Below are 57,671 nucleotides of genomic sequence, written 5' to 3' on the forward strand. Positions count from 1 at the left end.
CACGGATAAGCCCTTGCCATTCGCTAGTAGTTAACGTTTAATAACAGCATGTTATTGAACGGTGACCTTCCTACAGAGGACTTTCACCTCATTAGTTCATGCCCATGCTGGGCGTACACAAATGCATCAACACGATTTGCTACATTCGGCGTTGTCAGTTTGCCTTTAGTTTCAGTGATTAAGGTTGTAAAATTCAGCTAAGTCTGCATCGTAGCAAACGTGTTATGCAGGCGTTATATTTCAAACAAGGTTCATCGCTAACTCATGAATATTGATCTACTACCGAAGGCAATAGAAAATTTCAGAAATCATTTGCTAAGTGGTTTCAATTCTATGAAGTCAGCTTATAAAACATACGTTGATGCAGCAAACTCACGCGAAAATGATTTTGCGGTTTCATTTGATGACTTTTTCCATGATTGGGCTCAGTCAAATTGGGAATTACTTGTCGAACGCACTGTATGCTCGCCCCAAGAAAGCCTCGTGGTTTATGGCCGTGGAAGCGACTACGAAGCAGATACCCATAGCCGTGTCTTCTTTCAAAAGTTAAAGCCAACGCATGAAGTAATATGCCGCGCTAAAGAGACGGCGATAGATTTCTTTACTGGGACTCGAGTAGATTTATCAAAATTTGATTTCGATGGTTTTGTTTCGATTGAGGGTGGTCTATATAGTATTGACTGTCCGCTTGACCATATTCTCTTCACCGAAAAAGATGGTACGGTTGATTATCAAATGGTAATTATACCGATTAATCAAATAGAATGGAGTGTGGAAGCAATTGAAATATAACAAGCAACTGAACTCAGATTCGGCTTACTGGTTAGTTGAGCGCTATATCCACCATGGAATTCTAGTAAATGCTTCTTTTTCTAAGTAAATGGATGGTTGCTTCTCTGGTCGTGCCTGTTCTCGTATTAGCGTTTCCAAAATTTGTAAGCTCCATGCAGATGGCTGTTTTGGCTTTTTGGCCTGGTTCAATAATGTTAATGTCTTTAGGCTCGGAACCGAGAACCTTGTCCGATGTGGTTTATGTTTGGGCTATGGCTGTTTGTAGCAATATCTTGCTTTATATTATTCTTGGGAGCACCGTGTATTATCTCAAGTCTAAGTTTTAAATGAGTCCGAGATATAATCGGGTAGCCGGAGGTATCTAACCTCCAGCCCCACACCACACTGAATGCGGCTCCGCAAACGACTAAATGGATTTAGGAGGTAGGGCAAAGCAGGACGCCAGAGCCGAGGGCGGTTCATTTAGAACGCCTAACTAAGCTTTCTGGTTAGCTTCTTGTTTCCAGAATGAACTGCAATCCATCTCTCAGTGAACATAAAACCGCTTTCTTAAGATAATCATTAGTAATGATTATCTTAATCGTAAATTTTAGAGCCTAAGCACTAACGAGTTTCTGTCCAAAAATAAGCTACAACAAAGACCTCAATCGAAGAGATAAACAATCAAGAGTGAATGCAGCTGTGACCTTCCGTGACATGGATGTCACGGCAGAGCCCACAGGGATTGTGCTTGCGGCGTGTCGCAGAAGTGTTTACACATTAAGCGAGCCGCAGGCTATAAATGAGATATGAAGTCGTGATTGATCATAAGCAACCAAACAGCAAACCCGTTCAATGAACCCAACCTAAAAGATGTTTGAAACTTGATATCAGGCAAGTCAGCAAGTTTCGTTTCGATATTATCCAGTGTGCCAAAACGATATAGCACGTCATCTTGGCTACCTTGAGAGATAGGGAACGGCGGTAAACTGGACAGCACAAACTCTCTATCAGAACCACCTTGATAGACTTCTATTGGCCCCCAAGGAGAGCCATCGGGTGCCCTTAATATGGTGTAGTGTGTTTCTCCAACTATCTTGACACAGAGGGCAGTCAAGAAGCCCCGATAAAGAAGCAACATTATCGGGGCTATCAATGTTCACAATACGCGCCTGAAAGTCATCTTCATCAGCAATGCCAACACACGACAAGCGCTCACAGTTAAAGCCATCAAGCTCTGTATCAAACAACATTCACAGACAATTGAACTCACAGTGGCTGAAGGTAAAGCGCTACTGGAAAGGAGTTGGCCTATTGCAGACTTCTAGTTTATTGGTCTTGACCTCTTGCTGCGTAAGAACACAACCGCAGCATCGAGAACACAGATCTACTGATAGGTGCAGATATAACATCTGCTGTTGCTGCTGTTGCTGTTGCTGTTGCTGTTGCTGTTGCTGTTGCTGTTGCTGTTGCTGTTGCTGTTGCTGTTGCTGTTGCTGTTGCTGTTCAGATAAGCTTGTAAGATTTTTATCGACAATAGAATCACTATTTTTGATGCGTTCAGAGCTAGATACTTCAGACACGCCATCACTAACTTGTAAATGAGCACTCTCATCTTTAGTCTCCTGATAAGCCCCCCAAAACAGAGAAAACATAGCAACTACACTGATAAATGCTTTCTTACTTAACTTACCGTCTTTGTTTTTAGCCAATACGCAACACCTCTCAGATAACTTGAAAGCCCCACACTCTAATCAATCTCTGCTTTTATGAGCAAAACGTTCCAGCGCAGATTTTGCAATCAGCCCCATATGAGGAGCTGCAAAATAGAAACCCAATACCAACATCATTGCCGCATTCATCTGCTCTGCATTTTCACCTATCACTTTCGCAGATCTTTCAAATCCCTCAGGATCGCCAACCCAAATAGAGATAATAGACAGCAGCGTCACAGTGAGATATTGGAATACCCATATACCCGCAATGACTAATGCAATAAAACGACGGGCCAAATTCTGCCCTTGTGTGGCGGCCATCCAACTAACCAACATACCTCGGGCTTCACTGCGTTCCTTCGCTGCATCAAGGCTTTTCTCTTCATCCGTGTAAACAAGAGCATCTAGTCCATTAGTAACACCATCCACCATGGCATTCACCGCATGACTCGATCCGAATAATCTTCCCCAAAAACCCATATATACTCCCTTTCAATGTATTTAAATCAGCACATCACTTTTACAATTAATCTGATCAGTGCAACCTATGGCTCAATAAAGAATAAGGTTGCCGATAAACAGCTCTTGTTGCGACAGATGCCTCCTCCCAAACTAAAGAAGATTGCTCATAAGATTGCAGACTAATAGCATCTGCAACCTCGTCACAATACTCGTTGCTCCAATCGCGGTTAATTAACTCAAGCACCTGACTGTCAACTTTGCCGCTACACGGCAAGGCAAACATCTCCTGTATTGCCAATATAACTTGAGCTACACCACCAGACACTTCTGTAATAAATAACTGTTCTGCCAACTTTTGATTATTTACTTCATCTCCTCTAACCAGTCTCCATATTTCCACCAAATATAATTCTTTAAAAATATAATCTAATGTTAACTCATCAAATCCACAGTTTTTCATTGCCTGCCAACATTTAAACTCCTTTAAAGAAATAGCGTTATTACACTCTACATTTGAATTAACAAGAATATTTTTCAATGCAACTGAATAACTTGCCATTATTCACCCCTGAAATATGCATAGCCACAACAGATAATAATAAAATATTTAACAATTAAGGCAGCAAATTAAAATCATCAAGCACTTGAGAAAAAACGAATTCAAGTTCATCAATATTACCTACAGCTGAAATCCTCTCCTTAGATGAAACAGAGAAACCAGCAAGCACTCCATAATATTGATACAAGGCAGTGACTTTCTCTTTAATATCCAAATATAGTTCATTAATTGTAATGCCTTTGGCATTAGCCTCATGAATAAGCAATAGATATTCAAGACTTCCCTCATCTATATTGCCATCTTCATTGTTATTAACCAGCTCTCGCTTAGCTGCATACTCTCTCTCCTTTCCTGGTAGAGATTCTTTATGCTCCATTTTCTTCTCATCAATCAGCCCCGAAATTAGATCTATATAATCATTCTTCCGACAACTAAATTGATAATTAGCTTGCTCATCACCGGAGGCTAATGATACAACACCGTCAGTCAATAAACAGAGGTCACCATCCAAATATCCCTCAGGTGTATCAAACCAAAGATATTCTTCCTCGTTATATTTATCAGCAGTTGTCTCAACACTAAAACCGTCTTCAAACCTTAAAAACATATCGCCTCCATATTCCTGTTATGATTATTCACCGTACATAATACTAACGAGTCTAATTTTTAAATTTGAACGACTGTTAACGTTCCAATTTATTTTAAACTTTCCATGACTATCAACAGGAATACACATCAACCCATAGCCATGCCAAGAGCCATATCTATTTCTCGACGCGGAAAAGCTCACATCATATTCATTGTTAATTTTACGGCCTAAGTTAATCGCCGCACCTTCGTTATACCATGAGGTCGAACTCACATTACATAATAGACATCTCACATTGGTGTCATTCAGGTTAAAGTCCACATCGAAGTTTCGGTTATAATAATTAAAATTAAACGTTTTCGTCTCAGGATTGCTCAGTAACTTCATTCCCGGATCAAACCACTCTGGTAAATTATGAGCACTGATATTGCCATTGATATCCAAATCACCGGTTATCACACTATTACCGTTTGCCTTAATTCCACCTCCAACCGTGAGTTTTCTATCGAGTTTAAGATCTCCTTGAGCATGAACGTCACCTGCAATCCATTGCGTACCATATACGGTTTGATTTCCAGATATTCGCTGATTATTTCCTACTTGATGATCGTACTTGCTAACCAAACGTCCTGTGACTATTGCCTCACCTGCCACATTTAAATTTTTATTAACTGCCAGTCCGCTTTGAAAGAAACCATCACCGACAACAGATTGATCTCCAGCAACACTCTGATTGCCTTGCACAGTTTGATTGCTGCCAATATGGCTATTACCAAATACCGACAGATCACCACGAATGCTAGCTTCACCAGCAAGGTTCAAGTCTTTTGAAAGTGTGAGTTGCCCTTTTACAAGACTATTACCATTCACTGTCTGGCTACCATAAACAGCCTGGTTTTTCTCAATAACTTGCCAACCCTTAATCCTTTGATTCACATCAATAGACTGACTACCGTGAACATTCACCGATCCACTCACACGTAAATGCCGATCAACACCAAGATCAGTGCTGATATCACAGCGTCCTTTAATACGCTGGTTTCTATTCACTGTTTGATGTCCAGCAACAACTTGATCAGAGCCAATGCTCTGACTTCCCTTAATACGACTGCTCCCATTAATGACGGCGTTGCCCTGAACCGATAAATCAGACTTAAGCGCTGCATTCATGTCCACAGTAAAAGAGCCAGCTACCACTAACGACTGCGAAAAGTGTCCAGGGCTTTCAATCATCAAACAGCCGCTGGAGTGTTGAGTACTAATCACACCAGCCACCTTGATTTGATCGCTGTCTTCATCGCCGAGTTCTACATCCCCGAGAAGGTGTTCAACATCCTTAGCGAACGTTTCACCTTCTACAATGAGATCACCGCCCACCCTGAGGTTTCCACCAATAATTTGATTTCCAGAAACGGTTTGACCACCACTGGCGGTAATATCTCCAGCCACACTGAGAGACTCGCCAACGACTAAATTAGCATCAGCGTTAATATCGCCAGTGACATGCTGTTGTCCCCCGATAGATTGCTGTCCCAAAACACTCTGATTACCACCAATATGGCTGTTACCAGTAATATTAGCGTTACACTGTACGACGAGATTATGGTCAACCAGCATCTCAGCTTTGGCATGAACATTCCCCTCGACAATTTGCTCCGAGGCAATGGTCTGATTGCCAGTAACGACTGAATCGCCTGCAATACTCTGGTTTCCCAACACACTACAATCACCTTCAACATCAAGGTGTTCACGGATCCCAACACTTTTATCAACCTGCACGTTGGATTTCGCCTGCAGATCCCCCTCTAGCGTCTGCATGCCCTTAGTCAGCTGATCGCCATTGATAATTTGGTCGCTCAAAATGTTTTGATTACCGACAACAATGCTATTGCCAACAACGTTAGCGTTACCACCAACATTCAAGTGACCATCCACGATCATGTTGGCTTCAGCCCTGTTATCACCAGAAATGGTTTGAGTGCCTACAATCTGTTGATTACCTGTAACTAATTGACTACCACCAATATTGGATTGACCCGCTACGGTGAGATCCTGCTCAAGAGTGAGGTTCCCAAGGCCCGTCATATCGCCACTCACAGCTTGAGTACCTGCAACCTCTTGGTTGCCACCAACAGTATGATTTCCAGCGACCGAACTCTCGCCATCAATAGCTTGGTTTGCAGCAACACTGTGATCACCACCGACATTCAAAGCACCTGCAATGGCCATATTTGCATTGGCTACGCAGTCTCCTGTTACCGTTTGACTGCCGCTGATGACAGCATTACCACCTACAACTTGATCACCCGTGACCGTTGAATTGCCGCCAACAGCACTATTTGCATCGACGGTCATATTTGCGTGGATAACACTGTCGCCCATCACTGTGTTTGACCCATCAATTTGCTGGCTACCACCGATAGTTATGTCACCAGTAACACTTGCCCCCTCTCCAACAAACAGTGCTTTATCAACCGTCAGTGACTGCTCAATTTTCCCTGGGCTAGTGATAACTAAGTCACCACTTGAATGCAGGCTACTAATCGTTCCACTCACCTTGATAAGATCGGTATCTTCATCGCCAAGTTCCACATCGCCCAGCAGATGTTCAACATCTTTTGCGAGAGTTTCCCCCTCAACAACCAAGTTGCCGCCAACACGTAAATTACCTCCAACATCTTGGCTACCATCAACAAGCAGGCTTCCTTGGACTCGGCCATTTCCCTTCAGTAAACTGTTGCCATCAACGGTCAAATGACGACCGACGTTAAGGTGGGCTCTGGCTTCACTATTGCCTTTAACAATCTGACTGCCTTCAGTCTCCTGATTACCAGCCACATATTGGTGACCGCCAACAGATTCGTTACCAGAAACCGTTAGGTTCCTGTCAACCCTCATATTGGCTTTGGTATGAATGTCACCATCAACCGTTTGGCGACCTGAGATCTGTTGTTCACCACCAACAGATTGATTACCCGTAATACTGTTGTTACCGCCAATATGTGAGCTGCCGTCTACGCTGGTATCGCCCTGAACACTGAAATCTTCGGCTACGTTCATATTGGCGTTAGCAAAACTGTCCCCCGCTACACTTTGGGTACCTGTAAGAGTGTGATTGCCTCCGACGTTAAGATGACCCGCTATTGTTTCACTGCCACCGACTGTCACATTCTGCTCTACCAATAAGTCAGCCTCCATTCTGCTATTACCGGAAACAGTTTGAGTACCTATCAGTGTTTGATTTCCAACTATAAATTGATGACCTGCAACCCTTTGATTGCCATCAATACGAGTATCACCAGAAATAATGGCTTGGCCGCCAACGGACAGATCCGAGGTAACAGCCATATTGGCTAAAGCCTTGCTATCACCTGTCACAGTCTGATTGCCACTAACTAAGTGATTGCCGTCAACCAGATGGTTACCTTCAACATGTTGATCGCCAGCAATCTGCGTGTCACCATCGACATTTATATTGCCCTGAACCAGTAGATTATTGCCAACTTGCATATCGGCATTAGCATAACTATTTCCCTCTACAGTTTGAGTGCCTGCAGTTTCCAAATTAACATCTATGGATTGGCTACCTTTGATGATTTGACTGCCATCAATGCGAGTATCGCCCTCAAATACGGCATTTTGTTTAACGGTGAGGTCTTTGGTAACCTCTAGATTGGATTGGGAAAACATGTCTCCTGAGACCGTTTGTTGCCCTCCAAGAATTTGATTACCCTCTATGCTGCTGTCACCAATGACACTCTGAGTCCCGCCAACATTAATATTGCCTGCTAAAACTAAATTGGCAGCGCCGGTAATGTCACCATCTACGGTTTGAGTACCTGAGGTCTGCTGATGACCAGACAGTGTTAGATTACCGCTAATATCAGCGTTTTCACCCACTAGAAAGGACTTATCAACTTTAAGCTGTTCTTTAAATTGGCCTGTGCTAGTGAAAACAAGGTTACCCGAAGTGTGGTTACTGCTTATCTGACCGGCAATCTTAATCTGATCGGAATCCTCATCTCCCAGCTCAACATCGCCTAACAGATGTTCAACATCCTTAGCTATGGTCTCACCTTCCACCACAAAGTTACCGCGAACGGTCAAGTTGCCACCCACTTCATGATCAGCTTCGCTAGTCACCTTGCCGCTGACTCGGGTTTCACCGCCAACAGTGACGTCACTATCAACATTCAGCTTCGCCTTTAGATGTGAATCCCCGGTGATCTCTTGAGTTCCTGCGACCGACTGATTACCGCTAACAGAGAGTGTGCCACCGATACTTTGCCCTCCGCCAACCTGAACATCTCCACCGACATTAAGGCCTTCATCTAAACGAACATCTGCTTTACCGTAGATTTCACCATCGACCTGTTGGCTACCTGTTACAGTCTGACTTCCTGAGACATCTTGGTTACCATCGATAGACTGATTGCCAGAGAACGTACTATCACCGCCAACTGAGAATGTACCACCAGCACTGAGATCGCCAACGATTGAGGAGTCGCCTTGAATCGCTTGATCACCAAAAATGATTTGGTTAGCACCAATATTTTGGTCTGCCGTAACAGACTGACTACCGCTGACTCCTGCATCCCCTGAAACATTCAAGTTAGCGCCAACAGTTAGATTGGCGTTGGCAGCTAAATCCCCATTAACCGTTTGTGAACCGCTAATATTCTGGCTGCCAGCAATGTTGTGATCACCGCTAACATCAACATCGCCTCCGACAGACAAATTATTATCAAGGGTAGTATTTGATTTTACATGGCTGTCGCCATTGATTATTTGATTCCCGGCTATCGATTGGTCACCTAATAGGGTTTGATTCCCTGTCACAGTTTGAGCACCGCCTATTGTGGCATCGGAGGTAACGGTTAATTTCTGCCCCACATTCACATCACCACTAACCTCAGCGTTACCCGCACTATATTGCGTACCAGCGACGTGCTGATCACCGCTGACCCTCTGCTCTCCTGCAACAAGTTGATCGCCAGCAATACTCTGATTTCCGGTAATACTCGCCGCACCGTCTACCATCAGCTGCCCACTCAAGCTCATATTGGCTGCACTGGCATCACCAGTTACAACTGTATTGCCATCAATCTGTTGATCACCAGCAATACTCTGATCACCAGCGACAGTGATATCACCAGACAGCGCGCTATTACCAGTGACACTAACATCGCCACCAACGTCAAGGTTTTCGGCAATACCAACAGATTTATCTATCGTGACAGCTTGCTGAAAATGCCCAGGGCTAACAAACGCTAGCTGGCCGGATGAATGAGTGCTGCGTATTTCACCCGCAATCTCAACTTTATCGGTATCCTCGTCACCCAGCACCACGTCGCCCAGCATATGATCGACGTCTCGGGCAATGGTTTCGCCGTCAACTATCAGATCACCATGAATACGAATATCACCGCCCACATTGGTGTCACCACTGATAGAGAGCTTGTCATTAATCACGACGCCTTCTCGGCTGACAGGACCAATGACAGGCGAATTGAGACGCACCCAATCGCTGTTGTCTTCACCCAATTCAAGAGAGCCAGTAAAAATGGCATCGGTTCCTTGAAGATCCCCTTCAACAGCCAGCGTATCCGTTACTTTAAGCGCTGCGGTATTAAAATCCTCCTCTTCACTGCCGTTCAGTTCGGCTTTCAACGCCAAACCAGCGACTAAATCGGCGTAAAGGTTATCAGCCAATTGTTGGATATCATCGGTTTGATACCGATAAGTTTGCAGGCGGTAGGTGATATTTTCCGGCATAGTTTCACCGGACAGAGCATTGCGTTTTTTAGTCATAATAGTTCCAATATTCAGTTGCCTGTAGCAATTCCAACAATCAAGGTAATATCTGTATCCTGGTTCACTTCACTCTCTGCAGCCGGGAATTGTTCTAGTACTACGCCACTCTCTCCCAGCTCGTCTGTTGCACGATGAACAATGCGATAGCCCAGCTGCTTTTCATCCAGCAAGGACCCCGCATAATGCTCAGTAGAACCCAACAGGTAAGGCATAACAGTATTCGTTGTTGGCTCGAGATAGGCAGGTGAAAAGTTAAAACTCAGATTGGTATAGTGCCCAGGATCGAGAGAGGTTAAGCGGTCTGGATACGGCACAATGATTTTTGAAGATTCAGTGCTCAAGATAACCTTGGCGTCAATACCGATATTAGTGAGTTGATATTGAGAGGACTCAACCTGTGACAACTGGCCGACCAGATTATTAAGAAAAACGTCGGCATCAAACGCCAACCCCAAATCTGCCACCACCTCTCCGGGGCCATCACCTCCAGGTTCAGGCAGATCATCATACAAATCAGCTCTTGTTCTTAATTGACGTAATCGTTCCGCCGGAGAGGCTTGGATGACCAAAGAGTCTTCACGCCATCGACCACCGGTTATCACTGCTAATGAGCCCCCATGACTCGGAGTCTCAACCTGATTACCTGTTTGCTGAGCCAAGGGCCAATACAAACGCAGAGGATATTCATCCCCCTCTTGGCGATTCAAAAAGTTATTAATGATCTCATCACTTGTTCGGCACGTCGCCCAAACTCTGATATCTGCGAAATAACTTCCAGGATGGCTGTGACTGTTATCAATTGCCCCACCCAACTTAATCATTCCACCAGCGGGAATAATATTTTCACTGTGAAGTGTCCGCTCTCCGCCCTTCAAGACACCATTTTGATAAACAAGTAATTTACCATCGCGCTTATTCCAACAAACCGCAATATGTTGCCAAGCTCCATTAACGAGATTAATCTCGGTATCTGCAGATACGCCTGCAATCTCAATGGTCAGGCTTTGGGGATTTGATATTTTGACACCCGATGTACCATCATTTCCCGAGTAATCCACAAGATAGCTGCCCGGTAAACCATGAAAAGAGCGATACCAAAATTCGAAGGTAAATCGATAAACTGGAAAATCATCTGTCCATACTGCAGAGACTGATTCATCGGCTTGATCTAAAAATAACACTTGGGATTTTTGTTCAAGAAAAGGCCTGACTTTTTCTATCCAGCTAACCAACACTCCTTGAAATTCACGGCCGAGGATTCGGTCCTTAATTTGTTGCACTTGATTAAGTGGTAGCCAAGATGCTAAATCCGGCTCTATGCCATTGAGCGTCAATTTCCTACGGGCTTTAATTAACGCAGCAGGCCACGCTCGACTCCAACGTCTAAGCTCTGCAATGTTGCCTTCTAAACCTCCCCCCAGAGACACATCGCCGAAGTTATCTTGCCAGAGATTTATCCTCGTCTCTGCAACGGTTTTACCATCGATCAGTAATCTTATCTGGCTTTGTTCATCAAGCTGTTCAACTGTAAAAGAGAAGTGAATCCAGCGATTAAATGGGTTGGTAATATCTGCGGTTAACACTGATGAACCGATAGCAAGCTGACAGAAATATCGGCCTTCATCGTTTTCTAAAGTGAGCTGATAATGAGTATTGCCCACCCCTTGCTTGTGAACCAAATTAGCCTGTGCATCCATGGCATTGATATAAGCCCAAAGCTCCAGGGTTAATTCGCCACTCTGTGTTGTCTGCGGGTCATCCGCCATGGGGATATAACTGTTCTTCCCCAGCTTAAGCGCAATGCCCGGCACCAAGTCTGTCATAGTAATTTCCAAATCGAAAAGTCTGATGAGATAAGTCATGTCAAACTGCACTCAAGACTGATTGCAGCGGCAAGAAAATAGAAAATTTAGCTCGTGGTAAATAGGTAGCTGTAGCTCACCCCACTAAACAAAAGCTCCAGCGGCAGCTTGATACCAGCTTGATCGCCGCTGGCTACATCCACAACAATGGCAAACAGCCCCTGAGGATCTGTCTTTACTATTGGAATGTTAATTCGTGTCGTCAGTAATAAGGGCTGATTATTTAATTGCCAGGCCAGCTCACGATTAAGATTGGCCTCAACTTGATGTTCAGCACCGACACCGCTGACGTTAAAAGAGATAGATAGCGCCCCATTCTCAAAGTGATGAGACACCAACTCAGGAATAATGGCTGGCGCTGTCGACGTTGGACAAGCGGTAAACTTACTGCTGATGCGGCTTACTGGCCCAGCGTGTTCCCCTGGCGTTACCGCTGCAACTCTGAGTCTGGGGATCTGATTTCGGCCGCCTCGAATCGCAGTCAATGCCAGTTTAAGATCAGTACCAAACTCAGGCATCTGATAAGCGATTTTCTGCTGTTCGATATATCGACGAGTTTTGTTCGCTTCTTTGGCCATGGCACTAAAAAGCTCACTTAACCCAACCGCAAAATGATTTGCCATAAAAGGTTTCCTTTATTGATTAGCGGTATCGATAAGCTGCTGCAAATCGGCTTGAGTATAGGCTTCTAATATCTCAGCGCTTAAGGCTTCCAACGCTGCAATGTAGAGGCTCCAACGATCTGGGTTAACACGTATAATGCCAGCTTGAGCAAACATCTCCTGGGTCAAAGAGGAAAACTGACTCAGTTGCATCAATGCCAGAATTTGGCCAAAAGCATTAGATTGAGTGACCACCACCTGTAATCCATCCACATGATTAAGGCTCGACAAAGCTGATAAACGGCTGCGGTAATGACTCAAGTTCCTATCCACAGCGCCCTGTACTCCAGTGGCGTACAGCTCTTTTATCGTCATAGGTCGGGTGTCATTTGCCAACACATAGTCACGAATGACGACAAAGGCGTTCACGCGCAAAACAACTTGTTGTAAGGAGGGAATATTGGGTAACTCATCCGGATGCAAAGCAATCAATGCAGCCCGATAATCCGGTAAATTAGCTTCGAGTAGATCATTAATTCCAGTTTGCTCTAGTTCATATAGATTCATAGCAGCGGCATTCTGGGCAATGACATAATCTCGAATATGGTTAAAGGCTTTTTGGGTTAATTCAAGCATCATCTGTCCAACTCTTTTTTCAAAGACGTTGGGAACACTTGTCGGGATCAATTTGGCCGTGATCTGGCTAGCACCTTCGGCATCAAAACCAAAGCCACAGAGATTACGCTCATTCAATAAACTGCCATAAACCCCCAGTTCTGCTCCGTTGCGCTCTAGGTGCATTGCCATCTTGAGTTTGACCTCAGTTTCCCCAAGCTGGTAAAACTCAGGAACGAAGCCCAGCTCCAACAACGAATATTTACTGGTACCGAAACGCACCTGATCTTCCGGACTGGCGCCTGCCAGCCTGCCAGCAATGGCAATAGATTGTTGGTTAAGCTGTTCCTGAGTATTGAGAATACTGGTGGTAACGGCCTCAAGGATATTATCCAAGGGCGCTTTAATAATATGCTCACTGAGCATGGGTGTTGGCATAAAAACCTCCGAGCGACAAAAATGAAGAGGCAAGCATTTGCCTAAATTTTAGATCTGGTAGGGTTGGCTCTTCTCACTGTTCCATTCAACATTCAAAGCAAACGGCATCCAGGGAAAACATAAATGGGTTAGTGGACTAATCTGTGACGACAAGAGAAGATCTCGTCCTTCCGGTTCGATACGCAGCAACCAGGCATTATCCTTTACACTCAACAAACCATGTCGCTGCAGAAAACTATCGCGAAATGTGGCAATGTCCATATCAGCCAGTTTATCCAGCGCACTGATGACTTGTCTTACGGTGTTATCTGCTTGGACTTTAACTTCTTGAGGTAAACGACAGTCCCCCCAAACGGGCTCGCTGCACTGTAATCCACACAACAGCTTATTCAGATTCAAGCGTGATTCCGGCACCAGCCATTGCGCGTCATCTGCTGTTATATCGGTATTATTAATGGCATCTATCTCAGTACTAGTGTCGTTAAAAATAGACTCATCCTCTGTCTCCCCCCAAACCATGTAATCCAGTAGATGTACGGCCTGCTGCTGGCAAGCTGCTGATACAAATCCATCACCCACAATCCAATTAAGCTTGCTAAACAGTTCAGGCAGCGAGCCAAATAGCAAAAAGAGTCCAGCATTAGAGATCATCAGCACTTCACAAAGGTTTTCAGGGAATGCATCTATTGGCAGAATTTCGGGGCTAGCATTAAGCGTTGTGTGTTCAGAAGCCTTAATACTTGCGGCCACGGGACTTGAAACAACAGACTTATCCTGCTCTTCAAGCAAGTCGATGAGCTCTTCAAAACCTGAGTTGGCAAACACTTCACTCTCACTTGCTAGCGTTAAAATCTGCCCTCGCCAATTCAAAAAATCAGGTTGTTGCCGCCACTGTTCCAGTACCCCTTGAAAACTAGTCCTTGGGCTAGGTTGCAGGTTTAGCCAGTGAAAAAATTGCTGCCAGGACTGCTCGATAAAAGGCGATACGGACACGATGGTATTAGACCCGTTACTGCGATTACCTAGCTGTTGATGACACACGTTAATGAACCGCAACATCTGCATGTTATGTTCGGTAGTTGATAAAATATCGATAAGCTTTGCTTGTCGAAACGCATCGAACTGCCAGGCAATACGGGACAGCACCTCAGGATAAGATTGCATCAACTGCAACAGCTCATCGGCATCTTCAGCCGTTAGCTGTCTCATCAAACGATTAACCTCATCGCCGCTATCATCTTGGCTCCACCAGGGAAGTTGACCGGTACGTAAAAACAGCAGCAAAGCTTCACCGTCACTAATATTATTCTCAGAGTCGGCCGTACCCGTCCCATAGGGTTCCGACTCAGTGATACGAGTCAACGATTTGGTTTGCCAATCATCATCCTGCTGCAACGACTCTTCATACCAAGCTTGCTCCATCAACTCTTGATCAAATTCATCGTCACTGTCTCGATGGCTTTCCCAATCATCAATACCGGATTGCTCATGTTGCTCGTTCTCCCAACCATTAGCAGGTGACCGCCTCCCCCCATCCCTAGTATTAGTGGGCCTTTCGACATTAGCGGGAGAGATACTTGCTAGCCCCATCTGTTTAGACTGACGTAAAGCTGTTTCCAGTTTATCAGGCAACTCCCTCAACAATTTGTCTCTGTCTAAGTAATCCTTAAACTGACCTAAATCCAGCTCAAGCTTATCGATTCTGACGATTTCATCATCACTTGAAAGCGCTGAAAATTGCTTATCCAATAACGTCTTAACCTGATTTCGGCACAGATCACTGAATTGATTTTGTAGCTCATGGGCAAAGGCTTTGTCGTTGGTTTCTATCACCACTTTCAGTCGCTGAATTTTATGTTTTGCAGGCGGCTGTTCACCGCGACGGAAACTCATCAGCACGGACTAGAGTAGAAAGGCTAATAGTTCATTGGCAGACTTATCCCGCAGTGCCAACTCAAGCTCCGACTCACCTGCAGGATCAGTTAAAAATGCAGTGTAACTTTGCAACCATTGCTGGTGCACCGAGTCAAACACCGCTTGTTGATCTTCATCCAACCAGCGCATATGCAAGGTAATATGCGCCGGCGTTTCAGCTCTGGCCAAGGTTTCAACCCCAAGACGAAATCCCGCCTGCTGATATCTCGCCTTGTCCCCCTGAAACACTAAAGATACCTGCATAGCATAAGGATTTTGTATCTGCCTGCCCCGCATCCACTTAAGGGTGAACTCAGTATTAATAGCATCAGAATCCGGGTTAAGCCCCAAATCCAGCGCCATTTCAAAATGATCGGCATCTATGCGGGTGATGCTATAAGCCCCGGCATACACACTCTCCTGGTCACCGGAAAAGTCGAACAGGCTCACAATATCGCCACTCAATAACCCATGAGAACTGGCCTCTATAACTGGGTAGAAGTAACCATCTTTACGCAATTGAGCAAACAGTTTTCCACTGTGGTAAGGCGCTGGTATTTCACTGTCGCTGTTGGGATAGAGCAAACTATGCTCAACTAAAATAGGCAAAGGTTCATCAGGGTTGTTCCTATCCAGGCCCAATTTTGCCTGCAGTCGCCGCTCCAAACCTGCGCCCTCATCAATACCAGAGCCCTCTTGAGGCAGATAATTCCGGCCAAGTAATCGATCATGGCCAAGCCTAGCCAGTTGCTGTAAACAAAGGTGTTTTCTATCGAGGTAGGTTCTGAAACTCTCAGATGCAAAACTGAAACCCAGTAAACTCTGATCACTGAAGCTTTCTCCTAATCGAGAAAACAGGTGATCCAATAGACGATTTTCTCGCTCGGTATGTTGCTCTGTAAGATTGTTAGTCAGCTCCGATTGCACCAAAGTGTTAATCTGCTGCCAATAATCATCTGCGGTCAGCAAAGCTTGATCCTGACTTAGAAATTGTCCAGTCTGGTAGCTGGTTTGAGGCCGTATTTTACTGTCGAGCAGAGCACCTGTATCCGCCAGTTGTTGATGATAGTTAGCGATCAATTGATCAAACAGCATCAAGTAACCCTGCAGCTGTTTCACTCTGGCCAATCTCTCTGTGCCCACAGAATCCGGTAGCACATTCTCACCCAAGCCATACACCACAGGGAACTCCTGTTGCACGGATTGATAAGACAGATCTTGACGTTCACCGCTCGGTAAGGGGATATCTCGCCATTTTTGCTGAACTTTTTGACTGGCTCTTTGTGCTTCAAGCACCTCAAGACGACTGATAACCAATGCACTGTCGATAGGACAAACAGCATTGTTCTTATAACAATCAATAAATCCGGTCACTTTGGGAGGGGCATTAGGATCAATGTGATCAACCGACAGAATCGGCTCTAGCCTTGCGACTCTGCCGCTGGATATCGGCAACACCCAATCGCGCCAATCATCATCTCTGGGATTTGCAAAGTTAGAGATCTGTAGACTGAACACATGTTGTACCGCCTCAAAGTCTAAGATAATGCGAATAATATCCGAAACCCTTAATTCATTGCGCAGTTGTAACTGATTTAGGTCTGATTCATCGAAGTAGCCATTTTCAAGTACCGGCCCTTGATAAATATCACCGCTTGTACGGCCTTTTGTTGCCAATTGTTCAAGACTCTGCGCCTTGAGTGGAGGATTAATATAATCTGAAATCGCCTTATGAATATCGATCAGTGTTTGTTCAACATCGGCCCCCTGCCTTAAACTAATACCACCATTAAGTTTGATAAATTCCGGCTCAAGCAGTATCACTTCCTGCCACTGCTCACACAAATTACGCTGAGACTTCAAGCGTGACAGTAGCCTTGATGAGAGAGCCTTCTTCTGTTCAACATCAAGTCCGTGATTTTCTACCAATTCCACAAGCGCTCGATAACGCCCTGGAAGCGCCACTTGAACATCACTGACCAGCTCGTCAAAGGTGTAGCGCTTTTGGTTATCGTCCCAATATAGGGTTCGATCCAAAAGGCGCGCCGGCTCCACCAGTACATTGGCCACTAAAGGGTGATCTAATATCAGTCTACGGCGATCATTTAGGCTCACTGCTGCGGTAGTCAACACTTCATTGGCGGAAAAAAACTGTGGTTTTAGCGATACTGGTTTAACAAAATTAAGGGCTACTGTATCGAAACTGCCAGCCACATTCCCATCGCTGACCAAGAGATCTGTTAAAGGCAGATTAATTTTCTCCGCCAGTTGCTGAAACTTAACAATCAGCTGTTCAAGAATAGTGATACCAGGATCTGACACACTCAGATCTGTCCAGCTATTGGGTGCCAGCTCACGGATATCCGCCAGCGCCTGCTCACGTAAAGGCGCAAATTCAGGCGCAATGCTACTGTAGGGATTTGTCATAGATTCAACCTGAAGGTGAGTTGTAGTTTGAAATAATATTTATTTAAACAATATTAAAGTATCATCGGTAACTATCTGAATAATAATAATATATAATTATTTGCGAATACTTATTATGTTTATATCGGAATGGTTTTTATAAAATAAAAAATAATATAAAGAATACAGAAGGGGGTGTTAACGGCATGTCAGTATGAACGTCTTCAACATTAACAACGTAAAGTATTAAATGTTACTCTGTAATATACACTTACCCTATCTTCTTCATAATAAAACTCAATGCATAATATGGCGGTCTGTTTTCATGGGCTTCCTCAGCATTTCCCTCACTATTATTATTGGTCGTAAAGCTATGCGAATGACTACTCCCAATTGATGAAATTTGCCCAGTAGAGCTATCTGGCGCGTGATGATTTCTATCCGCAATAACATGATGCACACCATCATTATCATCATTATCAGCCTTATATTCCTCATTTCCTGTATGTTGATGAGAGCCATCAGTATTAGTACTACCGCTATGACTATGGGCGGGAACTCCTGATTCATTAGACGTTAATTGAACAGAGCTTTCACCACCTCTTGCATGTAACCCATAGGTATCTCCCACACTAACTATAAACCTGTCTTTTAAATCCGGAGTCCCATTACTCCCATCACATAATGCCCACCCCTGTGGTATCGAATTACCAGACCACATAATAATACTGCCTCTAGGCAACATCTGATGAACGGCAAACTTAGTTAATAGGGTATCTTGCTGAGGGTTGGTTTCATCAAACAAATCATTAGACACTTGACTCACACTATCTGAATCATTCAGCTGAATGGCGGCATTAATTTGTAACGGTTGAGCCGTTCCTGAATTTAATTTACCTGGAATTTCAACCGTATCGCCGGCAGCATCTCCCAGTTTAATCGATTGTCCATTAGCACCTACGGTTGATTTAATATCTATCTCTTGCTCAACGGTAAGCTTACCCTTGACATAAATATTGCCATCAATTCGTGTATCCTCTGTCACATTAAGGTTTTTGGTGATCTGCATGTCACCAAAAAACTTACTGCCTGATTTCACTTCAAAAAATGGTTCACTGGCACTGGCATGGCCATTAAAAGTCACAGCCCCAGCATCATTCACATGCAACCAGCTTTTAGCACTTGTTTCGTTAACCAGATTAAAATCACCGTTCACGTACAAGGCCGCGTCTTCAAGGCTACTACCAGAGCTGCCATCTTTCAGCGAATGGACATAGATATTGCCAGCATTACTGATACGGGTCGGGCTATTATCATCACTGGTATCTTCGATATACAGGGTATCCCCAGTAGCAGCCCCTTGATGCAGATGCAGCTTAGCTTGGGGCTTGCTCGTTCCTAACCCTAGATTGCCGCTGCCAGACTCCAAAAACAGGTGGCTCTTACCAGCAGAGTCAGCCAGATTAAAGCCTGAGTCTATCCCCGACATTAATCCGAATCGCCAGTTATGCGTATCGTCATCATAAAGATCTAATACACCCAGACTGCTACCATTACCTTTTATCCTTACCGGCAGATGAGGTTCCAGCGGTTTTAATATGCCGTCATCGATGGCATTAAAACCAGAATCAATCAGATCTGCATAATCAAGCGCAGTTGGCTGGGCACCAGTACGATACTTTTGTTTCAGTTCACGGCGGTTTTTAACGGTCATAACGACATCCTGTACTTTACATATTGCTTAACTAACTCATTCGGTGATATTCAAAGCTTTTCGAAGATAGAAATGAATACTCTTTATCCTGTCATCTTCATTAAAAATGCCAACGAATAAAAAGGTGGTAGATTAGAGAAAGCCTGACCATTACCTTTTGAGGTTTCAGAGATTGATGCTCTAGCACTATCAAGTGTTATACCTGTTGTTGACGAATTGATGCTAATTCCAGTTGTAGAGCCGCTCGTTGAGGTTCCACCTTCACTACTCTCTCCTGCATCATCAACACCACCACCACCGCCGCTATCATCCAGATCAAGATAGTGACTATGACCAGGATCATAAATACTATGCCCGTGCCCTGAATCATTGACACCATGATTGTGCCCAGAGTCTGAAACATCATGTTTATGGGCTGGCATATTTGCCATAGATAAAGTGACTTGCTCTGCTCCACCTCCAACCCCAAGTGGACGATTTGTTAGACTATTTCCTTGCCCCGCACAAATAATAAAGCGTCCTCTTAAATCTGGGGTATTACTCTGACCATCACACAAAGCCCAGCCCGACGGTACATTGGAACCTGACCACATAATTATGCTGCCTCTAGGCAAAACCTGATGAATGGCGAACTCAGTCAATAAAGTATCAACAGCTGGATTACTGTTATTGGCGATCAAATTATTTGAAATCTTGCTAACACTGTGTGTTTCATTAAGCTGAATCGAATCATTGATCTGCAAAGGTTGAGACGTTCCTGAATTTAATTTCCCAGGAACTTCAACCTGATCACCAATTGAATCACCCAATTTAATAGTTTGCCCATCAGCACCGACAGTCGCTTTGATTTCCATTTGCTGTTCAACAGTTAACTTACCAGTGATAAGGACATCCCCAACAAACTTGCTGCCGCAATTCACCTGAAAAAATGGCGCATTGCCAACAGCCTCACCGTTAACACTCATGACGCCTTTTTTATTCACATGCAGGTAGCTCTTGTCACTGGTTTCATCCACCAAATGGAAATCACCATTCACATAAAGTGAAGCATCTTTAAGAGGGCCACCATCTTCACCATCCTTAAGAGATGAGATATAGAAATGACCCGCATTACTGATCCGAGTGGGGGTCAAATCTGCAGCTGAATCCTGCACATAAAGTGCATCCCCCAAGGCTGCACTTTGATTAATGTGCAGTTTTGCCTTAGGTTTAGTCGACCCCAAACCTAAGTTACCTGAGCCTGACTCCATAAATAGGTGACTACTGCCGGCCGCATCGGCAATATTAAAGCCTGAATCGATACCCGACATGAGTCCGAATCGCCAGTTGTGGGTAGCGTCATCATAAAGGTCCAGTACACTCAAGCTGCTGCCATTGCCTTTGATCCGCAAAGGCAGATGAGGCTCTATGGGTTTAAATATGCCATCATCGACGGCGTTAAAACCGGAATCAATCAGATCAGCATAATCCTGGGCGGTTGGCTGAGCACCAGTGCGGTATTTTTGTTTCAGTTCACGACGATTTTTTACAGTCATTGGGCTGCCTTTATTAAAAGATGATCAGTATTAAGGTCAATTGAAGGTTGTAGAGAACAGAAGTATAAATAGGTGAAAGTTGACGTGATTAAATCAACGTAATTAAGTCAGTGCGAACATTACTGCACAATATTATCTAGGCCAATCACCATGTAACCCACGCCCATGTAATCTTCCGGCGCAAAATGTTCACTGGCGATAATGTCAACTCTATGGCTAGTGTCAGACACCAACAAGGCATCAGGCCGTTGAACCTGAATAGATTTACCCTCCACTTCCTGAAACACTTGCCGCTCCTCTTCAGAGTCAGGAAACAGCGTCACTCGTTTGAAACATTTCAGGGCGGCGACATAATCCACATAGGGCTGACGTTCGAGATGATTTATCACCTCAGAAAAATGTAATCTATTGCCAAATTGCAGCGGTGTAGCCTCTGCATCAGCCCAAGGGGTCAGCAAGCGCTTTATCTGTTTGACCACTTCTGCACTGAATATTCCAGGGCCAAACCCCGGATTAAAACGCACAGCCACTCTGAATTTCAACTGTTGAAAAACCGGGTTTTTGACCTTAATATCCACCTCTGGCGGCGCAACTTCACTCAGGCTTTGGCGGATCTGCTCCAGCAAATCAGCTGATGCAGCAGGCTCAAGAACCCCATCGAGTTGCTGTTGACTAAGCTCAGGTATCACCATCATGGAGATCTGATTCAGCGGTGCTTTGGGCACTTCGCCACTGGTCAAGCACTTCACCTGCCTCAGTTGTGGAAAACGACTCAAGGTCAATCTTTCATAATCCCAAAAGTTAACGGCTCGGTTTCTGTGTCTCAATCGCTCACTGGCATCGCGGTTATACTCTTTGTCGTTGGCCGAAGCTAAACCACCAAAAGAATCATAAGCTTGACTCACCGATGAAATAGCACTATTGGACTGCACCAAGCTGGACACTGTACCGGCGGGTAAAATCGCGCTACTACCAGCACTTATCGGGTTTGTTCTTCGCGCGGTTACCGTTTGGGTTTTAATCGCCAGTATTTTTGCTGCCGCATCGGCATTGTTTTTCACCTGCACCGCAAGCCAATGGTGCTCACCGGGCAGAATCGGACCATCTAAGGTTGCATCAGCTGGCAACCTCACCCTGATAAGGCCTGAAAAACTCATTGACTTGGTCGTGTCATGAAGCAGATTTTCAGCTGGCAACGACGCCAGTCCAGTTTGATTACGGTAATACCAGTGCAATCTCGGGGTATCCAAATTAGGTTCCCCTGAGCCTGTCTGTACTTGCACCAGAATGGATATTTCATCATTGGGACGGGCATCTTTCAACCCAAGGTAGAGATACCCCTCTTCATCAAACCCCGGCACCAAACGTACACCATCCTGAGGACGATTAGGATCCAATACCTTATTCAGATTAACCCCGCCAAAAGGGTGTAAATGAGCCAGAAATGCATGTTCATCTTGCTCATTCAATGACGGTGCAATGATTTCACTGGCCTGATAATCCACAGTAAATAGCTTCACTTTAGGAGTATAAGGCTCATTAATCAGCGGCAATTCAGCACCTTCACTTTGAGCGGTTTCCAAGCCCAACTTTCGCAGTACATGGGGATAGAGCTTGTGCTGAAAATCAGGAGACTGTAGCGATAACTTAAAATAGCGCTCACTCTCTAACGGAGAAGCAGGTGGCGTGGGTGAGTAGTCAGGTAAAAAATCATAAGCACTGTGTTTAAACCCTTGCTCAATACGAATATGACTGGTGTCTTCCGCATCAGTATTAAACAACAGCTTATCTTTGTTTTGATCTATCCAGGCTCTTTGATTAAACATCTCCATGCCGACCTGAAACGCCGAGTTAGTCAAACTAGGCACTTGAGCTGGGTAAGCAGAACGATACGCTTGATAATGGTTATTCAAGCTCCCTGGCAGATCCACCCACTGCATATTCAGTGAGATATTATCCAGCTGTTTACGAGCTAATTCGTAGTGACTAAAATAGAGCGCAGAACCAATATAGGGCTGCGAACCAAAAGGTTCAAATGGCTGGCCAACCGCCAGCGTAGAATCATCATTTGCCAACTGCAGATTGGTGAGCCCTTTTACTTCAACATTAAGAGTAACATTGTGCAGACGGATATCTTTAAGGTATTCATAGGCCATATCGATGGCACCATTGGCACTACTACTATCAATCACGCTGGCGACTTGTACCCTCAACACCGCTTCAGTGGGAGCAAAACCCGGTATCGCTTCACTTTTTGCAGCGGGCGTGACCGACGGTTGTGTCGAGTCCAATTTGATATCAAAGATAAACCCAGGAAAGGTATTAAATTTCTTAATTCGAAGATCAATACCTGAACCAGTTTCAGTCGGTAAAGCGTCCAGTAACGCTTGATGATAAGGTTTGTCAGGATCGGTTTCATCTTTGTCATCAGCTGCATCGACTAAGTGCCTGATCTTAAAACTCAGGCCATTGGGAAAACGGATCAGACGATCAATATCCCGACTATTGAATGTCACGCCGCCGTCGACGGCTTCCCCAAGCAGACGCTGATGCTCTAACTTACCCAGCACATCTGACTCTTTAAACGCGAGTGAAGTAAAACGATAATGATTTTGCCCACTGCTGTTACCATTTAAGCTCGTCATGACGACCTCAGGCATATAGCCTAGTGAGGTCACTTTGGCTTTACGGCCCTCTTCGGTCAGCTGAGTCACCAGTAATACCAAACCTGAGTTCAGCACTAGGTAATCCCCTTGCTCGATCACCTCCGGCGCACTACCGAAGCCTTCATCCTCAGTTTGCAGTGACACCTGCTGTTTACTTGCCGCATAAGTTAACGTGGTTAAACTGGTCGCTTCCTGCACAAAGTCCAATTGTGGTAAACGCAAGGTTCGTTCGTTCGATAACCCCTCTACCTGGCTTAAATACTTAAGCCGAAGTTGCTGGACGCCCGCCAGGGTATCGTTACCAAAACCCACCACCTGCCAAATGGAACCATCAGTGAAAATGAGGTATTCACCGAACAGTACAGGTTTAACATCACTTAATGCTACCACCAAACTCAGTTGGTCAGAATTGTAGGCCGCGATAAGGTCGTTACCGATGTTTGCCACAGCAAAATCAACAGTTTCAGCATTGGCCTGAGTATTCAAAGTCTGCCAGCCATCTGCGCCACTGAGTTGCAGCTGAAAATGCAGTTTATTACGAGATTTGGCCAGCAATAGGTCATCCATTGGGAAATCTTTTTGCTTACAAGCAATTTCTAGATGAACATGCCGTTCACCTTCCTCCATATGCAGCAAAGAGGAAACGACCGCCAAACCTGGCCCATAGTAGTTTTCCGAGGCTTGATGGTTATCTGCCACCCCAAATGCTGCAACGCCGCCATCAAGCTTAACATCAGTATTAGGCAACATATTGCGGATATCCCAACGACCCACTCGAGGCAGTTGCTTACTGCGTCCTTGCATCTCCAAGCGTTGAAACTTTTTGAAAAAACGAAACCAGGAGGTTTGCACATCTTGATTTGGGTCTAAAATCTGCCGCAGTTGCATTTCATATAAAGCTGCAGACGCTTCATGCATACCATAGACAAACAGAAAGTCCGCCACGCTCATGCCCAGAGAACCGATGTAACGGCCAGCCAGTTTATACTTGTCAGTCTCTTTTTTACTGGTATCGCTGAGTTGCTCATACAGGGACTCTAGATCGTCTGTGGTTGATGGCATTGCTGGTAAGCGATCGCCGGGCAAGGGTTGGCCAAACACATATTCAAACAGAGTGTGTAATCTGCCCTTCTCGCCTCTGGCTGAAGATCGATAAATCTCTACTAATTGTTGCATCTCCTTGCGCTGCCAGCGCAGATTAAAGGCCGTGTCTATCTTCTCTGTGGCCGCAATCCACTGAGATTCATCGGGATGAGGCCTACCAGAGTCTTCCGCTTGGGCATACACTGCCATCACATCGTTAAACTCATCTACAGCCGCAAAACCCAATACCACTTCAATGTAATTCTTATATTCCAGCTGCTCAGGTGAGCCTTCAACTGCCGGCGGAGTATTGCTGCTCCAAGCCTGATATTTTTCCAGCAAGTCAGCAATATCAACTCGGCTATCAAAATAACGTCCCAAGGGATAAGCTGGCAGTTGATCGCCCTGAAAGTACTGCCCCAACGCCCAACGCATAATCACTTCAAAGCCGTTTTTATATAACTGACGCATCTGATTAAGACTTTGATATTCGCGGCTCACCCGCAGGGTCTTCACCTGACTAATCTGGGCTCTGTTCAGTTGATAGTTATCATCCAACGCATACTGAACTGGTAACCCTTGATTGTCAGAGCCACCAGAAAACAGGGTTCCCTGAGTTAAGGTCGTGCCATCGGTACCATCGGCAACGGCGCAAGTCAGGTGCACTGAATCCGGCTTACCGGTTGAGGGCGACAACTGCAACACTTGACGATAATAAAAATCCAGATGGCGTTGGGTCAGTTGATTAAATTGGCTGCGTATCACCTGACTCATGCGCAGAAAGATATACACCAGCACTCGTTGCGGCTGACTTAACTGCCCAAGACGATCAAGCTGTGCCCTTTGCTCGCTATTACTGCTCAGTTTATCGACTGCAAGAGACTCTGGCGCATCCAGATAGGCGAGCATGTCAGCAGAGTCTGACTCAAACAAGCCACTCCAATCTCCCTCAACCTCGTTGTCCTGATTGAAAAAGCGAATATGGGAGGCCAACTTTTGCATCAAAGCCAACTGCTGCTCAACCGAGCGCTCTTCCACTGATACGTATTCAGCACTGAGTTCAGCGGCCAAACGTTCATACTCTTGGGTACCATTGCGAGCAATGGCGAGGGATGATTTCATAGTGACGTGATCCGAAGGTTAATTAGGATAAATAGAAAATTAGCGGGTGTTCAAGCCATCTGGATATGCATAAAACTGGCTTTTAATAAGAAACTGGCATTGGGATTTGGCACTTCTTTGACCGGATGTGGACTGCCGCTAGCGGGGTCTATCGCCGGCAGATCAACCGTAAACTTGGCAACAAAATTTTGCCCTTTAAGCACCAACTTTTTCTTGTCATTGCCAACGGCATTACTGGCATAGGTGAGTGTGCCACTGTCTAGGGTTATAGTGCCAAAGCCAGCCTGAAAGTTATTACTGTTATAAACTACACCGATTTTTTTGAACTTATCAACATCATCTTTAATGCAGACCTGCTGCCCATCAACCGACATAGGGCCTGTACCCTTAAGGGACAGAATCACTGGTTTAGTTAATTGTAATCCAGGAAAGTCCGTGGGTTTGATATGGATCTCATCGCTGGATTGAATAAGGGTATCTAGCATAAAAGTCTGCCCCAGATAAATAATGGGTCGATATCAATGATTGAGAATCATGATGTGAGCTTACAGGGAGATGATGTAGATCGCTCTCAAATAGATGATTTAGTCTTCATCAATACCGAAGTAAAAGGCTTAAAACTCTACCGGTAAGCTGGAATGAATATTCAGTGGGATCTGAGTTACCGCTCCTTCTCCCTCTTTGTTACTGTATTCCACCTGCACTATGAGTTTGCCATCCACCTGTGGATCTGGCGTCACTTGAATATCATGGATCCCAATGCGGGGCTCATAACTAGAAATGGAACTGTCTATGGTTTGCTCCGCCTCTTCTAGCAGCTCATAGGAGAGGCTGTCGAAGGCCAAACCACTCAAGTCACTGCCATAGCCCGCTTGTTGATTACGCTCCCCCGGTTGAGTCGCCAGCATGATCTTCATGCATTTGGCCAAATTTCCCAAGCCTGAATGCATGCGGCTAACCCGAGTATCACGTTCAAACACAGGTGGAAACGACCAGCCAATATCCTGACTCATAATAGACTCCTATATTGTTCAAATAACTTATTCTGGCTCAGAAGGTTTAGGCGCTTTATTGTGTTTATCAACACTCAGCTCATCGGTAAATATCTGTATTTTTTTAGCTGACAAGGTTAATGTATCGGTGTTGCCATCATAACTTAAGTATATTTTACGCTCAGCGTAAGATTTATCTGGAGCAAGATAAACAAATTGGATTTTTTGCTCTATCGACTCGTCATCAAGGTAAAAATTTAGATAATTCTGAGACACAATATCCTCCCTAATTCATTGAAATAATTAAATACCCTTATCTTTAACTTCATCAGACTCTTGCTTTGTCATAGCAAGCTTTCCTAAAACTACTGTGCTGTCAGGACTTTGATTAATAAATGACACCAGCACCACATCATTTTTAAAATACTGAGGAATGAAAGGTTCAATCTCAGGAAGGAATATCCGAGAATCCTGTTTGGTACGTACACCTAGCACTTTAGCCAACACAGGAAACTCCTGCTTAGCAAGCCTTACTTTAACCAAAGAGCCTACCAGCTTACTCTTGTCGTAATTTCCTTCCTGAATAACACCTACTTGAATCCCCGATACACCGGGCATCATATTAAAAGCTGGTGCAGCATGAATACCTGGATATTGTTGTGTATGAAATTCTTTGGGAACTCCCCAACCAACATCAGTTACCCAACCTTCCGCATTAATTTTGTGTTTAATTCGGGTTACTCTTGAAATGAATTTACTGTCACCCAACTTATCTTGACCTGTTAATACATCATTTTTTAACGCATCCCCCACATGTAGCTTCCGCCCTAAAAAGAGAACAATCCCCTTCCCTTTTTCATCTTTTAGATATTGTCCTTTATCCACAAAATCATGATTTGAATACTTTGCAAACCCTCGATTAAATGCATGTTTAGCTTTCCAGTGTCTGGCCAAGGCCAATTTTTCGTCGGTAATGAACTGATTAACTCTGACACTATCGGCAACAAAGCTCGCCTCATGATTAAATAGTTCCAACACTCGATTTTTAATCGGATCAGGTAGACTTGGATCAGCCTCTTTAGCTAGGTCATTACGACTGCCTGGAATAAAGATTTCTCCATATAAACTACCAGCAGTTTGATTAGATACAATTTCAATTAACTGACTTTGGGAGTCAATGCCAAAGAGTTTATAAGGCTGGCTACTATCTTCAGGTTCAACTTCATCAATCACGCGGCTCTCACCTTCAGCCTGATTGACATAAACGACCTCCCCTTTAGCGGCTAAAGTAACAAAAATCCCCGGATCCAACTCCGTGCCATAAATTCCTTTTCCTTCATTATTCTCAAAATAATATTTAACACCAATATCATCTCCAATGCTCTCAGGTACCACCCAACGACTATGCATATCAGCCAAGGACACCAAGAAATCCCAATTAGAAGAATTATATTGATAAAAACTTAGCTCTTTGTCTGGATCGGGCTTATGAACCCTAGTCTCTACCCGACTTGTCATTGCTCTGATATCTGGCTTTATTAATAAGGTCACTTTCTGCTGCTCAGAATTTTTAGAAAACTCAATCCCAGCAACAGCACCAGAGAATGTTAATATGGCTTGATCTAAACTAGCATCAAGAAATATTTTAGTTCCTAATCTAATACCTTCATCGTTAAATTTAGAGTGAGCATCCAACAGAATGAGACTCAGAGAAGGGATTTTGTTTACTTCACGGGTAGCTTCAATCGATTCAATCGGCAGCTTTGTTTTACTTTCTTCACTTCCATTATTTCCAATATATAAATTTATTTGCAACGCACCCATTTATCCATCCTCTTTAAAAACACAATCTAATTCCGCTCGCAGAGGTGAACCAAATGGACTAAATTGACTATAATTAACAGCCACACTTTCGAGATAACAAGGATGGACATTATTTCTCTTGGTACCACCTATTTGGTTATTAGCCTTGCTAAATATATCTCCCCAGACTAGCCCAAGGTACACAGCCTGAGGATCTGTTGACGATTGAATCTTAAGAGATTGCTGTGTTGTAAGATTAATAAACCGTTCAACTCCCTCTACAACAGTCCCCCCTTTCCCTTTAATATCATTGAGAGCAAGAACTTCACCATCTGTATTTGGTATCTTGCCACCATCTTTAAAATATTGGTTACTTAAATTGAAAACACTCTTTCCTGAGTAATGAAAAACACTAGAGTTAGTCAAAATAAGCTTAAACTTAATAACCTTTGACTCGATAAAATTAAATTCCAATTCAGCACCAACAGAGTTAATTCCTGGAAGACCTTCAATATTATTTTTGTACTCAACAACTAGGGATGCAGGAGATATTTGAGCACGAAACCCACCATCTGGAATTCTGTTCTTTCTTGCTTTGTCACTAAAAGCTCTAACTTCAAGCGTAGACTCTTTTATTCCCTTTATTCCATCCATTGCTGATGTAATCAACTGCAAAGCCATAAGTTATCTCTCTTTCTGTTGTTCAAGGAGTTTTCGAATATACTCATCGTCAATATCCAATGACTTGTTTCCCTCCCGTCTATTAACTAACTCTTTAGGTTGATTTACTACGGCCTTAATTAATAACTCTCTAACTTCGATCATAGCAACTCCAATAACATTAAATACGGATAGGAACCATATGACTATAAGCCATTTTAATTGTTTCTATCGAAACACTATTATCATCCGCCCATAAGTCTTTATTAGACCATGACACTGGATATGCATTACGATAAAACCATGCCTGCATAGGTTCCAAATTAGGATTTAATAACGTTACCAAAGCATCGCCAGGAATCATCTGAAATAGAGTCATTGCAATGTTTGTTTCCAATGTTAGTGGAGAACCGATAAATATCCCTCGACTAAATGATAACAAACCATGTTTTACTCTTTTTGGTAAGACCAACACTTCTGTATTATTGCCACCTGGATAAATATTATCAGTCTCAGTTTCAACCTTTATATTTGACACTTTGTTAAATCTAAAATCTACAGGGTTAGCACCTAAGGAGGATAAAAATGATAAAGCATCATTCGATTCTCCCTCTGTCCCCGCCCCTCTTGCAATAAAAGATGAAGCTGTTAACGAACCGATAAGAGCTAACTTTGAAATAAGTATTGAACCTTGATCTCTCTGGGTTTTACCTTTTATTCCACTCGTTAACTTCACCAATTTAAAAGGGTTCAGATACCATGGGTAAAAAGTCACATCAAAATAACATCCAGAGGGAGGAACTTGATTTATACTTAGTTGCTGCCCTCCATAATATTGGCCATTAAAAGGCATATTAACTCCTAGTTATATACTACTCTTATATTCACTTAAATTTAGCTTTAGCATTTGCTTTAAAGGCATCAGATTTAAATGTAAGTTTGGCAAGCCTAACCCCTCCCCAACCAGTCCCAAGAGTAGCACTAGTTGGATAGGCTCCAGTTAATTCTAAGAATGGAACTAATTTATAGGTTGGCCTGTCTTTTATATTATCTCTAACTTCTGAATATATTACAGCCTTGCTTCTAGATACTGCCGCTCCATTAATTCTTTTAGCCCATTCAAAAATGCTATTCTCTTGGTACTCCTCTTCTGATACATCACCATTATTTACATTAAATCTCTGCTTTCCAGAAAATGGAACATTATTATATTTCCCATAAACGCTATTATCTTCCAGAGTTAGTTTTTTGCTAAAAACGAATTCAACAGGATTTGATTGGCCTTTTGAATAAGCCATTGTTTTTGCAGTCCCTTCAAAGTATAGGCCCGTCCCTAGTGTGGCTTTCATCCCAACAAGATTATCAAATCGATAACTATAATTGAGACCATTATCTTGATTAAAATATATCAAAAGATAACTATTTCGAGTAAATGTAGGTTTTGATGCCATACTGAAGCCTTTTTCTCTAATCAGTGACGCCCTTGTGGATGCTCTACTACCTTGTCAATAAAAACTCAGATGATTCATTTGTTATTAGCGTATCTCCAACTAATACTAAATCTGCGACGTTCTGTCCTCGAAACGAGTGTACTAAAGCAGTCGTAGGATATGAGCCTTTAAGTTCCAATAGCTGAACAAAACCCGAAAAGTCATTATCAGAAATAGTTGCTTGATTATTTTTCAATCCTAGACGTGGGTTTTCATTTGTTCCTTTCTTAAACTCACTTTTTGCTATTTTTCCAAATATCCTTAAGCTTGCTCGATCCACTCTTGCCGAATTAATTATTTCGCCCCATTCATAAATACTAGTTTCGGAAAACTGTTCGCTTTTCAATTGCTCTGACTCTACTTCTAGACGACGACTTCCATCAAATGGAAACTGTTCTACAGGTGTATCTTTGCCATTGACAGTATTAATCTCATTAAGCTTTAAATTTTTTCTTAATGTTAGCTTTACAGGATCTGATTGACCTAAAGAATAGGACATTATTTTTGCAGTCCCTTCAAAGTATAATCCTAATCCAACAGTGGCTTTCATATCAATAATGCTATCAAAACGAAAGCTTAAGTACTTATCATTAGATTTCGCTCCTTCATATATAAGCAAGAAACTATTCTTTAAAAATGAATTTTGATAACCAGCCATATTCAATCTCTACGTCAATGGAAAAATAAGCCGGGTTTCCCCGGCGTTAACGGCCTAAGGGAATTCCACTTCCAGATCTTCGGCGATCAGTTCAATCTTCTCTACCGCGATACTGTTCTCTTCGATATTCCACTCCGGAGCATGCAAAGCAACCGGAAATGCCCGTTTTATCTTCCACACCACCGCAGGCTCATCGGTTTTCTGAGCATTGTTGTACAGGGTGATAAGCAGTTCTTTTTTATCAAGATTGCCTTCACGGATCTGCTTGAACCAGGCATATAAACCTTTAAGTCCCTTACCTACGCCACGCTCTAGGGTCAAGGTCACAGGCTCTATATCACCGGCGATGTTCTCAATGGCACCATATTGGTTTACGCTGCGAGCAGTATTGAGACGCAGGTTAAGGCCATACACTTTTTTGCACACAATGGGAGAATCTTCGCCTTCCAGCGGCTCGACAAATTCCACACTGTAATTAGAGGCAAGTAATGCCATAGTTTCACTCCAATCAAATAAAAGGCCTTTTACCACCCGATATCCATCAGCGCTGTTGCCTAACGGTTAAGTTTTCACTCTATATCTTTATCTAGACGCTCTATCTAGAACGCTCTATCTAACACTCTCAAAGAGATGATATTAGGAGCTAAGATGCTTACACATTAACCGGGAACATGGCGCTAAACAGATATCTTGAACAAGCTGACAATCAAGATGGTAAAAGGCAAAACGGGGCTTCCGTAAACACGGGACAATATCAATATAGGCTAGGCCATGAATTGACTATTCTAGGTCTAGTTATCTTGTACATAGTGAGTAAAGTTGATCACAATAAATTCCGCCGGACGGCTCGCTCTTAGGCCGACATCTATTTTCATTCTACCTTCGAGAATATCCTGCTCGTTCATGGTGATACCTTTTCCCACCCGCACAAAGAAGGCTTGCTCTTTGGTTTCTCCCACTAGGCCACCAGCCTGCCAGAGATCTTCTAGATAACTTTCCATCATGGCGCGAACTTTCAGCCAAGTGATCGGAGTGTTGGGCTGGAATACCGCAAAGCCCGTAGCCTTTTGCAAAGACGCTTTGACCATATTGAACAGACGACGAACATTGACATAACGCCACTCATTGTCGTTACCAGCCAGAGTGCGAGCACCCCACACCAGATTGCCTTTACCGGTAAAGTTACGGATAACGTTAATCGACTTACCTGCATTGACATCCACATTGAGGTTTTCCTGCTCGCGGTTATTCAAACGACGCTGAGGCTCAATGACGGATGCAATACCGGTATTTGCCGGCGCTTGCCACACACCAAACGTGCTGTCGATATTGGCATAGATACCCGCAATACCTGTTGATGGCGGCAGCACCATACGCTTGAGTTTGAGCTCTGCGAGGATGTCGTTATACAGCGCACCTTTATCGAACTTGATATCTTTGAGCTTAATCTCTGAGGTCGCAAATTCGAGTGGGGTTTCAGCCTGCTCAGTCACTGCTGTCGTGCCATCGCCCATCGCCTTGATAGTGAACAACTGCTTATCTTTGACCTTATCCCAAGCCTTCATCAGCTCCTTCATGGTCGGGCTGCTTTCCTTGAATTTGATCTCAAGGATAGCCGAAGTGCCAGGTGTAGTTTGCGGCGTTAAAGTAAATTCAGTGGTTGTATTACTTTTGCTTACCACTACCTTCGCATTACTACTCAGTGGACCATGGTAGAACACCCCAAGACCATTAGCATCTTGAATAGCTCGCCCTTCGTGATACACCATGCTTTGCACAGCAAAGGGCGTTAGTAATGCATCACCGCCGCCTTGAATCGCGACGTTAAAGCCCTTACGTTCAGCTTTAATCACCTTTTTCCAAAGTTTAATTGCATCGGCAGGTGTAATACCTTCAGCATCTTTGGGAATCGTCAACGTCAACTTGGTGTCAGTGGCACTGTAACTGGCCGCTACACCGTCCGCAGTGGCATTGATCACTTCTACTTGAGGGATAACACTGTCATCACCCTGGAAATAGAAGGCAACACCATTGGGATTGGCAATATACTGAGCAATATCGTCGTCATAACCGAGTAGCCTAACGGACTCATCGGTAAAGGCATGGGTTAATGTGGTACGCACATCGGGGTAATATGCAGCCCCATACTGGAGGTTGTTGTTACCAATACTTTCACGGAATGCAGTTGCCGCATCTTCAATGCTATATGTATTGCCATCTCTATCTTGATTGAGTACATCAAGAATACAGAAACGATTGTCCATGCCGGCACACTGCAACAGTGATTGTTGAATAAGATCATGGTAATCATCGGGATCTAAATTAACTGCATCAGTTAAGCAGATAAGCGTTGGAACGTCGGTTTTTTCCAGCGTTCTTAATGCAGCTTCAAATTTCGCTTTATCAAAAGTATCTTCATAGGTACCCAGCGAAATAACATAGCTGACACCACCACCGTTTTTATAGAAAAACTCCATACACGGGGAGAGCATATAACTGGTTTTTGGTGTTTGAATATCTAAGATCTCATAGCCTTTCACTTTGACTGTATATGCAGGATCCAAATAAGCTGCGCCAAACTCTTCCCTGTATTCCAGCATGGAACCCACTCTAACCAACTGAGGGAGACCGTCGGCATCTAATTCCTGTGTTTTTTCGGTATAACCGATAAATACAGGGATGGCTGTTGCAACTTCAGCGACCGAAGGTGCTAGGGTCGGTGTTTCCTTGGTATAAACACCTGGGGTTTTTAATTGTGCCATTAATTTTCCTCTTTACCTTTCTCTTTTTGAATCCAAGCTGAGCATCAAAAACAATAATGCTAATAGCGTTATGGAATAGACAATATTCAAATCAGAGATAGAATTGATTTATTAGAAATATAACTTTTACCCATTGTTAATCTTTCACGCCTTTTGCTAATACATCACTCCTATCTGGTATTTATGTTATTGCAGACTCATTAATAATTTTCTTGTCAGCTGGTTTAGCTAGGCTTATTTCATCAAATACTTGCATGCTAGCCCGTAGATTGACCAATAGTGATAATGGTTCACTCTCTGTCGTTATAACTTTTTCAATATCCATTCTATCTATGCTGTTTTCCGGTACGTCACCGGAAAAACTTCCTTTGAGAGAATCGACGGGAATATCTTCATTCACGCTAATCACATGGAGTAAGGCCGTCATCAACATCAGCTCCGCTTGCTCAGTTGTACTGACTTCCCCCACAAAAGGGGCACTCAATAAGGCCGTCGTGCCAACCTTGGGAGTCAACTCAAACTGACTGTCAAACCATAGCGGTGCTGGCCTTCGATGAAACATTCGTTGCTCATCAACACGAACCTTTTCCCCAACCCCTTTCAATCTTTTATTCTCAAGTACTGATGACATTTTTATGTAAATTGACACTTCGTCATTATTAATTTGGGTGGGTATAGCCTGAGGCTTGATTATCAGCGATGTAAATTGAGAAATTAAACTACTCGATAAAAAATCAGACAGTGACAGTTCTAGATCCAGTAACATGGTTATATCCTGATTTAGATAAGCTTCGCCGGGTCAGTCCCATGTGGACTAACAGTTAATAATATATTTTTATTCATGTAACTCATGGTCATTTGTATAAAAAAATTATTGATGTTTACTATTTAAATGGCTTTGCCAGAGCGCTCAAAAAAACACCAACCAAGTAATCATTAATAATGTTGATTCCATTTTATATCGAATATATATTCCCATTAAATCAATAATACGAAAAATATACGATACTAATAAATAATAGAATTTTAACTAATTAAATTATTGAGCTTATAGTTAAGACGTCAGTACAGCCATGGTGTGAATAAAATGTTTGCTTTACTCTTTATTCGCAACCAATTTAACAAGATCATCGCACCGATAGCCTACTTGACGAGCCCAACGAGAATTTAGCATTTCATGCTGAGTGGATCTAATATCTTGCCTTTCGAGGGCTGTCAGCATGTTTTTAAACTTCAATAATCCCCCCACTCCAAGGTTAAATGCCATGTTTAACAAAACCAACTGCTGAGGCTCTGGCAGTTTGACTATCCAAGGAAGACGGCAAGTCAGTCTTAATTCCAGTCGCTCAATATCATTGGCAAGTAATAACAGAGCTTCTTCCTGACTGATCCCTGCATCATCTAGATTACGCCCCACTCCAATCGTGTTTTTCCCGGCTGTACAACGGTAAGATTTGAGAACCATGCCTTCATGTTTGATTAACATCTCTGTCAACTTTTCTCGGGATCGCCAGTTTAAAAAACTCATGCGGCAACCTCCTCTTTTACCAAATCAGATTCAGGTAATGTCACCAGTAATGTTTGTTCCAATTCAGCAATATTGACGCCAACTTTATATTTACCACAATGCTGGACCAAGAAACCGATTTTCCCTTTCAAAGGTCCAGAAAGCACTCTTACTCTGTCACCTTTTACCAACTGTGTCGGCAGGGCTTCCATCTCCTGATGAAGTTCATTAAGTTGTGCTAACATCTCGATTTGTTCATCTGGAATCGTCACAGGGTAACCACCAAAACGTAGGAAATAAGAGAACCCCATTAAGGCTTTGATTTCATGCAGACCCTGATCATCACAACGAGCAAAGAGGTATGACTTAAACACTGGCTCCTCAATCATTTTTTTTCTATCACTCCAAACCTTCTCTACCCACCTCATGGGTAAACAAGACTCAAATCCACGTTCAATCAAACGGGCATGTAACTTCTTCTCGGCATTGGGTTTGGTATAGATCGCATACCAGCTTTGCTTATCATTCACTCTAACTCTCCTTTCATTAGGTCTAAGCGAAATATAGCCCCGTAACGACACAAAATGTGGCGTTCAAAATTAAACATGGGAACGATATTACAAATCAACTTGCTTCACGGAGCTTCTCTCTAGCAAGTTGAACCCGTTTTCTGACATTTGATTGACTTAAACTTAAGAGCGTTGCTATCTCTGGATAATCAAGCTCATTAATAAAGCGATGCTCTAGAATTTCCTGAAGGTTCTCTGGCAATGTTGACCAACATTCGGATAAGTTAATAATTCTCTGCTCCCTAACAAGTTGATCTTCAAGAACTTCACTGACACCTTCAGAAAAATATACATTTCCATTTAGATGGCGAACCTTGGTAATCAGAGAATTTTCTCTCTTATGCTGCCTTAAAATATCCATACACACATGGTATGCGGTTCGGCAAACAAATGAATATAGGTTATCGATTTCAGGAGACTTATCTTTAATAAATAAATATGACTTTTCCCTAGTAACAGATAGTGCATCATCCACTTTATCTAAGTGTCCTTTTAACCATTTCCTACAACAATTACCCAACCTTTCTTCGTTTAAGCTCCATGCTTTCCAAAACTCATTGACTAACTCATCATTCACTTCTAATTCACCAAATTTATTTTCTAGTTTTTCTTTGATTTCTAATTCGTAAAATCTACTTTCTAATTCTTTTTTAACTTTTAGCTCATGAATTTCATTTACTAACTCTTCCTTCGATTTTAGTTCGCAAAAATTAGCCATTGCATATCCGCACTTGTTAATTATTGGTTTCTACATGACGCTATTCCCCATTGTTTTGTGAATATCTCAGAGCTGTGGAAAAATATATAAAAACTACCTATAGACATATCGTAATTAATTGAAAAAAATCAACTTTAACACAGACAAGCAATCGGGTGGTAAACGGTATATTTTATATGAACAACAAAAAACAAAGGTCCATATAGATCAAATATTTAACAATACCGCTAATATTACAATATTACAATATTACAAATTTACTAAGCACTTTCACTCGTCACTTCACATATTGAATCAACATGAAAATTGATAAAATTCAGTCATATAAATAAATAAACAGGCAATAAATGAGAGAGGCTATACAGGTGGGATTCAGGAGGTTACTGTTTGACTATTCAAGTAATGACTTAACCCGTGTTAGCCGTGAGTAACCACTGTAAGGCATGGTTTATGTTTAGTGCATGAATATTTTAAAAAAATTACAAACCTTGTCGTTGAGTATCCTTTATTATCGTAGTAAATAGACATAAATATATATTTCATGAATGATTCACTAAGGCTGACTCGAAAATATTATTGAGTGACTAAAAATAGAGTTTGTGGGAATTAAGGCTTTTTCATTGTTCGATTACTCTCACACCCTACAATAATTAAAGAGCATTAAGGTCAGGATCAAATATTAAACTTATGGAAAACAAAGCCAGAAACAAAATGAAAATATCGTTAGCCTGCACATTCGAAGGCTAACGATAACAACTTGTAGGAGCTGTTTACTGCTTATTTTCAAGTACAGAAAGGTAAGTGACCAGTTCAACGAGTTCTTCTGCACTTCTGTGCTTAGAGGATATAAGGTATTTGCCGTTGACCAGTAACGAAGGAACACCCCGTATACCAGCGAGTTGAGCTTGAGAGTCATAATGTGATATTGCCACACTTGCATCTACAGAGTTGATTGCAGTCTCTACATCAGCACGCTTAACACCTTGTTTGACGAAATAATCAGTTAATTGGTCCTTGCGAGTAAACGCTTGCCCTTTTTCATGTATACGCTTAAATATATTGCCATGCAGTTGTGGACTCAGCTTGAATTTTTTCGCTAAGTAATAAGCCTCTTGACTCAAGATCCAACTTGCTCGACCCGCACCGACTGGCGTTCTGGCAAATTCGACTTTTCCTTTAAGCAGTTCTTCCGTTTCCGTAAAAAGGGGATCCTGACGATAACAGTGAGGACAGTTATAGGAGAAAAACTCCCTCACAACAGGTAAGTTTGATTCAGGGATCCCTGTGACCAGGGTATAATCAACTCCTTCAACATAGGGCTTTGCCACTACACCCATCGAGATCAGGTTAGCAGCACAGAGAAACAGAATTGCCATTAAGGGTTTTGTTATTGTTTTCATCTTACCTCCGTTAATTCGCTCAATTTAAATAGCTGAATGACTAACATTCCGTCAGCATATCCATTGGATCTTTGTGTCGATAGTTAAATCCTAAATCGCGAGTGATCTTGCCACCATCAATCTCTTTTGCCATTTGAGTTTCCAGGCTAAATTCAGGCTCAATAAGAGACAGTAATTGCGCTGCTTTGGCGTAAAAATCTTTACGGGTCGGATGCCCTGCTGCACAGAGATTATAAATAGCATCGGTTTTCTCGTTGACTAACACGCATGCGACAGCACCGATGCAATCATCTAAATGTACGATGTTCACAGGAGAATCAGCACCAGCCAGATCTTTCTTACCCGCTAAAAATCGCCCAGGGTTCCTAGATGGGCCAACCAGACCCGCAAATCGGATCACGCAACTGTTGCTGTTATCTCTGAAAATATTCTCAGCTTGCAATAAAATTTCACTTGCCGGTGAGTGAGGTTGGGCGTCTTGCTCTGTAACTCGATTCGGTGATGCGGGGTACACACCTGTAGTGCTGATAAAGATTAGTTTCTTGTATGGATGATTTGCCATCATGCGTTTAAGAAGAGTTAATCGCTGGAGATAGGCACCGGGGGATTTTCGGATCTCGGGAGGAATGTTGATCACTATTGCATCGGTATGAAGGTGAGTGGTTATCGCTTGCTCATCGATGTTGTCATCGTCCAGATCTAGGGTAAATCCGGCTATATTGTCTCGATTCAGTTCGCTAGCAGCACCGCTTGTTCTCTTACTGCCACTGACCGTAAAGCCTTGATTAATTAATTCTCTTGCCAGCGGTAAACCAAACCAACCACAGCCTACAATACTCACGGTTTTGATATTCAAGGTATATCCAATGCGTCCACAATTTGTCACATAATAGCGAAAGGGGCATTAAGATACCAGAGTCAGACAGGAAGCTCATTGGGGACGCCATTGAAGTAGAAACTGATGCCCATTTCAGGTTGCAGTACCTTTATTGCGCCACCAGAAAGCTCTTCAACCTTTAGCACTTGTTCAACAGTCACTTTTTCCTGCATTAAAAAGCGCAAACTAGACTCACTGCCGTCAGGCTCACACGCCCATACTTGGGGTTGCTTAACCTCTTTAGTGGTCATCATAACCTTACCGATACTCATGTCCGAGAGTTGTACGATAGTCCCAGGAGGATAGATACCTAAAATTTGAACTAAACAGGCCATCAACTCTTTATCATGTTTACCAGCCCGGTTCTTAAACAGGTAACCTAATGCCACCTGCGGAGAGCGTACATCTTCAGCCCATAGCTGTTGGTCAAAATCATTAGACAAACTGACAATCTGCGTCGTCAGTGGAATTTTGTCGCCTTTCAGTCCATCAGGGTAACCAGAACCATCAATAAATTCGTGATGATGGAGGATGATATTCAACACTTGCTCAGGAAATAACCCTGACTTACTGACCATGTCATAGCCATAGTTAGGGTGCATTTTCATAAAGTTAACTTCATGTTCTGTCAATGCCCCCTTCTTACGTCTAATGGCGTCAGGTACTTTGAGCTTACCTACATCATGATATAAACACCCTAGGGCGATGTCCCTCATATCCGATTGATTCAGCTTCATCGCTTTAGCTATCATTAAGGCAACCACCGCGACCGAAATCCCATGTTGAGTAATACTGCTGTCCGACTCTCCTGCACTCACTAGCGCGAGCTCTGGAAGCTCAACCTCTGACATATGTTCAAGCATCTCTTCAACTAATGTCACTGAGCTATGATATGCCCCTTCGGGATCGCTCCCTGTTTTACTAAACGCAGTTCTGCAATCATTCACGCTCTTAATAAATCGTTGTTGACTCACTCTTAGGGATTTACGAACTTGCAATTTAAGATCAACTTCAGGATCTATCTTTTTAATTTCAGGCAGTTCCTCAGTGCTAGTCTCCTCTTCTTCGACTAACAGCTCTTCCCCCGCCAACAAAATAACATAGGGAATGCCTAAGCTTTTTATCAGCTCAATTTGGACTTCTTCTTTGATTTGTATGCGGTTAAACAGGAAGGGGTGATTCTTCCATGAAAGTGGCAATTTTATCGTGATCCCAATCTGTAACTTAGCTAAAGGTAAATGTACCTGTTCGGCTCTAGCCACTCAGTGAACTCCCAATAAATTTTTTGTTCAGGCGATTAAATTGTCGGAAAACACACTCAATATCGAACTTACATTCCGTTTAAGCATAATACCCTAATAAAAGCCCACCTAACCTAATGAGATAACTATAGGACATTAAGAAAGTTGTAATAAGCTAAATATTAAACTATTTCAAATTAAATGATATTTTTCACAATTCTACCCATTTAGTACCATGTTAAAGCAGGTTTTTAATATAAAAATACATCTTAATAGACAAATTAAGTATATAAAAACAGTCTACTGACAACGGTGCCCTTGTCTATTTAAGAACACCAGCCATTAGAGGGATTAACGCTAAAGTGAGTAGTTAAAGGGGATAAGAAATCATGCGTAAGGCGTAGAAAACCACAGGGCTTTAGGTAAGAAAAACAAACAGATCTGGTTACGCTGAAATAAGATAATTTTATTATTTAACAATGACTAAGTGATGAAAATCGTGCCTTTAAATAACACTTATACCGTACTAGCACCAACTGCCTTTTGGGGAATATAAGAACATGGGTAGTAGATCATTGTGAGTTAATCACCTCCTATCACTGTAAATTAAGCGTTTTAAGCGCTGTCGATAGCAGCGCTTTGCTGTTAATTCAAATACGTTTAATGACAATGCCAAAACAGGATCACGACTCTTTTTTCCAATCCGCAAAGTAATAACTCAAACGCTTAGATTTAAACAGATAGATAAAGCTCCAAAACAGAATTAATCCATCCAACCCCATGCTCCAACTGTACAGATAGTGGGAGTTGATACTTCTCTCAACCAGCAAAATCCCATCGAGTAACAATAATAGTAACAGCAACCACTTTAACTGATTAAAGACAGGCCTTATCCAAGTAGGTGAACGCTTACGTTCGGCAATAACAAAAGCGTAAAGCAGTAATGCCCCACCTCCAGCGATTAACGCCATGATAAAATCAACTTTTTGGGGATAGAAAAGTGCGACTAAGCCTGCTCGATCGCTCGCTTGAGTCAAAGAAGCTATAAAGATACACCAGCCTCGAGCAATGAACACCAACATCAAATAGAGATATATTGGAGGTTTAATATGGCCCTTGTCATCAAGCCAAGTAATATTACTAAAATTCACAAACTTACCTTATCAGTCTCTTTCTTCCTGAAGATATGGAGACAAATATAATAAATTCAATCCCGATGAGAGATCATAGCAACAATAACCCTTTACCAAACAAGGTAAAGGGTCATTTTTAACATCTTAATCTAGTGAAATCACTTACCCAATCACACTAGGCTTGTTTACACTCGTGAAAGTGGTTAGCGCATCTAAATTGTGTTGCGTCTCATCACTTGACACTTTCACGTGAGCTGCTTCAACCTGATGCCACTCTCCATCATGTAAGTATGAGAAATTTGCCGCACCAGATTGCCAATCTTCATTCAGAGACATACGTAAGGTTACGTTCTTATGCTCAACCGGCTGGCCGCCAACAAGAATAGATGAGAAGTCGAACCCATCAGCAACAACTAAGATATTGCACGAATCCATTGTGCACATATAAGACCACTCGCCGACAAATTGTGAAATAACATTAACTGGCGGATTGGTTGCTTGAACAACATGGCCTACACCATTCACCGTTTTATCGACGGTATTGACTACCAACTCTAATGTGAGTTGAGGTGCACCTAACAATGGCTGGCCTGCAACAGAAGGCGAAATAACATAGGAAACGCGAAATAGTCCAACCTGATTTTCTTTACTCATGGTAATTCCTTTTAATAACTTCCATTTGCGATAAACAAACGAACATGATGCTTACCAAAGTGGTAAGTAAGATTAAAAGTAGCCAATCGAGTAGCATCTTCGTATTACACGGCATTACAGGAACGAGTTGAGTCATAAAGCGGATAAGGAGATAAATCGTTAAGCAGAAGATCTGGATATCAATTTACTTGGTATCCAGCTAGTCCTTAAGCGTTATTCTGAAGCTGAAAGTAGTTGTAACAGCGCTTCTTCGTCGATCACCTTCACTCCTAAATCTTGAGCTTTGGTTAACTTAGAGCCTGCCGCTTCACCAGCCACTAAACAGTCAGTATTTTTAGAGACACTGCCAGCCACCTTTGCCCCCAAAGCCTGTAATCTTGCCTTCGCATCGTTACGGTTGAGCTGAACTAACGTGCCTGTCAGTACCCAAGTTTGACCTTTTAAAGAGAGAGACTCTTCAGCTACTTCTTCGATATCGGGCCAATTAACACCCGCATCAACCAGCGAATCCACCACTTCAAGATTGTGTGGTTGAGCAAAGAAATGGGTCAGATGCTGAGCCACGATTGCGCCGACATCATCGACTTTAATAAAGGTTTCGGCATCAGCAGCTTTCAACTTATCTAATGTCTTAAAGTAATTAGCCAGATTCGCAGCGGTAGCCTCACCCACTTCTCTTATTCCTAAGCCATATAGGAAACGGTTAAAGGTGGTGGTTTTAGCAACGTCAATGGCGGCGACTAAGTTGGTGGCTGACTTCATGCCCATACGATCTAGCATAGTGATCGCCGACGCCGTCAACTTAAACAGATCAGCAGGACTTTCAACCAACTCTTTATCAATCAGCTGCTCAACCACTTTGTCCCCCATACCATCGATATCCAAAGCTTTACGGGAGGCAAAATGTTTAATGGCTTCTTTACGTTGAGCTTCACAGAATAATCCGCCAGTGCAACGTGCTACCGCCTCACCTTCAATCCGTTCTACCATACTGTCACACACTGGGCATGTTTTCGGGAATTCGATGTCAGCAACATCATCCGGACGTTTATCGGCCACAATAGCAACGATTTGCGGAATAACATCACCAGCTCGTCGCACGATCACTGTGTCACCCACTTTTACACCCAAACGAGCGATTTCATCAGCGTTGTGCAAGGTTGCATTTGATACCGTCACACCACCAACAAATATCGGTTTCAGTCTAGCCACAGGCGTTACAGCGCCTGTGCGTCCAACCTGAAAATCAACCCCTTCCAGTAGCGTCATCTCCTCTTGAGCTGGAAACTTAAACGCGGTGGCCCACCTTGGCGCCTTAGCAACAAAGCCTAACTGACCTTGATGCTCAATACTGTCAACCTTGATCACAACACCGTCAATCTCATAATCAAGCGAATCTCGACGCGTCATAATGTCGGTGTAATAAGCCACAACAGAGCTGACATCATGACATTGCTTAACTTCTGCACTCACAGGAAAACCCCATGATTTAAGCTGCATTAATTGGCCGTAGTGAGTATCAGCCAAAGGCCACGATTCAGGTTCAACCACACCAAGGGCATACGCGTAAAACCCTAAAGCGCGGCTCGCGGTGATTTTGCTGTCTAATTGTCTCAGGCTTCCCGCAGCGGCATTTCTTGGGTTAACAAACAGCTTGTCTCCCTTTTTTCTGGCTCTGTCATTGAGGGCGTCAAACGCCTTCTTTGGCATGATCACTTCACCTCTAACTTCTAGTAGAGGCGGAAAGTTATCACCCCGTAATGTCAGTGGAATAGAGAGGATCGTGCGTACGTTTTCAGTAATGTTCTCACCCGTTGTGCCATCACCTCGTGTGGCAGCACGCTCATAGACACCATCACGATACAATATACTGACGGCTAAGCCATCGAGCTTAGGCTCACAGCAAAAGTGAGGCGCTTCACTGGTTTTCCCACTAATACGTTTATAAAAGGCCTCAAACTCCTCTTCACTAAACACATTATCCAAACTTAACATGGGTTTTAGGTGGGTAATTTGTTCAAACTTAGCTAACGCGACGCCGCCAACTCTCTGGGTTGGTGAAGTTGCAAGACACAGCTCAGGATGTTCCGTTTCAAGCGCTTTAAGACGATTAATTAAACGGTCATATTCAGCATCGGGAACGCTCGGCGAGTCTTCAACATAGTAACGATGATTATGCTCGTTGAGTGTGTCGGTTAGTTGTTTGATCTCTTCTATCGCGTGCATTCTATATTTCCAGATAAACGTGAAAAAGGCCGCAAAGGCGGCCTTTCTAATTTAAATTTGATGGGTAATTAGTCAAGCTGTGCCCGAATACGCTGCAGGTATACTTGCTTAGTGCTTTCGTTCCACTCTGCTCGACCGCCATCTAAAAGTCGGCCACCGACATCATCGGCAAGTTGATGGGCTGAATTTAGCATAATGGAGAAATTCATCAATGGATCACCATGACAAGGCAATGTCATAAATAACACCACCCCTTCAGTTGTAAACTGTTCCATGTCATCCAGATTAAATATGCCTGGTTTCACCATGTTTGCTAATGAGAACAGCACTTTGCCATTACCAGCATTGTCTTCATGACGATGGAAAATATCCATATCACCAAACTTGAAGTTTAATGACAACAAGCAAGGTAACAGTTCTGCACCATTTAACTCTTCACCTTCATTGGCGACCACATGCAACACCAATACATCTTTGGGATCGCCTAATGGTTTCGCTTCTTCAACTTTCACTTCTGGCTCTGGTACGGGTTCTGCAACGACCTCGGTCTCGACAGTGTCAAACAGTGAACTTTGGCTATTTTGTCCTAAGCCTAACTCCATCTGAACGTCATCATCCTGAGACTTAGCCGAAATTACGGGCTCCGTACGTTGACGTGAACTGCGCTGCACTGATGCATCGCTTAAGGTAAATTCTTGTTCATCATCAACAGTATCTGTTTTTACTGAAAATTGTTGAGTGTCAGCTTGGGTATTGTCGGCAACGTCATCATCTTCCATCGCACTTTTCTTAACCCTCACCTCGCCAATACCGTCGGAGTCGAAACCTTGTGAGTCACGCGCCGATGCTTGGTTCTTATAAAAGCCTGACATTGGGCTCTCTTTTAATGATTTAGGTTGCTGCTTCCTGATTGACCAAAAACCGTGCACAAGTACTGCGATAATTGCAATCGCACCTAATGCAAACAATACCAGTTGCAAATTTTCCATTGGTTACCCTGTCTTTACTGTAAATTGTTATACCGCGTCGGCCATCGCCACCGCTTCTTCAATATTAACTGCAACTATACGTGAAACTCCAGGTTCATGCATAGTGACTCCTATCAGCTGATCGGCCAATTCCATGGTGATCTTGTTATGGCTGATATAAATAAACTGCACACTTTGAGACATCTCTTTAACCAAGCGACAAAAACGATCGACATTGGCATCATCTAAAGGTGCATCCACTTCATCTAACATACAAAATGGTGCTGGATTTAGTCTAAATATCGCAAACACCAATGATAAAGCGGTTAAGGCTTTTTCTCCACCAGAAAGAAGGTGAATAGTACTATTCTTTTTGCCTGGTGGCCTTGCCATGATGGTCACGCCAGCCTCTAGCAGATCATCATCAGTTAAGGCTAAATGAGCGCTCCCACCACCAAATACTTTTGGAAAGAGTAAGCCTAAGTCTTTATTGACCTTATCAAAGGTCTCTTTAAAGCGAACTTTGGTCTCTTTATCAATCTTTCGAATCGCTTCTTCAAGGCTAGTCAGCGCCTTGGTAAGATCGGTATCTTGACTGTCTAAATAAAGCTTACGTTCACTCTGTTGATCAAACTCTTCAATGGCGGCCAAATTGATCGCCCCAAGATGATTGATTCTGGCTCTGATCCGTTCAAGTTCTCGTTGACGAGCCGCCAGAGAGATATTCATCTCCATGTCAGCATGGATTTTGTCGACGTCTATCTCTTGCTCTTTGAGCTGCATCGCTTGGCTGTCAGCTTGACCTTTTATTCCCTCACGACGTAACTTTAACGTGCTGATAGATTGAGTCAAGCGTTCTATCTTTCCAAGCTGTTGTTTTTTCTTTAATCCTGCGCTGTCACTCGCTTCTTCTAATTGAGCTTGTTGCAGACGAACTTGAGCTAACTGCTCTTGTTTTATTTGCTGCTGCGCTAAAGCATGGCTTAACTGCTCCGTTAGCGCACTTAACTGACCATCACCTTGACGGTCTTGCTCGACAAGTTGATGTCTAAGCGCCTTTTTTGCCAGCTTAAGCTCTTCAATTCGTTCTTGTTGTTGAACAATTGATTGCTCTTTTAATCCTAGTTTAGTCTTCAATGCTTGAATGCGACTATTTAATTCATCTAGTTGATTATTAAGTTCATCTCTATGACTTTTAAGCCCTCGAACCTGAATATGGTGGTATTGATATTCCCCCTCAAGTTCAATTAATCGCTCACTGGCACTTTTAAAGAGAGATTCGCCTTCAATAAGCTTCTGAACAAGCTTGCTCTCCTCTAATTGCCCTTGCTCAACACCCAATGTCAGCTGCTTCAGCTCAGTGTCTAGCCGCTCAACACTCACTTTTTGCTCTGCAGCCCTCTGTTTGGATGCCGTTAGCTGAGAACTAAGCGTGGCTATCGAGAGTTTTAGCTGTTGTAGCCGCTCATTCCCTAAATTGAGTTCCTGTTTTAAGGACATCAAAATGGCGGCATGTTCATCACAAGCTCGGTTAATCTCTTTTAACAGAATCTCTGAGTCACGGATACTTTGCTCCAGCGCTTCTTGTTCTCGCTTTAACTGAACTAATGATGCTGAATCTGTACCTTTTTTAATGCAAAAACCTTTGCCTAGCAGATAGCCATCTGCCGTAACAATACGTTCATTATCTGCCAGTGAATCAAGTTGCTGCTTGGCTAGGGCTAATGTGTCAACCCAATGCACATTCGCTAACCAAGGGGATAAATTTGCATGAGCATTAACACCATGCCAGCTTTGCCGTTCAAACAGAGCAAAGCCCATCTCATCACCCTCTTGCAAAGCAGGGACTTTTAATAAACCATCAAACAGCAGTTCAACCGCTTTCTCCCAGCCAGGCTGAACCTCAAGTAACTGCCATAATGCTTGGCCTTCAGTTTCACTCTCATCAGGCAGCAATTTTGACACCAAAGAGAATCGTCCACGCTCTTCGGCGAGAGATTGACTCAAGGCTTCCTGTTTAGCTTTTAACTTAACTTGGGTTTGACTAGCAGACTCAAATCTCTCATCTAACTCTTCGATGATCTCCTGTTGGGTAACAGACTCTCCCGTGAGTTGTTCAAGTTCATCGAACTGCGCGAGTTCTGTGTGATCAGCACTGTTAATCTTCAGCTCTTCTAGCTGCTGTGTCACTTTTATGCTTTGCTGGGATTTATGTTGCAGCATCGACTGATGATGGCTTAACTTCCCTCGAGCCATCTCCTGATCCAGTCGATATGTGGAGACCTGCTCTTTTTGAATACTCACCCCTTGAGCGAGTTGTTCAGTCAAGTCGTCCTGTTCATGCAACTGAGCTTTTGCTTTACTGACTTGTTCACTCAAGGTATCAAAAGTTGGGGTTAGCTTAGCAAGTTCAGATAATAATCCAGCCGTCATGGCTTCATCGGTGTTCAGCAACGCAAGTTGGCTGGTGACTTTAACCACTATCTCTTCGATACGCGTGTCGATATGTGCGTCTTGCTGCTGTCTGTGCTTAAGTTCCTGTTCAAGCTTGGCAATTTGAGTACCACAAAGATAGAAATTTTCTACCTTCTTTTGCTCCTGACCATCAAGTTCAACCGACTGTACCTTAATTTGCGTCAGGCTTAATTCAGTCGTCTCCTTTAACGCTAACAACTCAGCCAAATCGACATCAAGTAGATTAATCTCACCAGTTAACTTTTCCATCAACTGAGTTAATTCGCTGTAACGACTCACACTGAGTTCTGCGTCTAACTTGCGTTCAGAATGTTTAAGTTCTCGGTACTGCTTAGCTGCAGTGGCTTGCTCTGCCAATTTATCTAATTGTCGGCCTAATTCGTTACGAATATCACCCAGTCGCTCTAAATTTTCACGGGTATGTCGAATACGGTTTTCAGTTTCACGACGACGCTCTTTGTATCTAGAGATCCCCGCCGCTTCTTCGATGAATACACGCAGATCTTGAGGCTTAGATTCGATCAGTCTGGTAATGGTGCCCTGCTCAATAATCGCGTAACTGCGAGGCCCAAGACCTGTCCCCATAAAAAGACTGGTAATGTCTTTACGGCGGCATTTTTGACCGTTAAGAAAGTAGTTTGAATCCCCATCTCGACTGACTTGCCGTTTAACAGCGATCTCCTGATAGCTGGCATACTCACCCGACAACCGCCCATCTTGATTTTCAAACAGCAGTTCAACACTTGCCACTGAGACGGGTCGCCTTGCGGTCGAGCCATTAAAGATGACATCAGCCATCGAGTCGCCACGCAAATGTTTAGCTGAGCTTTCACCCAACACCCAACGAACGGCATCGATAATATTGGATTTTCCACAGCCATTTGGACCAATGACAGCGGTTAACGGATTAAGAAAAGGTATTTTAGTTGGATCGACAAACGACTTAAATCCAGCAAGTTTTATCTGTTTGAGTCTCATGGTGCCAGTTAGGTCGTTTTCAGCTAATGTTGTTATAGCAATAAATTAGCGGAACAGAGCTTATTAAGTGTTGATTTCCTAGGGGCTACTTTACCAAAGCATGCAGTATTTTGTAACGTTTTTATTGCTTATTTACTGATATATCACTTGTCATCCCTCGATGACTGGAACACAATTCAGTTAAGGATTTTCTTATTCAATCGTCGTGCCTAATTTATGAACCAAACTACTGAAAGATCCCAAAAAAGTGGGGTTAATTATTTTCTCGATGGATTTAGCCTGATTAAAGTCAAAGGGCTAAGAAGCTTTGTGTTTATCCCATTAATGATAAACCTAGTGCTATTCGCTGGCGTACTCTATTTTGCAATAGGCCAACTCGGACTCATGTTTGACTGGGTTTCTGCTCAACTTCCTGACTATTTGAGTTGGTTAAACTTCCTATTGTGGCCGCTGGCAGTGCTCACCCTGCTTGTCGTACTTTCCTTTTTGTTTAGCTCAGTGATGAACTGGTTAGCCGCTCCCTTCAATGGATTATTGGCCGAAAAAGTTGAACAATACCTCACAGGCAAAGACCTCAATACCGGCACAACCATCGATCTGGTCAAAGACTTACCAAGAATTTTAGGCCGGGAATGGATTAAGCTAAAATACTATCTCCCCAGAGCCATCATCTGCCTTATCCTGTTTTGGATCCCTTTTGTCGGGCAAACTTTCGCGCCTATAATCTGGTTTCTGTTCAGTGCTTGGATGATGGCAATTCAATATTGTGACTATCCGTTCGATAATCACAAAGTCCCCTTTGGAGATATGAAGTTTGCCCTCAACCAAACTAAAGGCAGCAGCTTTAGCTTCGGTGCGGCAGTGACATTGTTCTCGATGATCCCAATCGTTAACTTTATCGTCATGCCCGTCGCCATTTGTGGTGCAACATCCATGTGGGTCGATAAGTATCGTGAAGCCTATAAACACCCAGACATCGCCCCAGAGTAACGTCGACGGTTGACGTTTAACTTGGATTGTTTGATTTTAAATGGGTTATTGAATCACATAACAGGATTTCTAGTGATCAACGACAGTGAGTGAGCCTTTGAATGAAGTCTCACTCATCTTATGATTTTATTTCTGGGTTAATTTGAAGTCATAACATCATGGCCATCTATCACCTGCCGTGAGCCATGTTCATCTCTATTTTCGATTTGATTTTTATTGAATAAGCTAACGTCGACAGCAAAACTAATTAATTTTTGAAAATCATCATACTGAACGGATTTCAAGATCCTGATGCGCTTTATCTTCAATGTCTGCTGTAGTGGCCTAAGCAATGGTACTAACTTCCTACTTACTCATTATTTAAACAGTGTTATTGTATTTTAAAATACCCAGAGCATTGGCACCTTGTATTCGCTGGCTTATGCCATAAAAATGGTCCCTAAGAAAATGGAAATTAAACCTGCAGGCTATTTTGATTTCACTGTTTATCCATTAGAGGGAGTTTGGGATATTAATGAAGCCACTAAAAAGCATTTCTCGGGCACGATAAATAAGAAAGATCTTGTGTATCAACTGATGATCCGCCAACCAGACTTTGTCGATGAACATCTCTACTGTGAGATGCTTAATTTAGTGAGACAAAAGAAACCAAATCCTCTATTGAACCAAGTTGAATTCAAATCAATTTCTGATGGGAAGTGCATCCAGATGCTCCATTTAGGACCATTTGAAAACGAATCTGTTAGCTTTGATGCAATGGAATCTTTCGCACAATCTGCAGGTCACACTCGTTTGTCAAAAGTACACCGAGAAATATACCTATCAGATACTAGAAAAGTTGCCCCTGAAAAACTGAAAACGGTACTAAGGTTTCAAGTCAGCTAATTAAAACATAACATGTATCTATACCAAAAGTGACCCAAAATATCACTCACCTCCAACCACATTGCCCTACTTTCTTTTCTCAATAATGAGCTGATAATTTATATCGAAATAGATGGCTCAACATATATAAGAGTTCCTCTCTGTTGGTTAGATTGAAATCTTAGTAGAGAAGATGTACGTTGTTTAAGAAAGAGCTTATACATCAAACCTACTCAGCCTTTATCTCGTTATACACCACAGTTCTACAGCCCACCATTCGATCATAGAAATAGAAATGGAGTCCCATGACCTCAACAAGAAAAAAGCAAATTGTCACCCTACTCAAAGGTATCGAAACTGGGGATGAGGATGCCGTCAGTGTCGTCAATCCTGAAAAATACATACAACATAACCCAGAAACTCATGAAGGGGGCGAAGGATTAGCGGCCTTATTTAAACGGCTGTCGAAGACCTCACCACGGGTGAATATAGTGCGTGTTTTTTCAGACCACGATTATGTATTTGCCCATACTGAATATGACTTTGGTAGCCAAAGAATAGGCTTTGAAGTATTCAGATTTGAAGGGGAACAAACTGTCGAGCATTGGGATAACATCCAACCACGTAGAAGCCCGAACTCTGCAGGTCTTAGTATGGTTGACGGCGCTGTTGAAGTGTCAGATCTTGCAAAAACGGAATCAAATCGAACAATAGTAAAATCATTCGTTAACGAAATACTCATTGAACGACAGCTTGATAAACTGCCCCACTACATTAATGGTGAACATTACACCGAACATAACCCAAACATGGGCGCTGGTTTTGCTTCGCTAGTATCAGCACTGTCAGACACAACGCCAACAGGCTCATTAAAAATCCAGTACAACCAATGTCATCGAATACTTGCGGAGGGTAACTTTGTCTTATCTGTTTGCGAAGGTTTTTCTGGTGGTATTCACAGCTCTTTCTATGATCTCTTTCGGGTATCTGAAGATCAACTGGTAGAGCATTGGGATACAGCAGAGGCGATTGTGCCAAAATCAGAGTGGAAGAACAATAACGGTAAATTCTAGATCACAATCAAGCATAATTAACCGACTAAACCGTCTTCATATACTGTTTCGGGGTCAGTCCAAATTGTTTAAAAAATCGTTGACCGAATCGTGACTCAGACTGATAACCACAAGCCAAAGCCAGTTCGAGTTGTTTATAGGGCCTAGTCTGCATCAAGCTCAGTGCATGAAGCATACGCGCCTCGCTAAGGAGATCACGGTACGTCGTACCCTCCTTGGCCAATCGACGGGTTAAGGTCGATTTACTCAAGCCAAAGTGCTCGCACAGTTCATCAATCAGATGAGGTTTAGCTGGATTACTACTGAAAAAACGGCAGACTCTCGCGCGCATTGATATCACTGATACCGGAAAGAGTAGATGCAGTACCCCAACCTCTAACAACACCTGATAAAAAGCATTGAGATATTGTTGCTGAGTCTGCACATTAAACTCCAATTCTTGCATGGCAAGTAACTGCTTTAACGCAAAATCGAGTTTAGCGCTTGAGTTCACTTCTGGTGACTTGGCCTGATAAACAGCCACATCTGCCATGGCCTCAATAATGCTTGGGGTTGGCGCTGACGAAAAACAGATCTGTATCGAACGAAATGGAATTGTAGATGGCTGATTAATGAAAGTAAGAGATTGATCTGCATGAGCAAATAACCATTTACTGTTATCGAACGTTAACGTCTCAGTCTGCCAGTTTAGTAATTTATAACCTGTTTCAACCAAAATAATACTGGGGATATAAACGGGTACATTTCTTAACGCTTGTGGTTGTGAGCTTTTAAATCGATGCACACTGATTAAATTAGCCATGTTATCCCCATTGATACCCAAACGACCTGAAAACTCCAGCAGACTTCACTATCTCCAAGCGCTTGGGTGATACCAATATTTAACGCACGAACGTCGCAGTAAGCACTGCTTTATCTAACGCCATACTATTAAGCGTAAACCCGACAACTGCAGGTGAAATATCTGCAGGCAGATCGATCTTTGCTTGTGGTAACGCCCACACTGTAAATTGGTATCTGTGCATGCCATCACCTTTTGGAGGACATGCTCCACCAAAGCCAGGTTTGCCAAAATCAGTACGAGTTTCAAGGCCCTTAGTTATCTTGGCTCCACGCGCTAGATGTTGAGTCGTTGCAGGCAAATTCAATACGCTCCAATGCCACCAGCCACTGCCAGTAGGTGCGTCTGGGTCAAATACAGTGATTGCGAAGCTCTTTGTGCCCTCGGGCGCACCAGACCAAGTCAGTTCAGGAGAGACATTCCCTCCATCGCATCCCATGCCAGAAAATTCAAATTGACTATTCATCAATTGACCTTCGTGAATGTCTTTACTTTTGAGCTCTAATGCCTGGCTTGAAAATGATGCCGCTGCCGCCATTAGGATAATTAAGGTTTTCAGTTTCATGATAAGCTTCCTGTTAATAAACTGAGGTCATGGTAAGTCAAATCAAACCGCATAAGTCTACATTAAAGTTCAAAATCATTAAAAATGTCAATCATATGAATTTTTAAGTTATTAATACCAATCAGTATAAGAAGTTGATCTACTCAGAGTGTTTTTTGGCAAACTAATTCAAGGCGAATGGATGACATAATGGTTGTTCCCTTGTGAGTTCATTCAACGCTGAAGTAGGCAGCCAAAAACACTCCTTACAGGCGAGTTTTTGCGCTTCTGATCCTGTGTTAACGAGCTTAACCGTAGAATAACTATGTTCTTCACTCGTTGCCTTGACTCAGGAGCGCTAAACTCTCGCTGAGCGATCAAATCTTTATACTGATTGGTATAACACCCATAAAAAAGAGCATAAGTAGCGAATATACATCACGACTTATGCTCTGGGTCTTTAACGCTGAATCAGTGACTAGCCACTAATACCAATTGGTATAAAATAGAGGCTAAAAATCACACTCTTCAAATTGGGTTAACTGCTCACTGCTGGCTTCTATTTGCTTACGTAAGCTTCTGGTTTGTACTGCCCAATAACCCATGTAGAACTTAGCTGTTTTCAGTTTACCTTGGTAGAACTCAGCTTCTGTCGTGCCTGCTTCAAGTGCAGCTAACGCGGTCGATGCTGTACGTGTCCACATCCAAGCTAATGCTGTGATCCCAAGAATTTGCATATACGCCATAGAAGCTGCGCCCAGAATATCTGGATTTTTCTCAGCATGGGTCGCAATAAATTGGGTCGCTTTTTCAAGATCGCCAGATGAATCCATTAGCCCTGCAATATAAGGCTTCATCTGTTCATTGGCCATGTTCTCAGCAATAACCTGTTTAACAAGCCCTGACCATTGCATGAGCGTCGCTGCTTTATCAGATAATATCTTACGGCCAACCAGATCCAATGCCTGAACACCGTTGGTGCCTTCATAAATCATGGCAATGCGAATATCACGAACAAATTGCTCCATACCCCATTCGTGAATATAACCATGGCCGCCAAACACTTGTTGAGCATCGACACAGGCATTAAAGCCTCTATCGGTCACAAACCCCTTAACGATTGGCGTAAACAGCGCTGCTAATTTAGAGGCTTGCTTGGCTTTTTCAGGATCATTATGACGCTCAGCTTTATCCAGCCATAGCGCTTGCTGACCCATCATCGCCCTTGCCCCTTCATTAAAGGCTTTTTGTGACATCAACATACGACGCACATCACCGTGGACTAAGATAGGATCCGCTGCCATTTCAGGGGCTTTAACACCACTTAATCCACGCCCCTGAATTCTGTCTTTGGCGTAGATAAGTGCATTTTGATACGCGATTTCTGAGACGCCAAGCCCTTGTACACCCACTGCGAGTCGCGCCTGGTTCATCATGGTAAACATGGCTCGTAGACCTTGATGTGCATCACCCACAAGCTCACCAATCGCACCGTCGAAGTTCATTACGCACGTTGAGTTACCGTGGATCCCCATCTTGTGCTCGAGTGCTGAAGCACACAATGTATTTGCCGCTCCTAAGCTGCCGTCTGCATTAACTAAAAACTTAGGCACCGCGAATAAGGAGATCCCTTTCACTCCCTCTGGCGCATCTGGAAGCCTTGCTAACACAAGATGTATTATGTTCTCTGCTAAATCGTGATCACCTGATGAGATAAATATCTTTTCACCTGAAATCGCGAACAAACCTTCACCTTCTGCTTCAACCGCTTTAGTACGTAACAGTGCCAAGTCTGTCCCCGCATGGGATTCAGTCAAATTCATGGTGCCGGTCCACTCACCTGTCACCAACTTCTCTAAGTACTTCTGCTTTAGCGCATCACTACCGTGCACATGTATCGCAGAGTAAGCGCCGTGAGTTAAGCCTGGATACATGGCAAATGCCATATTGGTTGATGTCTTCATTTCAGTGGCAAACACCCCGATGACTTCAGGAAGACCTTGACCACCAAACTCAGGATCGCAAGTTAATGTGCCCCAACCGTTCTCCACATACTGCTTATAGGCTTCCTTAAATCCTTTAGGAGCAATGACGGCACCATCGAGCAGCTTACAACCTTCGACGTCACCACTGCTATTAAGAGGTAACATGATCTCGGTGGCAAAATCAGCCACTCCCTGCAAAATAGCATCGCTAAGATCTGCATCAATCTCATCAAAGCCTTTAAGTTCAGTCTCTTGATAGATGTTAAGCAGTTCATTTAATACAAATTGATAATCGCGAAGTGGTGCTTGATATGTCGGCATTCCCTAATCCTTTTATTTTTATACGCAGCTAATAAAGTTCAGACCTTTCATACATTGGTTTCAATCATGCGTTTAAATATTAACTTTTACAAGAGACAGTTTACGTCAACGCTAATTCAGCCGTAGTAAATCGCAGCCTCATGACAAGTTAACAATATCTGATCACACTTGTTTCTATTTGATCTTAAGCAAGTAATCTCTATTATTCAGCGCTTAATAACCCTCTAAGATAAAATATTCTTATATAAAGACGTTGTTTTATTCCCCGAACAGCATAAACCGTAATTGAAGACAACTTCCTCTTATGAAAAAGTGAAAAACAGGCTAAGCTAACCGCGTTATTATTCCGACTCGCAATCAAAGATAGCGAGTCCAGTATTGTGGAATGGAGAAACAGATCATGGGTTCAGTGACAACGAAGAAACACGCTAACGGCTTGGAATATGTAGATGTTGATACGCCAGCATGTAAAGCCAGAATTTTTTTACAAGGCGCACAGATTGATTTTTTCCAGCCTAAAGGACAAGCCCCGCTGCTTTGGGTCTCAAATGCTGATGATTATCAAGCAGGTAGCGGCATAAGGGGCGGGATCCCAGTTTGCTGGCCTTGGTTTGGCATGAATGATAACCCTGAGTGGCCGCAACATGGATTTGCTCGCACCCGTTTATGGGATCTTGAATCAGTAAAGATGAAAGACACAGGTGTCGAACTCAAATTCACCCTAAAAATAGGGGAAGAGGATAAGCAATATTGGCCACATGATACCCGCGTGGAGATGTTATTCATCTTAAATGACACCCTAACGGTCTCATTAAGAAATACTAACCTATCGGGTTACCCAATTAGTTTTACTCAAGCCCTGCATACATACTTCCCTATTGGCGATATCGCCAAACTTAAAGCCACCGGCTTTGAAGGTTCTCAATATGTCGAATTTGGTGAAGGACCCTATGCTCAAAAAGACGATGAAGTGCTATTCAACAAAGAAACAGACCGTGTCTACACCAAGCTCAATAGCATTCAAGAACTGCACACTTCAGATGGGATCATTGAAGTCGGCCGTGAAAACAGCAATTCAGCCGTACTCTGGAACCCTTGGATAGACAAGTCACAACGTTTATCTCGATTTAATGCTGACGATTACCTTTCGATGGTCTGCTTGGAAGCGGCTAACGTCCTCGACGATGCGGTAACCTTGGCTCCAGATGAATCTCATACCTTAACTACCACGATCCGCTGGAAAAGTTAGTTCGTCACACGTTAACTATTTACCTAAGGCCGATAATCATTCGGCCTTTTTTGTCTCTCTAATATTCCTGAATCTAACCTGACTCTAATCTGAGTCCTCGAGGCATTTCTCACCTATTTGTATTTTCATCATGCTAAACTCAAACACTACTGACAGGCCACAGAAATAACTATTGATGATCCGCATCTTATCCCGCACCAAGCGGCTTATGCTCGCGCTTTTTTTTATCTGCACTTGCCTACTCACAGCAATCGTTTTTGGCTATGAGTGGCTAGCAATAAAGATTGCGGATCAATATCTGGCCAAATATAACACTCAGATCACTGAATTCAGGATTCGCCCCCGCTCGCTCACTCATTGGCAACTGCCAAAATTGACATTAAAGGTCAAAGGAAGCGAGATCAAAATCCAAGATCTTGAACTTACATTTGATAAGCATTTTTCTCCCTTTAACTTTTCTACTGACCAACTAACAAAGATCACATTAGGTCGTGTTGATGTCAGTCTGAGCCCAGATGTGCTGACAAATGAAGGTAAATCTGTCGATTCACAGGGACCCACTTTGGCTCTGGATATCGCCCAACTTCCTCAAATTGATATTGGCTATACGCAACTCACGCTTAAAGGGATCCCGTCCACGCGTTTGAGTCTAGATTTAGAGTACCTAAGACTAGATAAACAGGGACGATTAACCAGCTTTCTCAGCCAGCAAGGGGAAAAGCTTTTCGCCTTAGATGCCCGGCTAAATGAGAAAAAATGGTCTGTTTCAAGTTCTATCGTCTTTGAACAGCTTCAGCTCCTGTTAACCCAAATAAGCCAACAAGCT

The 57,671-nt window shown here is 43.0% G+C and carries 46 protein-coding genes (1 of these 46 running past the window's edge); 6 read left to right on the top strand and 40 right to left on the bottom strand.

Annotated features, from left to right (window positions below; genetic code table 11):
• Window positions 1–264: 264 nt before the first annotated feature.
• A complete protein-coding gene (locus tag FN961_RS18470; protein ID WP_144041655.1) occupies window positions 265–792 on the top strand; it encodes a hypothetical protein in 528 nt (175 codons plus the stop codon).
• 775 nt (window positions 793–1,567) lie between these two features.
• On the opposite strand, the gene FN961_RS18475 is transcribed toward FN961_RS18470, so the two are convergent.
• The 37 genes from FN961_RS18475 to FN961_RS18650 form a co-directional block, all read right to left on the bottom strand.
• A complete protein-coding gene (locus tag FN961_RS18475) occupies window positions 1,568–1,888 on the bottom strand; it encodes a hypothetical protein (RefSeq protein WP_144041656.1) in 321 nt (106 codons plus the stop codon).
• A 175-nt stretch (window positions 1,889–2,063) separates the two neighbouring features.
• Window positions 2,064–2,483 carry a hypothetical protein gene (locus FN961_RS18480; protein ID WP_144041657.1) on the bottom strand — a complete coding sequence of 140 codons (420 nt, stop codon included), beginning with the start codon at window positions 2,481–2,483 and terminating at the stop codon, window positions 2,064–2,066.
• Window positions 2,484–2,525: 42 nt separating this feature from the next.
• Complete coding sequence (locus tag FN961_RS18485; protein ID WP_144041658.1) at window positions 2,526–2,966, bottom strand: hypothetical protein; 441 nt, start codon at window positions 2,964–2,966, stop codon at window positions 2,526–2,528.
• Between the two features lie 55 nt (window positions 2,967–3,021).
• On the bottom strand, window positions 3,022–3,507 hold the full coding sequence (locus FN961_RS18490) for a hypothetical protein (protein WP_144041659.1): 486 nt from the start codon (window positions 3,505–3,507) through the stop codon (window positions 3,022–3,024).
• A 55-nt stretch (window positions 3,508–3,562) separates the two neighbouring features.
• Entirely contained in the window at window positions 3,563–4,114 is a 552-nt protein-coding gene (locus FN961_RS18495) for a hypothetical protein (RefSeq protein ID WP_144041660.1), read from the bottom strand.
• Between the two features lie 24 nt (window positions 4,115–4,138).
• Window positions 4,139–9,907, bottom strand: a complete 5,769-nt coding sequence (locus FN961_RS18500) for a beta strand repeat-containing protein (RefSeq protein WP_144041661.1) — start codon at window positions 9,905–9,907, stop codon at window positions 4,139–4,141.
• A gap of 14 nt (window positions 9,908–9,921) precedes the next feature.
• Window positions 9,922–11,733 (bottom strand): LamG-like jellyroll fold domain-containing protein, encoded by a 1,812-nt coding sequence (locus FN961_RS18505; RefSeq protein ID WP_185972832.1) that lies wholly within the window; start codon window positions 11,731–11,733, stop codon window positions 9,922–9,924.
• Window positions 11,734–11,819: 86 nt separating this feature from the next.
• Window positions 11,820–12,395 carry a hypothetical protein gene (locus FN961_RS18510; RefSeq protein ID WP_144041663.1) on the bottom strand — a complete coding sequence of 192 codons (576 nt, stop codon included), beginning with the start codon at window positions 12,393–12,395 and terminating at the stop codon, window positions 11,820–11,822.
• 12 nt (window positions 12,396–12,407) lie between these two features.
• Window positions 12,408–13,427, bottom strand: a complete 1,020-nt coding sequence (locus FN961_RS18515) for a hypothetical protein (RefSeq protein WP_144041664.1) — start codon at window positions 13,425–13,427, stop codon at window positions 12,408–12,410.
• 48 nt (window positions 13,428–13,475) lie between these two features.
• Window positions 13,476–15,320, bottom strand: coding sequence for a contractile injection system tape measure protein (locus FN961_RS18520; protein WP_144041665.1), 1,845 nt, complete (start codon window positions 15,318–15,320; stop codon window positions 13,476–13,478).
• Between the two features lie 9 nt (window positions 15,321–15,329).
• The gene (locus tag FN961_RS18525; RefSeq protein ID WP_144041666.1) at window positions 15,330–17,768 is read right to left on the bottom strand and encodes a hypothetical protein; all 2,439 of its coding nucleotides are present in this window, start codon (window positions 17,766–17,768) and stop codon (window positions 15,330–15,332) included.
• Window positions 17,769–18,018: 250 nt separating this feature from the next.
• Window positions 18,019–19,461 carry a tail fiber protein gene (locus tag FN961_RS18530; RefSeq protein WP_144041667.1) on the bottom strand — a complete coding sequence of 481 codons (1,443 nt, stop codon included), beginning with the start codon at window positions 19,459–19,461 and terminating at the stop codon, window positions 18,019–18,021.
• A gap of 83 nt (window positions 19,462–19,544) precedes the next feature.
• Window positions 19,545–20,996 (bottom strand): tail fiber protein, encoded by a 1,452-nt coding sequence (locus FN961_RS18535; RefSeq protein WP_144041668.1) that lies wholly within the window; start codon window positions 20,994–20,996, stop codon window positions 19,545–19,547.
• 119 nt (window positions 20,997–21,115) lie between these two features.
• Window positions 21,116–25,867 carry a baseplate J/gp47 family protein gene (locus FN961_RS18540; RefSeq protein WP_144041669.1) on the bottom strand — a complete coding sequence of 1,584 codons (4,752 nt, stop codon included), beginning with the start codon at window positions 25,865–25,867 and terminating at the stop codon, window positions 21,116–21,118.
• Window positions 25,868–25,917: 50 nt separating this feature from the next.
• Window positions 25,918–26,352 carry a hypothetical protein gene (locus FN961_RS18545; protein ID WP_144041670.1) on the bottom strand — a complete coding sequence of 145 codons (435 nt, stop codon included), beginning with the start codon at window positions 26,350–26,352 and terminating at the stop codon, window positions 25,918–25,920.
• A 129-nt stretch (window positions 26,353–26,481) separates the two neighbouring features.
• On the bottom strand, window positions 26,482–26,880 hold the full coding sequence (locus FN961_RS18550; protein WP_144041671.1) for a GPW/gp25 family protein: 399 nt from the start codon (window positions 26,878–26,880) through the stop codon (window positions 26,482–26,484).
• 27 nt (window positions 26,881–26,907) lie between these two features.
• Window positions 26,908–27,135, bottom strand: a complete 228-nt coding sequence (locus FN961_RS18555) for a hypothetical protein (protein ID WP_144041672.1) — start codon at window positions 27,133–27,135, stop codon at window positions 26,908–26,910.
• Window positions 27,136–27,162: 27 nt separating this feature from the next.
• A complete protein-coding gene (locus FN961_RS18560) occupies window positions 27,163–28,683 on the bottom strand; it encodes a hypothetical protein (protein WP_144041673.1) in 1,521 nt (506 codons plus the stop codon).
• Entirely contained in the window at window positions 28,684–29,343 is a 660-nt protein-coding gene (locus tag FN961_RS18565) for a CIS tube protein (protein ID WP_144041674.1), read from the bottom strand. It abuts the gene before it with no gap.
• A 3-nt stretch (window positions 29,344–29,346) separates the two neighbouring features.
• Window positions 29,347–29,487, bottom strand: coding sequence for a hypothetical protein (locus tag FN961_RS25860; RefSeq protein ID WP_185972833.1), 141 nt, complete (start codon window positions 29,485–29,487; stop codon window positions 29,347–29,349).
• Window positions 29,488–29,503: 16 nt separating this feature from the next.
• Window positions 29,504–30,175: a phage tail protein gene (locus FN961_RS18570; protein WP_144041675.1), complete on the bottom strand. Its 672-nt coding sequence runs from the start codon at window positions 30,173–30,175 to the stop codon at window positions 29,504–29,506.
• A gap of 31 nt (window positions 30,176–30,206) precedes the next feature.
• Window positions 30,207–30,773, bottom strand: coding sequence for a hypothetical protein (locus FN961_RS18575; protein ID WP_144041676.1), 567 nt, complete (start codon window positions 30,771–30,773; stop codon window positions 30,207–30,209).
• A gap of 46 nt (window positions 30,774–30,819) precedes the next feature.
• Complete coding sequence (locus FN961_RS18580; protein ID WP_144041677.1) at window positions 30,820–31,470, bottom strand: hypothetical protein; 651 nt, start codon at window positions 31,468–31,470, stop codon at window positions 30,820–30,822.
• Between the two features lie 54 nt (window positions 31,471–31,524).
• Entirely contained in the window at window positions 31,525–31,965 is a 441-nt protein-coding gene (locus FN961_RS18585; RefSeq protein ID WP_144041678.1) for a phage tail protein, read from the bottom strand.
• Window positions 31,966–32,261: 296 nt separating this feature from the next.
• The gene (locus FN961_RS26075; protein WP_144041679.1) at window positions 32,262–34,232 is read right to left on the bottom strand and encodes a phage tail sheath C-terminal domain-containing protein; all 1,971 of its coding nucleotides are present in this window, start codon (window positions 34,230–34,232) and stop codon (window positions 32,262–32,264) included.
• A 181-nt stretch (window positions 34,233–34,413) separates the two neighbouring features.
• A complete protein-coding gene (locus FN961_RS18595; protein ID WP_144041680.1) occupies window positions 34,414–34,998 on the bottom strand; it encodes a hypothetical protein in 585 nt (194 codons plus the stop codon).
• Between the two features lie 330 nt (window positions 34,999–35,328).
• Complete coding sequence (locus FN961_RS18600; protein ID WP_229814737.1) at window positions 35,329–35,760, bottom strand: glycoside hydrolase family protein; 432 nt, start codon at window positions 35,758–35,760, stop codon at window positions 35,329–35,331.
• Window positions 35,757–36,269, bottom strand: coding sequence for a UpxY family transcription antiterminator (locus tag FN961_RS18605; protein WP_185972834.1), 513 nt, complete (start codon window positions 36,267–36,269; stop codon window positions 35,757–35,759). Before FN961_RS18605 ends, FN961_RS18600 begins: the two co-directional genes overlap by 4 nt.
• 94 nt (window positions 36,270–36,363) lie before the next feature.
• Window positions 36,364–37,026, bottom strand: a complete 663-nt coding sequence (locus FN961_RS18610) for an RNA polymerase sigma factor (RefSeq protein ID WP_144041682.1) — start codon at window positions 37,024–37,026, stop codon at window positions 36,364–36,366.
• Between the two features lie 770 nt (window positions 37,027–37,796).
• A complete protein-coding gene (locus FN961_RS18615; protein ID WP_144041683.1) occupies window positions 37,797–38,426 on the bottom strand; it encodes a thiol:disulfide interchange protein DsbA/DsbL in 630 nt (209 codons plus the stop codon).
• Window positions 38,427–38,466: 40 nt separating this feature from the next.
• Window positions 38,467–39,282, bottom strand: a complete 816-nt coding sequence (locus FN961_RS18620) for an SDR family oxidoreductase (protein ID WP_144041684.1) — start codon at window positions 39,280–39,282, stop codon at window positions 38,467–38,469.
• Between the two features lie 62 nt (window positions 39,283–39,344).
• Window positions 39,345–40,565, bottom strand: coding sequence for an HD-GYP domain-containing protein (locus tag FN961_RS18625; protein WP_144041685.1), 1,221 nt, complete (start codon window positions 40,563–40,565; stop codon window positions 39,345–39,347).
• Between the two features lie 662 nt (window positions 40,566–41,227).
• A complete protein-coding gene (locus tag FN961_RS18630) occupies window positions 41,228–41,695 on the bottom strand; it encodes a DUF2919 domain-containing protein (protein ID WP_144041686.1) in 468 nt (155 codons plus the stop codon).
• Between the two features lie 144 nt (window positions 41,696–41,839).
• Window positions 41,840–42,331, bottom strand: coding sequence for a DUF1842 domain-containing protein (locus FN961_RS18635; protein ID WP_144041687.1), 492 nt, complete (start codon window positions 42,329–42,331; stop codon window positions 41,840–41,842).
• Between the two features lie 213 nt (window positions 42,332–42,544).
• Window positions 42,545–44,557, bottom strand: coding sequence for an NAD-dependent DNA ligase LigA (gene ligA / locus FN961_RS18640; RefSeq protein WP_144041688.1), 2,013 nt, complete (start codon window positions 44,555–44,557; stop codon window positions 42,545–42,547).
• A gap of 68 nt (window positions 44,558–44,625) precedes the next feature.
• Window positions 44,626–45,546 carry a cell division protein ZipA gene (zipA, locus tag FN961_RS18645; RefSeq protein WP_144041689.1) on the bottom strand — a complete coding sequence of 307 codons (921 nt, stop codon included), beginning with the start codon at window positions 45,544–45,546 and terminating at the stop codon, window positions 44,626–44,628.
• Window positions 45,547–45,573: 27 nt separating this feature from the next.
• Window positions 45,574–48,978 (bottom strand): chromosome segregation protein SMC, encoded by a 3,405-nt coding sequence (locus FN961_RS18650; RefSeq protein ID WP_144041690.1) that lies wholly within the window; start codon window positions 48,976–48,978, stop codon window positions 45,574–45,576.
• 216 nt (window positions 48,979–49,194) lie between these two features.
• Between FN961_RS18650 and cysZ the strand changes: the two genes are divergently transcribed.
• The 3 genes from cysZ to FN961_RS18665 all read left to right on the top strand — a co-directional run bounded on the left by cysZ (window position 49,195) and on the right by FN961_RS18665 (window position 51,905).
• A complete protein-coding gene (cysZ, locus tag FN961_RS18655; RefSeq protein WP_144041691.1) occupies window positions 49,195–49,968 on the top strand; it encodes a sulfate transporter CysZ in 774 nt (257 codons plus the stop codon).
• A 447-nt stretch (window positions 49,969–50,415) separates the two neighbouring features.
• Window positions 50,416–50,853 (top strand): GyrI-like domain-containing protein, encoded by a 438-nt coding sequence (locus FN961_RS18660; RefSeq protein WP_229814736.1) that lies wholly within the window; start codon window positions 50,416–50,418, stop codon window positions 50,851–50,853.
• A 284-nt stretch (window positions 50,854–51,137) separates the two neighbouring features.
• A complete protein-coding gene (locus tag FN961_RS18665; RefSeq protein WP_144041693.1) occupies window positions 51,138–51,905 on the top strand; it encodes a nuclear transport factor 2 family protein in 768 nt (255 codons plus the stop codon).
• Window positions 51,906–51,930: 25 nt separating this feature from the next.
• Here FN961_RS18665 and FN961_RS18670 read toward each other — a convergent pair whose 3' ends face one another.
• The 3 genes from FN961_RS18670 to FN961_RS18685 form a co-directional block, all read right to left on the bottom strand.
• On the bottom strand, window positions 51,931–52,707 hold the full coding sequence (locus tag FN961_RS18670) for a helix-turn-helix domain-containing protein (RefSeq protein WP_144041694.1): 777 nt from the start codon (window positions 52,705–52,707) through the stop codon (window positions 51,931–51,933).
• 79 nt (window positions 52,708–52,786) lie between these two features.
• Complete coding sequence (locus FN961_RS18675; protein WP_280525068.1) at window positions 52,787–53,311, bottom strand: YbhB/YbcL family Raf kinase inhibitor-like protein; 525 nt, start codon at window positions 53,309–53,311, stop codon at window positions 52,787–52,789.
• Window positions 53,312–53,802: 491 nt separating this feature from the next.
• Window positions 53,803–55,596, bottom strand: coding sequence for an acyl-CoA dehydrogenase C-terminal domain-containing protein (locus FN961_RS18685; protein WP_144041695.1), 1,794 nt, complete (start codon window positions 55,594–55,596; stop codon window positions 53,803–53,805).
• Window positions 55,597–55,996: 400 nt separating this feature from the next.
• Here FN961_RS18685 and FN961_RS18690 point away from each other — a divergent pair, with 400 nt between their 5' ends.
• On the top strand, window positions 55,997–56,845 hold the full coding sequence (locus FN961_RS18690) for a D-hexose-6-phosphate mutarotase (protein ID WP_144041696.1): 849 nt from the start codon (window positions 55,997–55,999) through the stop codon (window positions 56,843–56,845).
• Window positions 56,846–57,053: 208 nt separating this feature from the next.
• Window positions 57,054–57,671, top strand: the start of a protein-coding gene (locus FN961_RS18695; protein ID WP_185972835.1) for an intermembrane phospholipid transport YdbH family protein. 2,886 nt of this gene lie beyond the right edge of the window; the window shows 618 of its 3,504 coding nt (coding positions 1–618); its start codon is at window positions 57,054–57,056; the stop codon falls past the right edge of the window.

The sequence above is a fragment of the Shewanella hanedai genome, assembly GCF_007197645.1.
GTDB lineage: Bacteria > Pseudomonadota > Gammaproteobacteria > Enterobacterales > Shewanellaceae > Shewanella > Shewanella hanedai.

What these genes read in the sequence shown, in the direction of transcription:
- FN961_RS18470 (WP_144041655.1), top strand. Translation starts at nt 265, where the DNA reads ATGAATATTGATCTACTACCGAAGGCAATAGAAAATTTCAGAAATCAT.
- FN961_RS18485 (WP_144041658.1), bottom strand. Translation starts at nt 2,966, where the DNA reads ATGGGTTTTTGGGGAAGATTATTCGGATCGAGTCATGCGGTGAATGCC.
- FN961_RS18490 (WP_144041659.1), bottom strand. Translation starts at nt 3,507, where the DNA reads ATGGCAAGTTATTCAGTTGCATTGAAAAATATTCTTGTTAATTCAAAT.
- FN961_RS18495 (WP_144041660.1), bottom strand. Translation starts at nt 4,114, where the DNA reads ATGTTTTTAAGGTTTGAAGACGGTTTTAGTGTTGAGACAACTGCTGAT.
- FN961_RS18500 (WP_144041661.1), bottom strand. Translation starts at nt 9,907, where the DNA reads ATGACTAAAAAACGCAATGCTCTGTCCGGTGAAACTATGCCGGAAAAT.
- FN961_RS18505 (WP_185972832.1), bottom strand. Translation starts at nt 11,733, where the DNA reads ATGACAGACTTGGTGCCGGGCATTGCGCTTAAGCTGGGGAAGAACAGT.
- FN961_RS18510 (WP_144041663.1), bottom strand. Translation starts at nt 12,395, where the DNA reads ATGGCAAATCATTTTGCGGTTGGGTTAAGTGAGCTTTTTAGTGCCATG.
- FN961_RS18515 (WP_144041664.1), bottom strand. Translation starts at nt 13,427, where the DNA reads ATGCCAACACCCATGCTCAGTGAGCATATTATTAAAGCGCCCTTGGAT.
- FN961_RS18520 (WP_144041665.1), bottom strand. Translation starts at nt 15,320, where the DNA reads ATGAGTTTCCGTCGCGGTGAACAGCCGCCTGCAAAACATAAAATTCAG.
- FN961_RS18525 (WP_144041666.1), bottom strand. Translation starts at nt 17,768, where the DNA reads ATGACAAATCCCTACAGTAGCATTGCGCCTGAATTTGCGCCTTTACGT.
- FN961_RS18530 (WP_144041667.1), bottom strand. Translation starts at nt 19,461, where the DNA reads ATGACCGTTAAAAACCGCCGTGAACTGAAACAAAAGTATCGTACTGGT.
- FN961_RS18535 (WP_144041668.1), bottom strand. Translation starts at nt 20,996, where the DNA reads ATGACTGTAAAAAATCGTCGTGAACTGAAACAAAAATACCGCACTGGT.
- FN961_RS18540 (WP_144041669.1), bottom strand. Translation starts at nt 25,867, where the DNA reads ATGAAATCATCCCTCGCCATTGCTCGCAATGGTACCCAAGAGTATGAA.
- FN961_RS18545 (WP_144041670.1), bottom strand. Translation starts at nt 26,352, where the DNA reads ATGCTAGATACCCTTATTCAATCCAGCGATGAGATCCATATCAAACCC.
- FN961_RS18550 (WP_144041671.1), bottom strand. Translation starts at nt 26,880, where the DNA reads ATGAGTCAGGATATTGGCTGGTCGTTTCCACCTGTGTTTGAACGTGAT.
- FN961_RS18560 (WP_144041673.1), bottom strand. Translation starts at nt 28,683, where the DNA reads ATGGGTGCGTTGCAAATAAATTTATATATTGGAAATAATGGAAGTGAA.
- FN961_RS18565 (WP_144041674.1), bottom strand. Translation starts at nt 29,343, where the DNA reads ATGGCTTTGCAGTTGATTACATCAGCAATGGATGGAATAAAGGGAATA.
- FN961_RS25860 (WP_185972833.1), bottom strand. Translation starts at nt 29,487, where the DNA reads ATGATCGAAGTTAGAGAGTTATTAATTAAGGCCGTAGTAAATCAACCT.
- FN961_RS18570 (WP_144041675.1), bottom strand. Translation starts at nt 30,175, where the DNA reads ATGCCTTTTAATGGCCAATATTATGGAGGGCAGCAACTAAGTATAAAT.
- FN961_RS18575 (WP_144041676.1), bottom strand. Translation starts at nt 30,773, where the DNA reads ATGGCATCAAAACCTACATTTACTCGAAATAGTTATCTTTTGATATAT.
- FN961_RS18580 (WP_144041677.1), bottom strand. Translation starts at nt 31,470, where the DNA reads ATGGCTGGTTATCAAAATTCATTTTTAAAGAATAGTTTCTTGCTTATA.
- FN961_RS18585 (WP_144041678.1), bottom strand. Translation starts at nt 31,965, where the DNA reads ATGGCATTACTTGCCTCTAATTACAGTGTGGAATTTGTCGAGCCGCTG.
- FN961_RS26075 (WP_144041679.1), bottom strand. Translation starts at nt 34,232, where the DNA reads ATGGCACAATTAAAAACCCCAGGTGTTTATACCAAGGAAACACCGACC.
- FN961_RS18595 (WP_144041680.1), bottom strand. Translation starts at nt 34,998, where the DNA reads ATGTTACTGGATCTAGAACTGTCACTGTCTGATTTTTTATCGAGTAGT.
- FN961_RS18600 (WP_229814737.1), bottom strand. Translation starts at nt 35,760, where the DNA reads ATGAGTTTTTTAAACTGGCGATCCCGAGAAAAGTTGACAGAGATGTTA.
- FN961_RS18610 (WP_144041682.1), bottom strand. Translation starts at nt 37,026, where the DNA reads ATGGCTAATTTTTGCGAACTAAAATCGAAGGAAGAGTTAGTAAATGAA.
- FN961_RS18615 (WP_144041683.1), bottom strand. Translation starts at nt 38,426, where the DNA reads ATGAAAACAATAACAAAACCCTTAATGGCAATTCTGTTTCTCTGTGCT.
- FN961_RS18635 (WP_144041687.1), bottom strand. Translation starts at nt 42,331, where the DNA reads ATGAGTAAAGAAAATCAGGTTGGACTATTTCGCGTTTCCTATGTTATT.
- ligA (WP_144041688.1), bottom strand. Translation starts at nt 44,557, where the DNA reads ATGCACGCGATAGAAGAGATCAAACAACTAACCGACACACTCAACGAG.
- zipA (WP_144041689.1), bottom strand. Translation starts at nt 45,546, where the DNA reads ATGGAAAATTTGCAACTGGTATTGTTTGCATTAGGTGCGATTGCAATT.
- FN961_RS18650 (WP_144041690.1), bottom strand. Translation starts at nt 48,978, where the DNA reads ATGAGACTCAAACAGATAAAACTTGCTGGATTTAAGTCGTTTGTCGAT.
- cysZ (WP_144041691.1), top strand. Translation starts at nt 49,195, where the DNA reads ATGAACCAAACTACTGAAAGATCCCAAAAAAGTGGGGTTAATTATTTT.
- FN961_RS18660 (WP_229814736.1), top strand. Translation starts at nt 50,416, where the DNA reads ATGGAAATTAAACCTGCAGGCTATTTTGATTTCACTGTTTATCCATTA.
- FN961_RS18665 (WP_144041693.1), top strand. Translation starts at nt 51,138, where the DNA reads ATGACCTCAACAAGAAAAAAGCAAATTGTCACCCTACTCAAAGGTATC.
- FN961_RS18670 (WP_144041694.1), bottom strand. Translation starts at nt 52,707, where the DNA reads ATGGCTAATTTAATCAGTGTGCATCGATTTAAAAGCTCACAACCACAA.
- FN961_RS18675 (WP_280525068.1), bottom strand. Translation starts at nt 53,311, where the DNA reads ATGAAACTGAAAACCTTAATTATCCTAATGGCGGCAGCGGCATCATTT.
- FN961_RS18685 (WP_144041695.1), bottom strand. Translation starts at nt 55,596, where the DNA reads ATGCCGACATATCAAGCACCACTTCGCGATTATCAATTTGTATTAAAT.
- FN961_RS18690 (WP_144041696.1), top strand. Translation starts at nt 55,997, where the DNA reads ATGGGTTCAGTGACAACGAAGAAACACGCTAACGGCTTGGAATATGTA.